Genomic DNA, 52126 nt, shown 5'->3' on the forward strand with positions numbered 1-52126 from the left:
GACGAATATGTCACCAAGGGTGGGAAAGCGCCTTGCTGAAAACCATAGAATCTCCCACAGGTACACCACAGAACTGGAACTTTGTGGTGTACCTGTGGGAGCGGGTTTACCCGCGAAAGGGCCATCAGCCCAACATCAGGGCTCAAACCCTTCGACAATGATCACCTCTGCCTTCGCCACCCCCTGGCGATGGCTGCACGCCTCCTGGTAAAGCGCGGACCGATAACACGCCACCGCCTGCTCGTAAGAATCGAACTCGATCACCACGCTACGCTGAGGGGTAGGCCGCCCTTCCATCGCCTCGCTGCGCCCGCCACGTGCCAGGAAGCGACCGCCGAATGCCTCGAAGGCTGCCGGCGCGCGTTGGGTGTACTGCTGGTACTGCTCGGGGTTGGTCACGTCCACATGGGCGATCCAGTAGGCCTTCATGCGCTGCTCTCCTGTTAAGGCGATATTTGTGTATGATGGTATACCATAAAAATCACCCCACCACAGTGAGCGTGCAACATGGCATTCAACACCATCGAGGAGCTTCTCGAGGACTACCGGCAAGGCAAGATGGTCCTGCTGGTGGATGACGAGGACCGGGAAAACGAAGGCGACCTGCTAATCGCCGCCGAGCGTTGCGACGCCCAGGCCATCAACTTCATGGCCCGCGAAGCGCGTGGCCTGATCTGCCTGACCCTGACCGACGAACACTGCCAGCGCCTGGGCCTGGAACAGATGGTACCCGCCAACGGCAGCGTGTTCAGCACGGCGTTCACCGTGTCGATCGAGGCGGCCACCGGCGTCACCACCGGCATCTCCGCCGCCGACCGGGCGCGCACCGTGGCGGCGGCCATGGCTGCCAACGCCCGCCCCGAAGACCTGGTGCAACCCGGCCACATCTTCCCCTTGCGCGCCCGCGAAGGCGGCGTGCTGACCCGCGCCGGCCACACCGAAGCAGGTTGCGACCTGGCGCGCCTGGCCGGCTTCAGCCCGGCGTCGGTAATCGTTGAGGTGCTGAATGACGACGGCACCATGGCCCGGCGCCCCGACCTGGAAGTGTTCGCCGCCCGGCATGGCATCAAGATCGGCACCATCGCCGACCTGATCCACTACCGCCTGAGCACCGAGCAGACCATCAAGCGCATCGGCGAGCGCGAGCTGCCGACCGTGCACGGCACCTTCCGTCTGGTCACCTATGAGGACCGCATTGAAGGTGGCGTGCACATGGCCATGGTCATGGGCGACATCCGCCGCGAGCAACCGACCCTGGTACGGGTGCACGTCATCGACCCATTGCGCGATCTGGTCGGTGCCGAATACGCAGGCCCCGCCAACTGGACACTGTGGGCGGCGCTACAGAAGGTGGCCGAGGAAGGCGCTGGCGTGGTGGTGATCCTGGCCAACCATGAATCCTCCCAAGCCTTGCTTGAGCGCATACCACAGCTGACACAGCCGGTAAGGCCGTACCAGCGTGGGCAGTCGAAGGTGTACTCCGAAGTAGGCACCGGGGCGCAGATCCTGCAGGACCTGGGCGTGGGCAAGCTGCGTCACCTGGGGCCACCACTGAAGTACGCCGGCCTGGCAGGGTATGAGCTGGAGGTGGTGCAGAGCATCCCGTTCGAGCCCGTAGTGCCGGGCTGACCTGCGCCCTCCCTGCGACACCGGCCGCTCCCACAAGGCCCCGGCAACCAAACCTGAGGCCGGGTGATGGCCGGTCGCCTCATACCTCTTGCCAAAAGTTTGGAATACCATAATATGATATCCCGTAGACCTTGAATCTGCAGGCCGGCACCTACAATCACAAACGGCCACCAAGACACTTTGTTTTAGCTGCTCCCCGAACACTGTTGGCGGGCGCACCACAAGCCCCGCCTCGAATAACAAAAGCAACGAGGGCGTAACCATGCTGTTGAGCAAACGTGTAACCGCAGTGCTGTCCGCCAGCCTGCTGACCCTGGCATGTCAGGCCGCCCAGGCCGCTGACAGCCTGAACTTCGTCAGCTGGGGCGGTACCACCCAGGACGCCCAGAAAGAAGCGTGGGCCGTACCCTTCACCAAATCCACCGACATCAAGGTCGTGCAGGACGGCCCCACCGACTACGGCAAGCTCAAGGCCATGGTCGAAAGCGGCAACGTGCAATGGGACGTGGTCGATGTCGAAGCCGACTTTGCCCTGCGCGCCGCCAGCGAAGGCCTGCTGGAACCCCTCGACTTCACCCAGATCAAGCGCGACAAGATCGACCCGCGCTTCGTCTCCGACCATGGCGTCGGCTCGTTCTTCTTCTCCTTCGTACTGGGCTACAACGAAGGCAAGCTCGGTGCCAACAAGCCGGTGGACTGGACTGCACTGTTCGACACCAAGACCTACCCGGGCAAACGCGCCCTGTACAAATGGCCCAGCCCGGGCGTGCTGGAACTGGCCCTGCTGGCCGACGGCGTAGCGCCGGACAAGCTGTACCCGCTGGACCTGGACCGCGCCTTCAAGAAACTCGACACCATCAAGCAAGATATCGTCTGGTGGGGCGGTGGCGCCCAGTCGCAGCAGCTGCTGGCCTCGGGTGAAGCCTCGCTTGGCCAGTTCTGGAACGGCCGTGTCTATGCCCTGCAGCAAGACGGTGCACCGGTGGGTGTGAGCTGGAAACAGAACCTGGTCATGGCCGACTTCCTGGTCATCCCCAAAGGCGCAAAGAACAAGGACGCGGCAATGAAGTTTCTGGCCAACGCCAGCAGCGCCGAAGGCCAGGCCGAGTTCGCCAACAAGACCGCCTACGCCCCGGTCAACGTCGACAGCGTGGCCAAGCTGGACAAGGACCTTGCGCCCAACCTGCCAACTGCCTACGCCCAGGACCAGGTCACCCTCGACTTCGCCTACTGGGCCAAGAACGGTCAGGCCATCGCGGCCCGCTGGAATGAGTGGTTGGTCAAATGAAAGTCGCCATCAACGCCCTGCATAACGCGCAAGGTGCCCCCACGGGCACCGGCGCCCCCGGAACGGCCCCTCGCCGCGCCAGCCTGAGCCAGCGCTGGAAGGGCAGCCGCAACCTGCTGCCGGCCCTGCTGTTCCTTGGCCTGTTCTTCTTCGCCCCACTGGTCGGCCTGTTGCTGCGCGGGGTGCTGGAGCCAACGCCGGGGCTGGGCAACTACGAGCAGCTGTTCGCCAACTCGGCCTACGCACGGGTGCTGTTCAACACCTTCTCGGTGGCCGGTGTGGTCACCCTGATCAGCGTGCTGCTGGGCTTCCCGCTGGCCTGGGCGATCACCCTGGTGCCCAAGGGCTGGGGCCGCTGGCTGCTGAACATCGTGCTGCTGTCGATGTGGACCAGCCTGCTCGCGCGCACCTACTCGTGGCTGGTGTTGCTGCAAAGCTCGGGTGTGATCAACAAGGCGTTGATGGCCATGGGTATCATCGATACCCCGCTGGAAATGGTGCACAACCTCACCGGCGTGGTAATCGGCATGAGCTACATCATGATCCCGTTCATCGTGCTGCCGCTGCAGGCCACCATGCACGCCATCGACCCGATGGTGCTGCAGGCCGGCTCCATCTGCGGCGCCAGCCCGTGGACCAACTTCTGGAAGGTGTTCCTGCCACTGTGCCGTTCGGGGCTGTTCTCCGGCGCGCTGATGGTGTTCGTGATGTCGCTCGGTTACTACGTCACCCCGGCACTGCTGGGCGGGGCACAGAACATGATGCTGCCCGAATTCATCATCCAGCAGGTGCAGTCGTTCCTCAACTGGGGCCTGGCCAGCGCCGCCGCCGCACTGCTGGTGGCGATCACCCTGGTGCTCTTCTACCTGTACCTGAAGCTGCAGCCGGAATCCCCGGTTGGCAACGCGAGGTAAACCGCCATGCTCCTGTCTCCCAATGCCATGGGCCGCCCGCTGCGTACGGGCCTGTACCTGACCACCGGGGTCATTGCGGCCTTCCTGTTGCTGCCGGTGGTGTTCATCGTGTTGCTGTCGTTCGGCTCGTCCCAGTGGCTGGTGTTTCCGCCCCCGGGCTGGACCTTCAAGTGGTACGGCCAGTTCTTCTCGAACCCGGAGTGGATGGACGCCGCACTGGCCAGCCTGAAAGTGGCCGTGCTGACTACCGTCGCCGCCGTGCTGCTGGGCCTGCCCAGCGCCTTCGCCCTGGTGCGTGGCCGCTTCCCCGGCCGCGAGCTGCTGTACGGGCTGTTCACCATGCCGATGATCGTGCCGCTGGTGATCATCGCCGTGGCGGTGTACGCACTGTTTCTCAAGCTCGGCTACACCGGCACGCTGTTCGCCTTCGTGGTCAGCCACGTGATCGTCGCCCTGCCCTTCACCATCATCTCGATCATCAACTCGCTGAAGCTGTTCGACCAGTCGATCGAGGATGCCGCAGTGATCTGCGGTGCCTCGCGCCTGCAGGCGATTTTCAAGGTCACCTTCCCGGCCATTCGCCCGGGGATGATCGCCGGCGGCCTGTTCGCCTTTCTGGTGTCGTGGGATGAGGTGGTGCTGAGCGTGATGATGGCCAGCCCCGACCTGCAGACCCTGCCGGTGAAGATGTGGACCACCCTGCGTCAGGACCTGAGCCCGGTCATCGCTGTGGCCTCGACCCTGCTGATCGGCCTGTCGCTGCTTGTCATGTTCATTGCCGCCGCCTTGCGCCGGCGCACCGAAACAAACGCCTGAGCGCGCGGAGAAAACAACAATGAGTGCAGTGATCAAAGACAACGCGCCAGGCAAGACCCTGGTCAGCCTGCGCGGCCTGAACAAGCACTACGGCGACTTCACCGCCGTGGACAACCTCGACCTGGAAATCCAGGACGGCGAGTTCCTGACGTTCCTCGGTTCCAGCGGCTCGGGCAAATCCACCACCCTGTCGATGCTGGCCGGCTTCGAAACCCCCAGCAGCGGCGAGATCCTGGTAGACGGCCAGTCGCTGGTGAATGTACCGCCGCACAAGCGTGACATCGGCATGGTGTTCCAGCGTTATTCGCTGTTCCCACACCTGAACGTGCGCGACAACATCGCCTTCCCGCTGGCCATCCGCAAGCTGAGCGCCAGCGAGACCAAAAAGCGGGTCGACGCCATGCTCAAGCTGGTACAGCTGGAGCAGTTCGCCCACCGCAAGCCGTCGCAGATGTCTGGCGGGCAACAGCAGCGCGTGGCGATTGCCCGGGCACTGGTGTACGAGCCACGCATCCTGCTGATGGACGAGCCGCTCGGCGCGCTGGACAAGAAACTGCGCGAAGACCTGCAGGACGAACTGCGCCAACTGCACCGCCGGCTGGGTATCACCATTGTCTACGTCACCCATGACCAGGAAGAAGCCATGCGCCTGTCGCAGCGCATCGCCATCTTCAGCCACGGCAAGATCGTCGGCCTGGGCACCGGTTACGACCTGTACCAGAACCCACCGAATGCCTTTGTCGCTTCGTTCCTGGGCAACTCCAACTTCCTGCGTATCAAGGCCAGCAGCAATGGCGCCGGCAGATTCGAGGGCCAGCCAGTGGCCATTCGCCTGACCCCAGGCCTGTCCGCCTCGCAGGACGCACTGATCATGGTGCGCCCGGAAAAAGCCCTGGCCCTGACCGCCGAACAGGCTGCGCGCGAGCCGCTGCCGGCGGGCTGGAACGAGGTCAGTGCCAAGGTTGGCGAAGTGCTGTTCCTGGGTGAAAGCCAGACCTGCCATGTGGTGACTGCAGGCGGTACCGAGCTGACGGTGAAGGCACTCTCGGCCGCAGGCATGCCGATGCAGCCGGGCGACACCGTGAAGGTGCGCTGGGCGGTGGCGGATGCGTGCATCTATACCGAGTGGGCCGAGAGTGACCTGAGCAAATCCGCCGGGGCGCATTGAGATAACCGGGGCCGCTTTGCGCGCCCTATCGCGACGCAAGGCCGCTCCCACAAGGAATCGCGGTCGCCTGTGGGAGCGGCCTTGTGTCGCGAATGGAGGGCAGAGCCCTCCCCTACGGTCTGTCACATTATCATCACGCCACTGTCGTAATCTGCCGGCCAACTCTATGCCACAGGGCCACCCGGCATGCCCCGCCTGCTTGTATTGCTGCTCACCCTGATCCCGTTTGCGACCTTGGCCGAGCCCATGCACATGCGTGCGCAAGGCTCCAACACCATCGGCGCGGCCTTGCTGCCAGCGCTGGTGCAGGGGCAATTGCACGCGCAGCAAGCCACCGCCATCGAGCAGCAACCCGGCAAGCGGGCCAACGAGACCGTGATCACCGCACGCGATGCGCATGGCCAACCCGTGCGCATCGACATCGCTGCCCACGGATCCAGCACCGGCTTCATCGCCCTGGGCCGGGGCGAGGCCGACCTGGCAGCCGCCTCGCGGCCGATCAACGACAGCGAAGTACGCCAACTGCGGGCCTTGGGCGACCTGCGCGCAGCCGCTGCCGAGCAAGTCATCGGCCTGGATGGCGTTGCGGTTATCGTCCACCCCGACAACCCGCTACCTCGGTTGAACACGCAGCAACTGGCGCAGATTTTTTCCGGGCAGATCCAACACTGGGAGCAATTGGGTATTGCTGGCGGCGCCATCCACCTGTACGCCCGTGACGACCGCTCCGGCACCTTCGAGACGTTCAAGGCGCTGGTGCTGGAGCCCCAGCACAACGAGCTATCGACCAAGGCCCGGCGTTTCGAGTCCAGTGACGAGCTGGCCGCGCAGGTGGCCACCGACCGCCAGGCCATCGGCTTCAGCAGCCTGGCTGCGGTGCACGGGGCCAAGGTGCTGGCGGTAGCCGAAGGCGACGCACCGGCCATGCTGCCGGAGCGCGCGCTGGTAGCCAGTGAAGATTACCCGCTGTCACGGCGCCTGTACTTCTACCTGCCGGCCAACCCCAAGCCACAGGCCAGGGCCCTGGCCGACTTTGCCCAGAGCCCGGCCGGCCAGGCGATCGTCGCCCAGCAGGGCTTTGTTTCGCAGCAGATCAAGGCCCTGGCAGTAGCGCCCCTGGCCGACATGCCGCCGCGCTACCGCACCCTGGCTCAGCGGGCGCAACGGCTGAGCGTGAACTTCCGTTTCCAGGAAGGCAGCGCCAGCCTCGACAACAAGGCCCTGCGCGACGTGCAGCGGGTGGCCGAGTACCTGCGCCAGGCTGGCAAGCTGCAGAGCAAAGCGGTGCTGGTAGGGTTTGGCGACCCCAAGGAAACGCCTGGCCGCGCCGCCCTGCTCTCGCGCCTTCGGGCCCAGGCAGTACGCCGCGAGCTGGCGCGCGATGGCGTGGAGTTGCTGGAAGTAACGGGTATGGGCGATGAACTGCCGGTGGCCGGCAATGAGCTGGAGCAAGGGCGACTGCGCAATCGGCGGGTCGAGGTGTGGGTGTATTGAATTGATGCAGGGGGCTCTGGCAAAGAAATGTAACAGCTCCCCATTCGGTATCTCCTGCAATCGGGTCTAGGCTCAAATTCATGTGATACCGGGCCCCTCTGACGGCTGCCAAGCCGCCATGTCGGATCACTGTTGCCATGCAACGTCGACATTCAAGGAGGGGCTCATGACAGCTCTGCAAGCATTCCTCACCACCCCTGTACTCGGTACCAGCGCCTGGTTGTGGCTGGTGTTCATGGCCATCGTCATCGGTTTGCTGGTGCTCGACCTGGGCGTGCTGCACCGCCACGACCGGGAAATCGAGATGCGCGAAAGCCTGCTGCTGTACTCGGGGTACTTCAGCGTTGGCGTGTTTTTCGGCGCCGGGGTCTGGTACCAGCTGGGCGCCCAGTCGGCGCTGGAGTTCTATACAGGTTTCCTGGTCGAGCAATCGCTGTCGATGGACAACGTGTTCGTCATGGCGATGATCTTCAGCTACTTTGCCATCCCCCGACGCTACCAGCATCGCGTGCTGTTCTGGGGCATTCTGGGGGTGGTGTTCCTGCGGGCGATCATGATTGGCGTGGGCGCCGCGTTGGTGCAAAACTTTGCCTGGGTGCTGTATATCTTCGGTGCCTTCCTGTTGTTTACCGGGGTGAAGATGGCGCTTTCGAAGGAAGACAGCCACCCTGACCTGGCCAACAACCCGATACTCAAGTTCGTGCGCCGGCACATGCGGGTCACCGACCAGATCCACGGCTCGCACTTCTTCGTGCGCCAGACCCCGCCCGGGCACAGCAAGGCCCTGCGTTACGCAACCCCGTTGTTCCTGGCACTGGTGCTGATCGAACTGGCCGACCTGGTGTTTGCCGTCGACAGCGTGCCGGCGATTTTCGCCATTACCCAGGACCCGTTCATTGTCTACACCTCGAACATCTTTGCCATTCTTGGGCTGCGTTCGTTGTACTTCGCGCTGTCGGCGTTGATGCACCGGTTTGTTTACCTCAAGTATGCGTTGGCGCTGGTACTTATCTTCATTGGTTGCAAGATTTTCTATCACGGCATGGTGGGCAAGGTACCGGCGCTGCTGTCGTTGGGGGTGACGTTCGGGTTGCTGCTGGGTGGGGTGGTGGTTTCGTTGGTGAAGACGCGGGGGGAGAAGGCGGAGATACAACCCAAACAGCCTGCGAATGCCGATGGTGAATTTAGCAATAAAAAGGAAGACCCGCAGATGCGGGTCTGAAGTTACGAATCTGGGCGGAGATCATTTCTTTATAATGAAATACCCCACCACCCCCCAGACTGATGAGATCAGGATCAGCCAAAGAGCTGCTACTAATTTTCGCCTCAACTTGGGCGGAAACCTTTCAAGTTCCGCCTCCTCCAACCATCCCAAGCGCAAATGAAGCCAAGGAAATGTAACCAACGCGCTGACCGTGCTCATCAGTAGACATCGAGACCTCAGATTCCCTCCGCCCCACACGGGCTTCATCTGTTCGAGGTAGGGATTGCTGGTAATCGCTGAAAGAGCAATATCAAAATCCGTTGACAGCGCGATCTGTACATTCATAGCAATACCGACAAGGCCGATAATGAAGGGCGCAACTAAGAAAGCTATGCGCAAGTATGGAGACCAGCTATCAAAGTCAATCATCCATCACCTCATAAATCATTTCACCGACCTTCTCCCCAGCTGCACCAATACCCATAGAGCCTGCCGCAGAGCCGGCGCCAATCAGGACAATCCCGCATACGGGAACACCAAGGCCGCCGGTACCCACCGCGAAAACACCGCATAGCGCGGCAGCGGCAGCACCTGCGATGTAACCTCCCACCATCCCTCCTCCTAAGCCACCAGCGAAACTACCCGTTTCAGTAAATCGGACTTTCCGGCAGTCATCAGTTTCACCTGCAACACAGACCTCTTGCACTTTCAGAGAAGATGACGTAGCCCCCAGCCCAATTGCAGCATACCCACCATATTCAAGATACTTGCTCAGCCGCGCCACCTTATCCAGATGCGTTGCATACCCCGGGATTTGCCCCGGCCCGCCCGCTTTCGACCAGTGATGGACTAGACTCTTGGTCGAAATATTCAAGCTCTTCCTCAAGCGCTCATAGCTCCCAAGGTTCAACTGCTTGTTCAAAAATGCCGTTTTCAACTGCCCATCCAGCTGCTGCAGAAGCCGCCGCCGTTCCGCGAAAAAGCCCGGGCTGTTCAGATGGCCGTGGCGCATGAACTCCCGCTGGTGCAACTGCTCGATACTGGTCAATGTATGACTGACCTGTTTCAAACCTTGATCGAGCATGTCCTTGCCGACGCCCATGGACAGGCTGGCGTTGCTGAGCAAGCCGGCGATTTCGGCCTGGTGCTGCATCATGAAATCCGCTTCGGCGTAGTCGAGCACCTCCAGAGCACGCCGCGCATGCTGCGCAGCCGCCATCAGTTCTCCCTCTTCGCGCGTACAGGCATTGGCGTTGTCAGGGTCACCGATAACGAAGATCTCCCCAGCCTTGAAGCCTTGCTCAAACGTCGGGTTGAGCCTTTGCAACCGGGAGATCGGCAAAGTGGCATCATGCTCGGCCAATTGCAGCAGCACCTGGGGGAACGACATGCGTCGAGGAACTACATAGAAGCCAGGCTCCAGCGAATCGGGCAGTGCACCTAGGACGGCTCGGGGGAGGCGCTCGGGGTAGGCGGTGGCTGACGGCGGGTTTAAGTGGGTGTTGGTAGGCCCCGCAATGGAATACATGGAAGGCGGTGCTTCATATAACGGTGCGACCACCCGGTTGCTGCCCGGCGAACAGCCACAGACAACCAGCGCACCATCCATGGCCACCCGCTGGCCATCGGAAATAAAGTGATCCACACCTTCAGCGACAGTTCCCACCTGCCCACAAAGAGGGCATGGCGTGGTGTGGTCGCCCTCACGGAGCACCATTCGGCCTTCGTCCAGGTAGCCCGCCCCGGTCGCAATACAGACAGCACCCGTTGTAGTGACATCACCATCTACCGCCTGACCCTTTCCCTCCAAATTGACGCGCATCCCTAAACTCCCTGTACCTGGTTACGGTTGAAAACCTATCACCAGCAAGGGAAATTCAGGGGGCCTCAGCCGAAATTCAGATACTTCCTACACATTGCGGGAGTTTGTGCGATCACTGTGGGAGCGGGTTGACCCGCGAAGAGGCCGGCTCAGGCTGACGACTTCATCGCCCGCTACGCAAAAGCTCCACCGGCACATACTTGCCAATTTCATATTTGCCAATCGCCGCCCGGTGCACTTCATCCGGGCCGTCGGCCAGGCGCAGGGTGCGCTGCATGGCGTACATGTAGGCCAGCGGAAAATCGCCGCTCACCCCTGCCCCGCCATGCATCTGGATCGCCCGGTCGATCACCTTCAACGCCACGTTTGGCGCCACCACCTTGATCTGCGCGATTTCGCTGCGGGCCACCTTGTTGCCGACGGTGTCCATCATGTACGCCGCCTTCAACGTCAACAGCCGCGCCATGTCGATTTCCATGCGTGAGTCGGCGATCTTGTCGACGTTGCCACCCAGCCGTGCCAGTGGCCGACCAAAAGCAGTACGCTCCACCGACCGCTTGCACATCAGCTCCAGCGCACGCTCGGCCATGCCGATCGAGCGCATGCAGTGGTGGATACGGCCCGGGCCAAGGCGCCCTTGAGCAATCTCGAAGCCGCGCCCCTCGCCGAGCAGCACACTTTCATAAGGCACCCGTACGTTCTCGAAAAGCACCTCGGCGTGGCCATGAGGGGCATCGTCATAGCCGAACACCGGCAACGGGCGGACGATCTTCACGCCCGGCGCATCGGTGGGCACCAGCACCATCGAATGCTGCTGGTGGCGTGGGCCTTCAGGGTCGGACAGGCCCATGAAGATCATGACCTTGCAACGCGGGTCGCAGGCGCCGGAGGTCCACCATTTGCGGCCATTGATGACCCATTCGTCGCCGTCACGCACGGCAGTGGCGGCCATATTGGTCGCGTCCGAGGAGGCAACGTCCGGCTCGGTCATGGCAAACGCCGAGCGGATCTCACCGCGCAACAACGGCTCCAGCCACTGGCGTTTCTGCGCTTCGCTGCCATAACGCACCAGCACTTCCATGTTGCCGGTGTCCGGCGCCGAGCAGTTGAACGGCTCTGGCCCGAGCAACGAGCGGCCCATGATTTCTGCCAGCGGGGCGTATTCCAGGTTGCTCAGGCCGGCGCCATATTCCGATTCGGGCAAGAACAGGTTCCACAGCCCATCGGCGCGGGCCTTGGCCTTGAGTTCTTCCATGATTGCCGTGGGCTGCCAGCGGTCGCCCTCGGCAACCTGGCGCTCGAACACGGCTTCGGCGGGGTACACGTAGGCGTCCATGAACGCAGTAACGCGCTCGCGCAGTGCCTGGACCTTGGGCGAATAGGCGAAATCCATCGGGGCTACCTTCACGGTTCGGAGTACATGGGCAGAGCCTAGAGCAGCGCGCCCCCATCCACCTAGTCTATTTTCCGCGTGTATAAACATTCATAACCGATATATGATCGGCCAATAATTCCAACAAAGAGCGGCGCCCATGAACCTCAGCAAGGTCGACCTCAACCTGTTCATCGTGTTCGATGCGATCTACACCGAAGCCAACCTGACCCGCGCCGGGCAGATTGTCGGCATTACCCAGCCTGCTGTGTCCAACGCCCTTTCGCGGCTGCGCGAAACCTTCAACGACCCGCTGTTCGTGCGCACCGCACAAGGCATGGTGCCCACGCCGATGGCGCAGAACATCATAGGCCCGGTGCGCAACGCCCTGGCACTGTTGCGTACGTCGGTGCAGGAAAGCCGCATCTTCAACCCGCAACAGGCCAACAAAACCTTCCGCATCAGCATGACTGACCTGACCGAGGCGGTCATCCTGCCGCCGCTGTTCCAGCGCCTGCGCCGCCTGGCGCCCGCAGTGCTGATCGAAAGCTTCCTGTGCAAGCGCCGCGAGACCACCAAGGAACTCGCCGCCGGCCGCCTGGACTTCGCCATCGACGCCCCCCTGAACACCGACCCGCAGGTGCGCCACGTCAAGCTGATGCAAGACCGCTATGTGTGCGCCCTGCGCCAGGGCCACCCACTCGCTGACAGCAAACTGACCCTCGACAGCTACCTGGGCATGACCCATATCCATATTTCCAGCCGCCGCAACGGCCTGGGTTACGTCGACCTGGCGCTGGGCAAGATGGGTGTTCAGCGCAAGGTCGCCCTGCGTTCGCAGCACTACCTGATGGCCTCGCAGGTGTTGCAGCAGACCGACATGGCGATGACCGTTCCCGAGCGTTTCGCCCGTCGCCATCAGTTGCGTTACCAGCCACTGCCAGTGGAGGTGCCCGCACTGGAAACGCACCTGTACTGGCATGAAAGCACTGATCAGGACCCGGCCAACCGCTGGATGCGCGAGCAGATCACCGAATTGTGCGAACGCGTGGTAGCAGAGGAAGAGAAAGCCCTGCAGCCCGCCTGAAGCTGCCTGCGAGGGGCGGCCCATAGCCTCGCCCTCCTGAAGAAAATATTCTACCAACGGTTAGAAAGAGAGAAAGTTTTCTCACGTCCATTGTGAAAAAAGCGGCGGGAAGCGAAAAATATCTCAGCCATGGCGGATACGCTTACCCCATCAATCGCCGATTTCACGGCGACAGACATGGACCCGCCCCAATGCCCAGCGCCCCACTCTATTTCGATTACGCCGCCACCACCCCCGTCGACGATCGGGTCATCGAAACCATGCTTGCCTGCCTTGGTAGCGAGGCCAACTTCGGCAACCCGGCGTCCAGTGGCCACGCCTACGGCCAGGCTGCCCGACAGGCCGTGGAGCAAGCCCGCCAGCAGGTGGCCGAGCGCGTCGGCGCGCAAGCCGACAACCTGGTCTGGACGTCGGGCGCTACCGAATCCAACAACCTGGCACTCAAAGGCATTGCCCAAGGCTTCGACCAGCCTGGGCACCTGATCACTAGCCAACTGGAGCACAAAGCCGTGCTCGACACAGTGGCCGAACTGGAGCGCCAAGGCTGGGCCGTGACCCGCCTGACGCCGGATGCCGCCGGCCTGATCCAGCCTGCAAGCGTGCAGGCAGCGTTGCGCGCCGATACCCGCCTGGTATCGTTGATGGCGGTCAACAACGAGCTGGGCACGGTTACCGATTTTGCCGCCATCGGCCAACAGGTGCGTGCCCACGGTGCCCTGCTGCATGTGGATGCCGCACAGGCCGTAGGCAAGCTCGCCATCGACCTGAACGCGATGGCCGTGGACCTGATGTCGCTCTCGGCGCACAAGGTTTACGGGCCAAAAGGGATCGGCGCGCTGTATGTCGGGCCACGCGCCCGTACGCTGATGCGTGCGCAGATGCACGGCGGCGGCCATGAGCAGGGCCTGCGTTCCGGCACCCTGGCAACCCATCAGATCGCCGGCATGGGCAGCGCCTTTGCCCTGGCCGGCCAACCAGGTGACAGCGAGCACCAGCGCCTTGAGCAACTGGCCACACGCTTGCGCGATGGCCTGCTGGTTTTACCCGGCGTGACCCTTAACGGCAGCGCCAGCCAACGCATCCCCCATACCCTGAACCTGTGCATCGACAGCAAGGGTTTCAACAGCGCGGCACTGGCAAGCGAGCTGGCCTTGTCGACCACCTCGGCCTGTAACTCGGCGAGCAACGCCGCCTCGCATGTACTGCTGGCACTGGGGCTGGACGAACGTCAGGCACGCAACAGTGTGCGCTTGAGCATCGGCCGATTCACCACCGAGGCGCAAGTGGACCAGGCGCTCGCCGTGTTTGACCGGGTGCTGACGACGGCGTCGGCTGCACTGTGGTGAACACGCGCTAGAACAAGCGGCTGTCCGGGGTAAAATCCTCGACCTGTATTTTCGCGCGCTGCGCCTGCGCGTGCCGTGGGTTGAACAGGTAGTTGATGGTGCTGGGCATGATCGCGCTGGGCACCGGCAGCAACAATGCCGAGCAGTCATCCAGAAAGCGATTGCCCAGCGCCCGGGTCAACTCAGGCTGAGCGGACCAGCCGGGCTGCAAGGCGGGCAGCTGCGCTTGTGAAACCGTGTCGGGCAATTCGATACGGATCAGGCGCATGGTGGTAGGAAAATCCTCGGGGTCTATCTCCAGGTGCACCAGCACCTCGAGCATGGCCCCGGAAGGGCTGGTGGCGGCATACACTACCGGCCGGCCCGCCTGGTGCCAGCGGCCGCTTACACGCAACCCCCCAGTGCCACTCAAATCTGCATAGGCGCTGATACGCCACAAAATCACAGGCCAAAGCCCTCGGCAATCTGCAGCAGCATCTCTTCCACCTGAGTGGTGCCTTGCTGGGTGGTGAGCATCTGCATGGGCGTCAGCCCCGAGAAGCGTTCCTTGGGCTTGGACAGCCAGCGCTTGGCCTTGTCCGCTTCACCGAACACGGCTTCGGCCATGGCGGTGATGTGGGCCGAGCGGAACAGCCGATCACTCTCTTCCACGGTCAGCGGCTGGTCACGCTCGATACGGGTTTTGAGGGTGCGCAGGGGAATGATCTGGTCCCGCTCCACCGGGGTGAACACACCACGCTCGGTCAACTTCACCAGCCAGGTGGCGGCAAACCCATGGGTGATGCGGGTGTGGATTTCGAAGTCACTGGCAAGTTCGGGTATCTCCAGCAGCGCCTGCAGGCGCGCCCGGTACTCGTGGTAACCGTTGTCGCGAAGCACTTCGGCAAGCATGGCATACTCCTGTTTCGGCGTTTGCCGACAATTATGCGGTATTCGCCGGATCATTGCCAGTTTGCCTGCGGCCCTTCGTTGTGGGGGCAATGCGCCCCCGCACCTTTTAGAAGGTACCCGGATACGCCCCGCCATCGATCAGCAGGTTCTGCCCGGTGATATAACCGGCATGCGCACTGCACAGGAACGCACAGTACGCACCAAACTCCCCGGCATCGCCAAAGCGCGCCGCCGGGATGGCCTTGCGCCTGGCCTGGGCGGTGGCTTGCACATCGCCACCCGCCGCCTGCAAAGTCTTTTGCAAACGCGCCGTGTCGAACGCCCCAGGCAGCAGGTTGTTCAGTGTCACATTGCTGCCCGCCAGGCGCTGCTGCCGGGCCAGGCCAGCAATGAAACCGGTCAGGCCACTGCGTGCGCCGTTGGACAAACCGAGGATGTCGATCGGCGCCTTCACCGCGCCAGAGGTGATATTCACTACCCGGCCGAAACCGCGCTCGGCCATGCCGTCGACCACCGCCTTGATCAGCTCGATGGGGGTGAGCATGTTGGCGTCCAGCGCCTTCAGCCAGTCGTCACGCCCCCAGTCGCGGAAGTCCCCCGGTGGCGGGCCACCGGCGTTGTTGACCAGGATGTCGACCTGCGGGCAGGCCGCCAACAGCGCCTGGCGCACCTGGGCATCGGCCACATCGCCGGCCACGGTAAGCACCTCGATGCCCGGGCAGGCCGCACGCAACTCGGTGGCGGTCTGCTCCAGGGTGGCTTGGGTGCGGGCATTGATGACCAGGTTCACGCCTTCTTTGCCAAGCGCCTCGGCGCAGCCTTTGCCCAGGCCTTGGCTGGCCGCGCAGACGATGGCCCAGCGGCCGGTAATGCCTAGATCCATTGGGTTGCTCCTTGATGCAATAGGGTTACAGGGGTACTGGCAGGCCGTTCCGGGGGTAATCTAGAGCACAGGCAGGGCCGCCGATAATGAAAAGAGCTGATCCACCAATAACCATCGCTTATCCCCACCAGCCCGCCAGCAATGGGCTGGAGGGCGAGCGCCGTCAAACTTCAATTGGCCGTCAATTCCTCTACCAGCAACCGCGCAGCTGGCGATAGCGGCGCCGCCACACGGTGCACGATGCCGAACGGCTCGCTCAACGCCCGTAGCTGCACCGCCAGCGACACCAGCAACCCGCGCTGCTCGGCAAAAGCCGCCACGGCACTGGGAATGACCGCCACCAGCGTCGGGTCATCCTCCAGCAGCATGAACGTCGCGAAGGTGGAGAAGGTTTCCAGCGGGTAGCGGGGCACCTCCACCCCTGCCTCGCTCAACTCGCGCTCCAGCGCCTGGCGCATGGGCATGTTCGCCGGGTAGACCACCCAGCGGTAATGGCTCAAGTCGCTGATCGCCAGTGCCGCTGCCCCGGCAAGCGGATGCTGCGGGTGCGCGACCACCACCAACGGCTCCTGGGCCAGTTCGACAAAGGTATAGTCCGCCGCGTTGCGGCCCACCCCCGGCCGGCAGATGGCCAGGTCCAGGCGCCCCTCGTCCAGCTGGGCGAGCAGGTTGGCGCTGGTATTCTCGGCAATTTCCACCGCCAGCTGCGGCTGCTTGCGGCGCAAGCGCCCCAGGGCGCTGACCAGTGTCGGCATGGCCCCCATGATGCTGCCCACCGCCAGCCGCCCACCCTGGCCCTGGACGATGCCTAGCACCTCTTCGCGCAAGTGCCCCAGGTCGCTGTGGATCAGCCGCGCATAGCGCACCACGCAACGGCCCACGTCATTGGCTACCAGGCCGCTGGGCAGGCGCTGGAACAATGGTACCCCCAGCACCTCCTCCACCTCACGCAACGCCTTGGTGGCCCCGGGCTGGGAAATGGCCATGGCTTCGGCCGCCTTGTGCAGCGAACCACAGCGATCCAGCTCGATCAGCAGGCGCAACTGACGCAGGCGCAGGCGAGAAAAAATGGAATCCAGGGAAGGGATCATCAGGCAGGCTCGAGATGGCGCTTGTAATGCCGAGCACTATAGAGGGTCGTCAACGGGGGTGTGTTGAGTTTCAAGCAAATGACCCTTGATCGCAGAACACGCATGCCACACCGTTATGCTGCGCTGTCGCCCGTGGAACAAGGCTTTGGCAAGCGCAGCTTTATCCTGTGGGAGCGGGCGGGCCCGCAAAGAGTGCGACGCGCTGCATGGCACCGGCTGCGCCGGTGTTCGCGGGCTTGCCCGCTCCCACAGGTGCCCCGCCCAATCAGATATTTATGTTCGAGTGAGGCGTTTACCGCGGTCTACGCCGTGCCAGGCAGGCATAACCCAGGCCCAGCACGCTGACCGCCAGTACGCCCAGCAACACCATCAACTCGCGGCTGTAACGGGCCACCATGGCCGGAAAACCGATGACCTCGTGGTACACCTGCACATTGGCCACTCCGTCGGCGTGGCTGATGCTGACCCCGCCCTGGCGGATCTGCAGATAGTCTGCATCGAAATAGACCCAGACCTTGCACGTGCCACCCGGCTCGATGGCCGGGATGTCCACCTGCGCGGTAGCGGCCTCCAGCAGGGTGTCGTTGCCGGCAGCATCACGCACCTGCACCAGGCCCTTGGCTGGCAGACGGATCTTTACCTCCCGTACCGGCGCGTCACCACTGTTGCGCAGTTCGATAAGCAAGCCGGTACGGTGATCGACCAGCCCGGCCTCGAAGGGCTTGGCGAACAACTGCGCATAGGGTGCCTGGGCCATTTCAATCAGGCGCTCGACCTGATCGTGGCTCAGACCGCCCTGGCCGATACTGTTGATACGCCCCTGCAACTGCTCATACTTGAGTTGCTCGCTGGCTTTGCTTATGCGCTCGCTGAACTGGGTGGGATAGGTGAGGTAGGCATAGGTGAGTGACGCCTCCAGGCGCGGGCTGCTCCTGAGCAACACGTAGGCGGTCAAAAGCACCATCAGGCCTAAAAGCACGGCTACGAGGAGTTTCCCCACCTTGTCCCAGCTCAATGCAAACTTCCTTCTGTGGTGATACAGACGATTCAAACCGCCCAAGGGTGCCAAGTTAAGGGCCCCCAGGCAAGCTTGACTAGGGTTCGCGCTCACCTTCACGCGCCTGACGCACCTGCAGCAGCTGGCCATCGATCAGTGCCTTGGCCATGCCGGCCAGATAGAACGTGGCCTGCATCATCACCTTGCGGTCGGCTGGCCTGTCGATGGCCTTGCGGGTAATTTCAGTGATGCAGCCCATGATGCCCGAGGCCTCCGTCAGTGCGGTCCTCATTGGCAGCTGCGGTTTCATCTGCACCAGTTCGGCATCGGCGTTGCCAAACCGGCTCGCCGCACGCACGACATTGAGCTTGCTGCTTTTCGGGGTGTCGTTGTCCATGTCCATTCCTCGGGGTTACGAGCATACCCAGCCTAGGACGCCACCTCCCCCATCACAATGACCAGCAGGATGGAAAGAACCACTTTCGGAAAGGGACTACACGAACCCCATGATATGGGCGCTCTGCCACCGATCAGCCCCTTGACCGGCACCTGCCAGTGTCGGACGATCAACCTCCCCCACACCAGGACGAACACCATGCTACGGATACTGGGCAGAGCTTCTTCCATCAATGTGCGAAAAGTCCTGTGGGCCTGCGCCGAGTTCGAGGTCGCATTCGAGCGCGAAGACTGGGGCTCTGGCTTCCAGGCCACTGACAGTGCGGAGTTCCTGGCATTGAACCCCAACGCCATGATCCCGGTGATCCAGGATGGCGACTTCACCTTGTGGGAGTCCAACAGCATCATCCGCTACCTGGCCAACCGCTACGGTGCCACCGCGTTCTACCCCGACGATGCCCAGGCGCGGGCCAGGATCGACCAGTGGATCGACTGGCAGGCCGCGGACCTGAACCGCTCGTGGAGCTACGCATTCATGTCACTGGTCAGGCACTCCCCCTCCCACCAGGACCCGCAAGCACTGGCCGCCGGTTGCGCCGAATGGTCGCGCTACATGCATATCCTCGACCGCCAACTGGCCAGCACCGGTGCCTACGTAGCCGGCAGCCAGTTCACCCTGGCCGATATCCCTATCGGCCTCTCGGTCAACCGCTGGTTCGAAACGCCGTTCGAGCACCCGCACCTGCCAGCGGTTCGCGATTATTACGAACGCCTGAGCGAACGCCCGGCCTATCACCTGCACGGCCGTAACGGTACGCCCTAACGTACAACCCCGGTTTTCACTGCATTTCAGCCCTATCGCGACACAAGCAAGACAGTTGCTCCCACAAAGACCGCGCAGCACCTGAGGCGTGCGCTGTACCTGTAGGAGCGGCCTTGTGCCGCGAAAAGGGCGCACAGCGCCCCCGGCGATCTCGGCTTGTTACACCACAACCTGCCCCGCCGCTGCCACCACCCGCCCACGCCAGGCAAACAGCAACACCATCACCAATCCCAGCGCCGCCATCGCCGCGCCCGCCAGGGAAATCGCCGGGTAGCCCAAACCTGCGTTGATCACTGCGCCACCCAGCGCCGCGCCAATCGCATTGCCCAGGTTGAATGCACCAATATTCACCGCCGATGCCAGGTTGGGCGCATCCTTGGCTGCCTCCATCACCCGCATCTGCAATGGCGGCACCAGTGCAAAGCTGGCCGCGCCCCACACCAGGATCGCCAAGGCCGTCGGCAGCGGCCAGTCCAGCACCAGCGGGAACACCAGCAGCACGCCAATCAACAACGCCAACGACACGATCAGCGTGCGGTCGATCGAGCGGTCTGCCGCCTTGCCGCCCCACACGTTGCCCAAGGTCAGGCCCACACCGAACAACACCAGCATGGCTGTCACGAAGGTGGTGGACGCCGCCGCCTCGCTCTGCAGGATCGGCGCAATGTAGGTGAACACCGTGAACATCGCACTGGAACCCACCACCGTCAGCAGCAACGCCGCCAGTACGGGGCCGCGGCCCAGCACCCGGATTTCGGCCATGGCCCCGTCACCTTTGGGCGACGGCACATTGGGCAGCGCGTACCAGAGCGTGGTCATCGCCACCAGGCCAAGCCCGGCAATACCCCAGAATGCCGTGCGCCAACCCAGCATTTCACCAAACCAGGTTGCCAGCGGCACGCCGCCGATGGTGGCCAGGGTCAAGCCCATGAACATTGCCGCCACCGCCCCGGCGCGCTTCTCGGGCGGTACCACGCTGGCCGCGACAATCGAGCCGATGCCAAAGAAGGCACCGTGGTTGAGCGAGGTGACCACACGGGCCACCAGCAGGCTGGTGTAATCGCTGGCCAGGGCCGACATCAGGTTACCCAGTGTGAAAATGGCCATCAGCCCGATCAGCAAATAACGCCGCGGGATCTTCACCGTGGCCAGAGTCATCAGCGGTGCGCCGATCAGCACGCCAATGGCATAGGCACTGACCAGCAGCCCGGCAGCGGGGATGGAGACGCCAAGGTCAGTGGCGATACTGGGCAACATGCCCATGGGGGCGAACTCGGTGACACCGATGCCAAAGGCACCGATGGCAAGTGCGACGAGAGGCGGATTGATACGCATGGCAAGCTCCTTATCTATGCCGCAAATGCTACGATCCATTTCAAAAGCGCACTAGACTGCTTTTTTGCCAACCACCTTTGCGCACGAGGCACAAATGGACTTCAGTGGAAGATCCGGCGAGATGGAGATATTTGCCAGGGTGGCGCAAGAAGGCAGCCTGTCGGCCGCCGCGCGGGCACTGAACCTGACGCCTTCTGCGGTCAGCCGCATCATCGCCCGCACCGAACAGCGCCTGGGCACCCGCCTGCTGCTGCGCACCACCCGCGCGATCACCCTCACCCCCGAGGGTGAGGCGTACCTGCGCGGTGCACGGCGGGTGCTGGCCGACATGCTCGAAGTGGAAGAAGCCATCACCGACCAGGGCGTGCCGCGCGGGCGCTTGCGGGTAAGCGCTGCGCTGGGCCATGCCCGGCTGACCGTGGTACCGCTGCTGGCGGCCTTCAGCGCACGTTACCCGCAAGTGCTGGTTGACCTTACCCTCAGTGACGAAGTGGCCGACATTCTCGGCGGCCAGGCCGACGTGGCATTGCGTTTCGGGCACCTGCCGGACAGTTCATTGAGCGCCCGCGCCATTGGTGAAACCGGCCAGGTGGTGGTTGCCTCGCCCGAGTACCTGCAACGCTGCGGCACCCCGCTTGAGCCTGAAGACCTGGCCCGGCATAACTGCCTGCGCTTCAACTTCCGCCGTGCCGCGCCCGACTGGCCGTTTCGCCGCGACGGGCAGGTATTCTCGTTGAAGGTGACGGGCAATATCGAATGCAGCAGCGGCGAAGCCTTGGCGCAACTGGCCAGGATCGGTGCCGGCGTGGCACGCATCGGTACCTTCACGGTGGTCGACGACCTGGCCAGCGGGCGGCTGGTGCCATTGCTGGAGGCGTACAACCCTGAGGACCGCGAGCCGATCCATGCGGTGTTCGTCGGTGGCCAGGCGATGCCGGCGCGGGTGCGGGTGTTTGTGGATTTTCTGGTAGAGCACCTGTCTGGCGGCCTGCGCAATCCCTTGTAATCGGTGGACTCGTCCCCGGCGAGGCGTCACAGTGCCACGGTGGCATTCGAGTAAGCCAACGGCAGCGCGGGCGAGAAGGGCGAAGCCCCTGCCATCCACCGCGCGGCCTGCTTCGCGGGCATGCCCGCTCCAACAATGCTCAGGCATCGCTTCATCGAACTGGCTGTGGCTGGGTACAATGCACTTTCACTCAATGCCACGCAAAGGACCGCCCATGCTTTACGTCGTCATGCTCGGAGGCCGCCACCCCGGCGCCAAGATCGAAGTCCACGACGTGGTATTCGCCCAGGCCGACACCTTCGAACAGGCTTACCCGCAGCTGCGCCAGGCCTGGTTCGGTAGCGCGAAAGGCTTGCACATCGATTCGTGGCTGGAAGTGCACGGCGTGGACGGCCAACGGATCGAACTGCGCCCGGACGCCCCCGCCCGCAGCGCACTGCACCTGTACTTCATCAACCTCGGCGGTTACGAGCGCGATGTGTTCGGCGAGGCGCACCGCTACCTGCTGGTTGCCGCCCGCAACAAGACCGAAGCCAAGGCCCTGGGCAAGCAGCGCATGCAGGCACACTGGCTGAAGCCGCACACCGACGCCTTGCTCGATGTCGACGACTGCCTGGCAATCGACCAGGTGGGCGGGCAGTTCGTGCACCTGGTCGAAGGGGCGCATGAGCCGGTGGTGATGCGCAGCGACTACATCCTGATCTGACGTTGATGCGCGCAGTTGGGTTATCTTCGACGCTTCACTGTACCGCCAGGGCCAGACCACCATGCGCATTGTCATTCCCGACGACTACCAGGATGTGATCCACACGCTCGATTGCTTCGGCAAGCTGAGCGGGCACGCTGTCAGCGTGCTTCATGAGCGCCAGCCGGCCACGCTGGAGCAACTTGCAGCACGCTTTGCCGATGCCGACGCACTGGTACTCACCCGGGAACGTACCCGCATCGACGCCGCCTTGCTCGACCGCCTGCCCAACCTCAAGCTGATCAGCCAGACCGGCAAGGTGTCCAGCCACCTGGACCTGGCTGCCTGCACCGCACGCGGCATTGCGGTGACCGAGGGGCGCGGCTCGCCGGTGGCGCCTGCGGAGCTTGCCTGGGCGCTGATCCTCAATGCCCGCCGGCAACTGGTGCCGGCCATCGATGCTTTCCGCCAAGGCCAATGGCAGGTCAATCTGGGCCAGGCGCTGGCCGGCCAGCTGCTGGGTATTTGGGGCTACGGCAAGATCGGCCAGCGTCTGGCGCGTTATGCCCAGGCGTTCGACATGCCTGTGCTGGTGTGGGGCAGCGACAGCAGCCGCGCCGCAGCCCAAGCCGATGGCCATCGCGCTGCTGCCTCGCGTGAGGCATTCTTTGCCGAAGCGGATATTGTCAGCCTGAACCTGCGCCTGTCCGACCAGACACGCCACGGGGTGACCTTCGACGACCTGTCCAAGATGAAGCCTGACGCCTTGCTGGTGAACGTCAGCCGCGCAGAACTGATTGCCCCGGGGGCATTGCTACAGGCACTGGATGCTGGGCGGCCGGGTTTCGCGGCGGTGGATGTGTACGAGGAGGAGCCGCTGCTCGACCCGGCCCATCCGCTGCTGCGCCACCCACGCGTACTCAGTACGCCGCTCCTGGGGTACGTGGAGAAGAACGGCTACGAGCTGTACTTTGGCGATGCCTTCGACAATGTGCTGGCGTTTTTCGAAGGAAAGCCAAAGAACGTTGCCAACCCTGAGGCCCTGGCAGCTCGACGCTGAGCCCTGCGGGAGCCACTGTCGTGTTAAAAATGTCAGAGTTTGCGCGATCACTGTGGGAGCGGGCGTGCCCGCGAACACCGGCGAAGCCGGTGCCATCCACTGTGCAGGATTCTGCGCGGGTGAACCCGCTTCCACAACGACCGCGCAGGCCTCAGGTTTGCCGTTAAGTTGCGTTCAACCGAACAGGTTCAGCCCCAGCGCAAACACAGCCACCGCCAACGCCACCAGCGGCACTGCATTGCGCTCCAGATACACCGCCCAGCCCGTCCCGCACACCTGCTGCAATTGCAGCTCGCATTCACGCTGGCGCTCCACCAGGCTGGCCAAATGCGTCTCGACGCTATCAACGCGCTGAGCCTGGGTGCTGGTCGCCAGCGCAAGCCTCTTCAAAGCCGTCGTCACCGTGGTAGACAGCGCTTCCCGTGCCAGGTTGCTGGCGGCCAGCTGCTCCTGGTACTGCTCAAGGCTCTTGCGGATTGCCCCTTCCTTTTGCACGCGGGCCAAGGTACTTGCCACCAGTTTGCGGTTCTGCACCTCGGCACTGGCCTGCAGCGCGGCCATTTCGATTTCATGCTGGCCTTGCACACTTGCCAGGCGCTCCACCGCTTGCCTGCACAAGGCATGACCATCGGCCAGCGCCAGCAGTTCGTCGAGCTGTTGCCTGAGTTCGCGCAACACCCTCAGTGGCCCCTGCAGGTCGCCATCCGGGGTCGCGACGCCTGCGTTAAAACGTTCTATTTCGCCCGCCAACGCATCGTTGAGGCCACGCAGTACCTTGTTATCGGAAGTAGCGTCCAGACTGCCAAGGGCGGTCTCGATCACCCTGTCCACAATCGGCTTCGCGACCGGGGTCAGAGTGCCGTGTTCGTATAGCTGGTTCATCAATTCCTATCCGGATACAGCGGTAAGGGGCGGAAAGCTATCAAATTGGCATCACTGGATCCACTGATGAACGAGAGATTTGAGTGGTTGATCTGTAACGGGGAGGTCTGCAATGCGTGGCCGCGTGCAGTACAGGCACCTGCCCTGCGGCCCCGTTACCTGCCGTTGCCCAAGCTTCAATCAAGGTTCAGCCAAGGCTTCAGTTCGGCCCGGTTCGCCAGCACCAGCTGCTGCGCTTCGGGCCTTGCATCATGCATGTTGGGGTTCACCCCGAAGCGCTTCACCACATACTTGACCAATGCCTGGGAGCTGCCCACCACCAACTGCCCGTCGGTCATGCCGTAGTCCACCTCGATGATGGCCCGCTGCGCGGGTGTCAGGCGTTCGTCCGGCTTGAAGATCACATCGACCGGTGTGTTCCATTCCACGTCCTGGTCGATACCATTCTCGGTCTGCTCCTCGTGCACATCTGGCACACCACGGAAACGGCTGAGTACAAAGTCGCGGTACATGCGGTTCTTTTCGCAATAGGCCCGCACGTGCCAGCGCATGCCGGTGTACACCAGCGTGTGCGGGGCGATGATGCGTCCCTCGAGTTCGGGGGTGTTGAACGACACGTAGTCGATGTCCAGGCGACGCTTTTCGCGGCAGGCCTTGAGCAACGGCCGCAGGACCTCGGGTTTGACCGAGCGGTCGGGCACCTTCAGCACTTCGGTGTGGGCATAGGCCAAGGCCAGCCCTTCGATATGTGGGGCGCGTTCGTTGTTCTGGTTGAGCAGGTCGAGGTAGGCGCTGGCGCTGTCGTCGATGAACAGCGGCTTGAACTGTCGGGTCGGGACATAGCCTTTGATCTGCTTGTCGTAGACCAGGTTTTTCGACGCGTAGTCATTGATGTAGGTGTTGATGTCCTTCGACGCCTGCTGGCGGCTGATGCCGAAACTCTGGATCAGGTGATTGGTGGTCAGCCGACCTTCCCACCAGACCACCGTCTCGATCAACCGGTAGCGCAAGGCCAGGTCCCAGCGGGTTTGCTCCATGCGTTGCGTGCGTTTCATGTCGGCTCCTGTAGGGTGGCAACAAGCACCTCGATAGATGACGTGTCGCCTGATCATACATATCCATCCGTTTGCACATCAAGCCTGACAGATATGTAAAGTAAACAGGCATATGCTGACAGAATCGTTCATCGCCGCTGTGATACAGCGCGATTGCAGCCAAGGGCTTGTCTAGCGCGGCGTCGCCGGCAGCCATGATGTCAAAAAGCCTTCAGTACTCATCCTAACCTGTCCGCAAGCAGCCCGCCGGATATGCACCATTGCTTTACCTGTACAAGTCTCCATTATCGACATGTAGTCTTTATGGACATATCGTTTCGCTTACCGGCAAACTGCCACTACCCAAGGAAGCGTCACATGGAAGCTATCGAAATCTCTCTGCTGGGCGTCTGCGGCATCACCCTGCTGCTGGTGTGTCTGCAGCACGCTCGCCAAGGCGAGATGTGGGACCTGCTGCAAGGCGACCGCGAGCTGGAGCGCTCCGCTCGCATCCATAAACAGGAAAACCGCGAGCTGCAGTCCGCGCTGCGTGCAGAGCGCGAGCATGTGAGCCAGTTGCAGCGCCAGGTTCAGGTGCTGCTCGGACTGGTGCCGGAGGCCTGAGGGCTTTCGTCACCGCGCAGGCGTACACTTGCCATCAGCACAGGCTCAGGAGTTGCTCAATGCCCTACCCCATCGAACAGAAACTGGTCATTGGCGTTGCCTCGAGTGCGCTGTTCGACCTTACCGTCTCGGACGACATCTACAAGACCCAGGGTGTCGAGGCGTACCGCCATCACCAGCAGCAGAACCTGGACGAGCCATTCCCCAAAGGCGTGGCGTTCCCGTTCATTCGCCGCTTCCTGAGCATCAACCAGGCCTTCCCCGAGCAACTGCCGGTAGAGGTGGTGCTGCTCTCGCGCAACTCCCCGGAAACCGGCCTGCGGGTATTTCGTTCGATCAACCATTATCAGCTGGACATCACCCGCGCGGCGTTCATGTCGGGCCGCTCGCCCTACGAGTACATCCCGGCATTCAACGCCTCGCTGTTCCTCAGTGCCAATGAGGAAGACGTGCAGAAAGCCATCGACGCCAACTACCCGGCCGGGCGGGTGCTGCCGACGCGCATCTACGATGACGAGATCGACACCGAATTGCGCGTAGCCTTCGACTTCGATGGCGTGATTGCCGACGACGAGGCGGAGAGCGTGTACAAGCGCAACGACAACCTGGATGACTTTCAGGAGCACGAGCGCGTACACAAGGGCATTCCGCATTCGCCAGGGCCGCTGGCGGACCTGTACCGCAAGCTTTCGCTGATACGCATGCTGGAGGACCGCAAGCTGGCCGAGAACCCGGACTACAAGCGGATCTTGCGGATTGCCATTGTCACGGCGCGCAATGCGCCTTCACATGAGCGGGTGGTGACGACGTTGAAGGACTGGGGCGTATCGCCGGACGAGTGCTTCTTTCTCGGCGGCATGGAGAAGCCCAGGGTGTTGTCGATCCTGAAGCCCCATGTGTTCTTCGACGACCAGCGCAGCCACTTGCAGTCGCCGGCAGGGGATTTGCCGATGGTGCATGTGCCGTTCGGGGTGGCGAACAGGGGGCGTTCAACGACGCTCTCCCCGCACGACACGCCTGTGCGGGAGCAGGACGACACCGGCGTTGCTGCAGGCTGAACTGGCGCGCTCGCTGGCGATCGAGCCACCGCAGGTGGTGCCCCTGCTGAACAAGCTGGAAGAGCGGGCCTTGGCCGTGCGCGTGCGGTGCAAGCCGGACAAGCGGTCTTACGGGATCTTCTTGAGCAAGGCGGGAGAAGCGCTGCTCAAGGAACTGAAGCAGATCGCCAAGGACAGCGACCGCGAGGCGACCTCGGCGCTGGATGATGAGGAGCGGGACCAGTTGTTGCGGTTGTTGACCAAGATTTACCTGGAGTAACGCTCAGGCGCAGTGGTGCAAACCGGAGACAGCTAGCCCCCTGCGTTGGCCAAAGACGTTTGCTTTTCATCCTTGAGGCTTACGAACCTTGGCCCGCAGCGGTTCGAAGTAACCCTCGTCGGCACGGGCGCCAGCCGCCGTTGCGCCACCCGCAAGCAACAGGTTCATGGCCACTCGGCGTCTGAAAACCACCTCTATCTCAACCATAAAATGCATTTATTGAATTTTAGGCATTTTTATTAATTCATATTAATAATATTAGCTTAGACGCAAAAAGTATTTCAAAACGTTTTTTCATAGAGATATGTTCTCACCAGACCGACCCCTGACTGGCGGAGGCAAAGGAACCTAATACCTCCTTGCGCCTCGGTCATCACACCCGGCTGCGGTATCCAGGTATCCGAAATCCCACTCGATGCTGGTTATCTGGAAGCTGCAGCATGAAGCCTTTGCCCTACCCTGTACGCCCTCACCTGTCCGCCGCCGTTGCATTTGCCCTCTTCACGCCCACGACCTTCGCCGAGCCTGCCCAAACGCCGGGCGACAAGCTGCCAACCGTCACCGTCACAGCGGAGCACCGTGAAGAGAACCTGCAGAAAACCCCGCTGGCGATCAGCGCTTTCGACGAGCGCACCCTGCAGGATGCGCAGATCAACAACATCCGCGACCTGTCCGGTCGGGTGCCCAACCTCACCCTGAACCGCCAGTCCATTTCCTACAGCGCACAAACCTACGGCATACGCGGTATTGGCGAGACCGACCCGATTCAGGAAGCGGCCGTTGCGGTATACGCCGATGACCTGTACATCCCGCGGGCGATTTCTTCGATGCTGGACTTCAACGACGTGGAGCGCGTTGAAGTGCTGCGCGGCCCACAAGGCACCCTGTACGGGCGCAACAGTGCAGCCGGCGCGATACGGGTAATCACCCGCGATCCGACCCAGCAGGCGCGCGCCTTCGTCGAGCTGGGTGCCGGCAACTTCAACGCACAGAACGGCCGCCTGCTGGTCAGCGGGCCATTGGTGGACAACACCCTGTTCGGCAGCTTTTCGGCCATACGCCTGACCCGCGACGGCACCGTGTACAACCGCACCCGTGACAAGGACGTCAACAACATCGACATCCAGTCCTACCGCGGCAAGCTGCGCCTGGCCCCGCAGGATTCGCCCTGGGATGTGCAACTGACCCTGGCCGGCACCTTCGACCGCGGCGATACCACCAGCTATACCCCCTTCAACCCGGCCAACGGCCATTTCGACAAGTTCAAGACCTACAGCAGCCTCGACCCAAAGAACAAGCTGGACCAGGGCAGTGCGGTGCTGCGCGCGATCTACAGCATCGATGACCACCTGAACTTCAAGTCGGTCACGGCCTGGTCCGAGTTCGACCAGCCGGTGGACTACGACAACTCCGGCCAGGCCAACAGCGGCACTGCATCGCCGATCCAGAACAACCTGATCACCTACAAGCAGCGCTACGCCACCCAGGAGTTCCAGCTCAACGGCGAATACGACAGGTTCAGCTACACCCTCGGTGTGTACCTGTACAAGGAGCGGTTTCGCGCCGAGCGCGACAGCCTGACCTTTTCGGTGGCGCAAAACCGGGTCAATGCCAGCGGCCAATACAGCACCACCGATACCGAAAGCTATGCGTTGTACGGCCAGAGCAATTACAAGCTCACCCCTCGCCTGTCGCTGACCACCGGCCTGCGCTTCACCCACGAGCACAAGAATTTCGATTACAGCAACTACGCCATCACCACCGACCGGGTAATCACCGGCACCAACTTCGCTGCCGAAACCAGTGATTCCTGGGCATCCCTCAGCCCCAAGATCGGCCTGGAGTACGCCTGGAGCGATAACCTGGTGCAGTACGGCTATGTGGCCCGGGGCTTCAAGGCCGGCGGCTTCGACAACCGCGCGCCAACCCGCGCCGCTGCCGAGCAGGGCTTTGATCCGGAAAACGTCACCACCTATGAGGTGGGCTTCAAGGGCGACTTTGCCGATGGCCGCCTGCGCAGCAACATCGCCTTCTTCTATAACGACTACGACGACCTGCAGACCAATGCCTGGGACCCGGCCATCAGCGCCAACCTGCGTACGAACGTCGGCAGTGCCCACACCTACGGCGTGGAGCTGGAAAACACCGTGCTACTGGCACGCGACCTGCGCCTGACTGCCAATCTGGGCTACCTGAAAAGCCAGTACGACGACTTCCAGAATGCCAGTGGCCCAGGCGTGAGTGCCGACGGCAAGGAAATGATCTTTGCACCGGAATGGAACGCCAGCCTTGGCCTGAACTGGACGGTGCCCGTCAACCTGCCGGGTGAGCTGGTGGCCAACACCGACTACCAGTACCAGACCCGCTCCTACGCCAACCCGCTGAACGCCGACATCTACGAAGTACCTGCCCAGGGCTTCTGGAATGCCAGCACCAGTTATGCCAGCGCGGACGGCCACTGGACCACCACCTTGTCGGTCAAGAACCTGCTCGACCGCGCCTACCCGCAAAGCATTGCCTACTCGGCCGCCAGCCGCACCGCCTATTACTCGGTCAACGACCCACGCACCGTGCTGCTGAGTGTGCGCTACGAGCTGTAGCGCCGCGCTGAACGGACTCACTTTCCACTTGCAAGGAGAACACACCATGGGCTTGACCCGTAGAGACCTTATTGCCCACCTGATGGCCGCTGGCAGCTACGGCGCCGCGCTTGGCAGCCTGTCCGCGCTGGGCCTGTTGCCTACTGCGGCCACGGCCAGCACCTTCCAGCCGCTGGGCCTGCCGACCACGTCCGGCAACGGCAAGCGCGTGCTGGTGGTGGGGGCTGGCATCAGCGGCCTGGTGGCAGCCTATGAACTTGGCAAAGCCGGTTTTGAGGTGCGCGTGCTGGAAGCCCGCGAGCGAATCGGCGGGCGTGCGTGGACGCTGCGCAACGGCGACGAGGTACTGCACAATGACGGCAGCCGCCAGCAGGTGCGTTTCGACAACGGCCACTATTTCAATGCAGGGCCCGCACGCCTGCCCAGCCATCACCTGACCATCCTCGGCTACTGCCGCGAGCTGGGCGTCCCGCTGGAAGTGCTGGTCAACAGCAGCCGCAACGCCCTCGCCCAACCGGACCTAGCGCAGCCGCCGTTACTGCTGCGCCAGGCGGTGAATGACACCCGTGGGCACCTCAGCGAACTGCTGTCGCGCAGCATCAGCGGCAAAGCGCTGGACAAGGAACTGGACACCGGCGACCAGAAGGCCCTGTTGGACTTTCTAAAGGTATACGGCGACCTCGACGAGCAGCGCCATTACAAGGGCTCGGTCCGCGCCGGCTATACCCGCTTCGCCGGGGCGGGCGACCAGACCCCGATCCAGCGCCAGCCCGTGGCACTCAGACAACTGTTAAACCCTAACCTGATGCTGCCGCTGGTATTCGACGAGATCCCGGAGTTTTCCGCCACCATGTTCCAGCCGGTCGGCGGCATGGACCAGATTGCCAAAGCCCTGTACGCCAAGGTGCAGGACAAGGTGCAGCTGCACGCCGAAGTGCAGGCGATCCGCACCGGCGACAAGTCCAGCCAGGTCACTTGGCGGGACCGTCGCAGCGGCAAGACCCAGGTAGAAACGGCCGACTACGCCATCGTCACCATTCCCCTGCCACTGCTGGCCCGGGTCGACCACAACTTTGGCAAGACGACCCAGGCGGCCATCGCCCAGGCCAAGCCAGACCTGGCCAACAAGGTGGCATGGCAGGCGCCTCGTTTCTGGGAAAGCGAGTTCCAGATCTACGGCGGGCTCTCCTACATCAACCACGAAGCGCGGCTGCTGTGGTACCCCAGCGACCACCTGAACAGTGCCCAGGGCATCCTGGTGGGCACCTACAACACCGGCGAAGTGGCGCGCACATTCGCCACGCGTTCGACAGAGCAGCAACTGGCGTCGTCGCGCCAGGCCGTGGAGTCGCTGCACCCGGGCCATGCCGGCAAGTTGCAGCGCGGCGTGGCGGTGAACTGGTCCAAGGTGCCGTTCAGCGAAAGCCCATGGATTGTCCACGACGTGCTGGCCGAACCCGGCTACTCGCACCTCAACCAGCCCCGGGGCCGCACCTGGCTGGCCAGCGATGCACTGGCCCATGGCGGGGTGGGCATCTGGCAGAACAGCGCTGCGGACTCGGCACGCCATGTGGTCGGGCAGATCGCCCGGCACGCCCTGCAACAGCAACGCGGCGTCGCCGCCTGAACAAGGAAGCCCTCTGATGAACACGACTGCCCTGCTGCTTGGAGCCTTCATGTCACTGTCCGCACTTACCGCCCAGGCCGACACCATCAAGCGTGTCGACCCGCCAGGCTCGAAGTTCCCCATTTCGCAACTGGTCACCGTACCCGCCGGCACCTCGCTGACCTTCGTCAGCGGCACCTTGCCCGACGTTGCCGACCCCAAGGCACCACCACAGACCATTGCCGCCTATGGCAACACCGAAACCCAGACCCGCTCAGTGCTGAAAAAGATCCAGGCTGCGCTGCAAAGCCAGGGTCTGGGCCTGGGTGACGTCGTACAGCTGAGGGTGTTTCTGGTAGGCGACCCGGCCACCGAGGGCAAGCTGGATTTTGCCGGGCTGCAAGCCGCCTACACCGAATTTTTCGCCACTGCCGAGCAGCCGAAAAAGCCAACCCGCACCGCCTTGCAGGTGGTGGCCCTGCCCCTGCCGGGCGCCCTGGTCGAGATCGAAGCGGTCGCTGCAAAAGCGCCCTGATACGCCGCTAGCCAATTTCCCCTATTGCTTGCCTGCCGGGGCCACCCGGCGGGCGGCCCCTGTGCACCCGCTGTTCGACAGCGCTCATGGAGAGCGAACATGCTTCACGCCTTGAAACTGCCCAGCCCGCGCCTGCAACCCGCACTGCTGACCATGGCCCTTGGTACCACCGGCCTGGCCGCGCCTGACGCATTTGCCGAGGGCGCTGCCCAGGCCACGGCCCCGTCACAGCTGGGCACCGTGATCGTCACCGGCAACCGCGGCTCGGAAAAACGCACCGTCACCACCAGCCCGGTGCCGATCGATGTGATCAGCGCCAAGCAACTGCAGCAAACCGGCAAGCCCGGCCTGATGGAAGCCCTCAGCGCCACCGTGCCATCCTTCACCCTGCCGGAAAAAACCGGCTGGGACGCCAGCGGCATGGCCCGTGCGCCCAGCCTGCGCGGGCTGAATGCGGCCCAGGTGCTGGTACTGGTGAACGGCAAGCGCCGCCATACCAGCGCCACCCTTAACATCAGCGGCATCCATGCGGGCGCAGCACCCACCGACCTTGACCTGATCCCCATCAGCCTTATCGACCACGTCGAGGTACTGCGCGATGGCGCAGCCGCACAGTACGGCTCCGACGCCATCGCCGGGGTGATCAACGTGATCCTCAAGGCCGACGCTTCCGGCACCTCGGTGACCAACGCAGGCCAGGGTTACGACGGCAAGAAGCAGACCGTGCAGCAAGGCTTGAACAAGGGCTTCGAGGTCGGTGACAGCGGCATCGTGCAGCTGGCCCTGGATGCGCGCAGCCAGAACGACGACAACAAGGCCAGCGCCAACGGCTACAGCTATGCCGAAGCCTTCGACAAGGCCGGCAAGTCGACCTACGGCGGCTACGGCACGCCGAAGATCAACCTGCTGACCCTGGGCTACAACGCCGAACTGCCGCTAAGCGACGACCTGACCCTGTATTCCTTCACCACCTATTCGCACCGCAAGGCCGAGCAGGGCCAGAACTTCCGCCTGCCGACCATCACCAACACCATCACCACCGGCCCCAACGGCTACCCCGGTGGCTACACGCCCACCTGGTACATCGAGGAAGATGATGTGCAGGGCGCCTTCGGCGCCAAGGGCAATGCCGGGGAATGGGCCTGGGACCTGTCCAGCACCTACGGGCGCAACGAGGCGCTGCAGGGCACCACGCACAACCAGAACGCCTCGCTGGGCGAGGCCACGCCCAACCATTTCGAATCGGGCACCTGGATTGCCACACAGCTGACCAGCAACCTGGACCTGCAACGCAGCTTCGACATCGGCCTGGACAAGCCGCTTGACCTGTCCTGGGGCCTGGAACACCGGCGTGATACCTATCAGGTGCGCGATGGCGACTGGGCCTCGTGGGCCAACGGCGGCTACTGCCGTGCGCCCGGCGACTGCGCCGCCTCCGGTGCACAGGTCACCAACGGCATCTCGCCGGACGAAGCCACCAGCACCAGCCGCAACAGCGTGGCCAGCTACATCGAGGTCGGCTTCAACCCGCTGCCGCAGTGGTACCTGGGCAGCGCGCTGCGCTATGAACACTACAACCGTGGAGTGGGTGCCACCCGCAGCGGCAAGCTGACCACCCGCTACGACTTCACCCCCGAGCTAGCCGTGCGCGCCACGGTCAGTAACGGCTTTCGTGCACCTTCGCTGGCCAACAGCCTGTTCAGCGCCCGCTCGACCACCTACGGCGTGGTCAATGGGGTATACCAGTCGATCAACTACGGCGTACTGCCGGTGGACTCGGCGGCAGCCAAGGCATTGGGCGCCACCGCACTCAAGCCCGAGCGCTCGACCAACTACAGCCTGGGCCTGACCTACCAGCCTGCCCCGCAGCTGTCGTTTACTGCGGATGCCTACGTGATCAATGTGCGCGACCGCATCACGCTCACCGGTACCCTGCTGGGCGACGAAGTGACCCAGGCGCTGCTGGACAACGGCATCGACTCCACCTCTGGCGGACGCTATTTCACCAACGGCGCCAGCACCCGCACCAAGGGCCTGGACCTGGTGGGCAATTTCGACCAGAACCTGGGCAACTGGGGGCAACTGAAATGGACAGCTGCCTTCAACTGGAACCAGACGCAGATCCTCAGCTACAAGGAGAACGTCACTATCCAGGGCACGGACTACAGCCTGATGGACCGCCAGGCGCGCAACTTTTTGACTGAGGTGCAGCCGCACACCAAGTTGATTCTGGGCGCCAACTGGCAACGCGAGCGCTGGACCAGCAACCTCACCCTGACCCGCTATGGTTCATGGCGTGAAGTGAACTCGGCGACCGACCGCAGCCTGGACCGGGAGTACAAGGCGCGCTGGATCACCGATATCGACGTGGGGTATCAGCTGACCAAAGACCTCAACCTGGCCGTGGGGGCGCAGAACCTGTTTGATGTTTACCCCGAACGGCAGAACCCCAGCAGCAAGACCATGACCAAGGGGTATGGGGCCTATTCGCCTTATGGCTTTACCGGGGGTTACTACTTCACCCGGCTGACTTACAACTTCTGATATGCACCGTTTGCAGACTGGGGCCGCAAAGCGGCCTCGAAAACCCAAGCTAGAACGCATATTTAAAACAAAAGACCATGCCGGTAGGCTAGATTCATTCGAAACACGAGGCGCCCCCAATGAGCCTGATCCCCGGGTTATCTGACAATGCCCACGTGCTGATATGTGGTGCCAGCCGAGGTATCGGCCTGGCACTGTGTGCGGCGTTGCTGGCCCGCGATGATGTAAGCCGGGTCTGGGCTGTGTCGCGACACGCCCGCACTGCTGACGGCCTGCTTGCGCTGGCCCAGGCACATGGCGAACGCGTGGTACTGCTGGATTACGATGCTCGCGACGAGCAGGCGCTGGCTGCGCTTGCAAGCGAGGTGGGCCTTGCCTGCCCGCACCTTCACCTGGTTATCAGCACACTCGGTATCCTCCACCAGGAGGGCACCAAAGCCGAGAAATCACTGGCCCAACTGGACCTCACCAGCCTGCAAGCCAGCTTCGCCACCAATGCATTCGCGCCGATCCTGTTGCTCAGGCATCTGTTGCCACTGCTGCGCACTCAGCCCGCCACCTTCGCAGCCCTGTCGGCCAGGGTTGGTTCGATCGGCGACAATCGACTGGGCGGCTGGTACAGCTATCGCGCGAGCAAGGCGGCGCTGAACCAGCTGCTGCACACCGCAAGCATCGAACTGAAACGCCTGAACCCGGCCGCCACGGTGCTGGCGCTGCATCCGGGGACTACCGATACCGAGCTGTCGCGGCCATTTCAAGGGAATGTGCCGGAGGGGAAGCTGTTTGAGCCGGCGTTTGCGGCACAGTGTGTGATTGAGCAGGTGGGGCGGCTTGGGCCGTCGGAGACTGGCAGTTTTTGGGGGTGGGATGGCGAGCGGATAGCGTGGTGAGCTATCAGGCCCCAAACCGCCCATAAAGGCATATTGACATCAGTGCGTCTCTGGGGAAAATCTAGTGTACATTTCCCTCAAGGATGGCCTCACGTGTATCGAACTATTTTCCTGCAACCCACTGAAGGCTTCGGCTCCCACCTGGTCAGCCACGACAGTGTCCCGATGCCACGCGGTACGCTGAGCAGCACATTCATCTTCTCGTCTATCGGGGATGCGTTGTCCCGGGCCTACGATTCGGTTAAGGAAACCGTAGGTGACGTTACCGATAGCGTCTCCGAAACGGTATCCAATGCCTACGATGCCACCGTTGAAACCGTCAGCAACGTGGCGGATACGGTCGCCGAGACGGCTTCAAGCGCATACAGCTCCACCGTCGAAACCCTCTCCGACGCCGCTGATACCGTTAGTGAAACGGTATCCGACGGTTACGACGCCACTCGCAATTATGTAGAGGGCGTTGCCTCGGGAGAGAAAGAAATAAACTACTGGAAAGTGCTCGGCGGCGCCGCGATCGGAGTTGGTGCTGTTGCTGCCGCGCCCTTTACCGGGGGTGGCTCACTGGCCGGGGGCGCAACATTGCTCGGTTCACTGGCTGGAGCCGGCACAGTCGCCGCCGCGGTGAGCGCCGGTGTCGCCGGCGCCGTGGTCGCAGCGAACCTCGACGGTGATGAAGAAATTCACAAGGCTGGCGTCGAGGCTGGTCGCAAACAAGCCAAGGCCGAGCACCTGGCCGAAATAACAAATCTTCATCAGCAACTGGAAAAGGCCATGCAGAGCCTCAAGCTTGCTGGCAAGCATTTCAATGCCATCATCGCGCTGAATGCGGTTGCGGTGGCGACGGCCAATTGCAAAGGCGGGATAACCGACGAGGATCGTGAAGGTATAGAGCAGTTCATTGCCGGTGTCGCTGCGGGTGCCATTCCGCAAGCCGTGCAGGGCAAGATCGAATCGCTTTATCTGCTGCCACCAAGCGTCAGGGAAGCCTTCACCATGGCAGCAGAGTCGGGCATGGACATGGCCATCTTCGACGAAATCATCAACATGGTCGTTCTTGGCAAAGCCAGCGTTCATCCGCAGGAAGCAGCCTTCATGCAAGCCTGGAACCACCTGAAAGCCGCCTAAGGAAAGCGCCGATGAGCAAGCTTGAACTGTTCCGAAAGCAACAAGCACTTCGCGCGCAACTGGCCAACCGCCCGCTGACTCATGCCGCAGCCAATCCTGAGGACGTGGCTGTCCTGCTGGCCAGCGAAGCCGACGCCACACGTCTCGCCAGCCTGGATTATCACGCCTCGCTGAGCCTTACTCTGCAAACTGCACCGCAAGATGCTCACGTATTGCTGGACGAACTTGAAAAGGAGTTCGATCAGGCGCGGGTCTCAGAGCTGCTGGCCAAGGCACAACGCGACATTGTCTCGGCCATTGCCGGCCCGTTGGGGCTGGGTAAAGTGCTTGCGGTTTACGACAAACAAGGGGGCAATGTGACGACTATTCACAATGCCCAGCAAGGCATCTATGCAAACGCCGACGAACTGTACAACCGCAACGACTACGACAGAGGCTTTAACAGCCAAGGTAAGAAGTTTGCCGGTGACAGCAAGAAGTCGGTAGGTGCCACCTTCACCAAAGGGCAGTTGGACAACAAGGATCAGCTGGTTGACGGATACACTGGCGAAACCGTCATGGGCATGCATACCAGTCCCGACCATATCGTGCCGCTGAAGTCTTATCACAAGAACGGCGGCTACATGCAGTCGAAGACCCAACGCGCCGACTTTGCGACGGATACCGAAAACCTGACCTCCACCCAGCGCGGCATCAACCACTCGATGAGTGATGAAGACAAACTGGACTGGCTGGATAAAAAGTCCAACGGTCGTTCGGTCAGCAACGAACAACACTATGGCATTGACCGTGAGCGACTTGAGGCAGCAGTCCAACGCGGCCAGGCCGCAGCTGAGCGCCACGGCCCCACCGCTGCAGAGAAAGCCGCCTTCTACTCGACCCACGCTGCCCAGACGGGTATGACCGAAGGCTTGAAGATGGGCGCCCAGCAAGCCTTCGGCCTGTTGATGGTAGAGCTGTTCAGCAACGCCTTGGACGAGATCAAAGACCTCTACCGCAATGGCCGCGAAAGCGACACCTTATTGGCCGAGCTGGGCAAGCGCTTTAAGCGTGTCGGCGATAAAGTTGCAGCCAAGTGGGAGCAGATGCTCGACAGCTTCAGTGGCGGGTTCATATCCGGGTTTATCTCCAATGCAGTAACCGTGCTGGTGAACTTGTTTGTCACCACCGGAAAACGAGCCGTGCGGATGATACGCGAAGGTATTTTCTCGCTGCTCAAGGCATTGAAAACCTTCCTTTTCCCACCTAAGGACATGACCTTCGCCCAGGCGGCGCACGAAGCGTTGAAGCTGCTGGCGGCAGGTGGCGTGGTGGTCGGCGGCGTTGCGTTGGAAGAAGCTGCCGAAAAGCTGATTCTAAGTGTGCCGCTGTTTGCTCCGATAGCCGGCATGCTGACGGCAATTCTGGTAGGCGCAGCGACGGCGCTGAGCATGACCTTTGTCTGCTATCTGCTCGATAAGCTCGACCTGTTTGGTGTTGTGCGGGCAGAGCGAGACAGGCAGGTGATTGGCGCCCTGGATACCCGCATCAGTGGGCAATTGGCATTGTCGGTGAGTATCATTGAAGAGCTGGATGGGTATTTGCTGGATCCGCCACTGCCAGCTTGATTTATAGCTACGCTGGAGCGACAGGGTTATTTCTCCGGCGTAGCCTGCTCACCGCAGGCTACGGGTTAGAGTTACTAACTGCAATCCAGTAGTACAGGAAAGTGCTGAACATATTTCAATGAACACCAGCACCTGATGCACTCATTACACACACGATAGGAAATCAAGCTTTGTTTATTATCACCGCAGTAATCCGGCTCATATGGTCACTCACAGTCGGATTATTTTTTTTCGCCCTTGGACTCATACTATTTTTGCTATTTGACATTTTCAAACCGTCGTCCGATCTGGGCTACCGAATTCTAAATTCCATGTACAAGTTCGGCAGCCTGGGCGTCTTTAAAGGCCTTAGAATGGTGCAAGACCAATTCGATATTCGCGTCGAGAAGCGTCGCGGACAAGCAGTTGATCAAGGCAAAACTGACGGTCTGAGCTAACACTGAGGTCTCAATCCCTGTCTGAGCTGGGCAGTTGAGGGAGTAGAGGCTTCTGGGGACAGGATGGCAGCGGCCAGATGGGCAGGCGGACGAGCCGCCGGCCCCGTAAATGCTGATGAATGCTCTCGCGCCGGGTGCCCAGTTGCATCCCGGCCGAGGCAGTGCGTTCCATCGCGAGGTCAGCTCAGCGAGGGCCGCCGCCCTGATGGCCGCCGAAGCCACCGCCACCGTGGCCACCACCGTGACCGCCGCCACCGCCCGGCGGCATGAACATCCAGCAACCCGACAGGCTAGATACCAGGACTGCAACCAGGGCTGCACGGAAAAGCTGTTTCGACTTCATTGGAACGCTCCACAGGGTTAGATCTGCTGCCTGCCAGTAGCCGGTTCGGCAGCGGGCGGATTCTAGAGCTGTGGGGTGATGGCACAGGGAAACTTTGCATAACTTTACAGTTGGCGCAGTCATCAGGGCGTAGTGAACAAGTCTTGCCAGCGCTTGGGCCGGCGGGTAGTCAGCATGTGCCGGTGTCGCGCTCCTGCAGCAACTTGCGGGCTTCGCGGGCCAGCTTGTCGAGACGGTCGACCAACTCGACCATCACGTCCAGCGTGTCCGCTTCTTCATCCCGCTCGTGATTCTTCCTGACCGCAGCGATGCATTCACGCATGGCCGGCGACCAGCGTTCCTCGGCTTCTTCGCCCAGGGCAATAAGGGTATTGATGCCTCGCCGCGCCCCCGAGGTAATGTCCTGCGCTTCGGCGGCGAGCTCCGTGGGTGCGGCCAGCCGCACTTCGGGATCATAGGCGCTGTCTTCCTCAACGCCCCCCACCTCTGCCTCATCAGCCGGGCAGGCAGCCTTGACCAACGCGTCGGTCAGCTCGCGAATGTCATCGCTGAGGAACTGCACGGTGGCCAAGTGCGTATTGCGGCGCGGGGCCTGCGGCAGAAAGAACTGCACCTGCTCGCCTTCGCCCAGTACCGCGTCGCTCCACTCGCGCAAGGTCTGCCCATAGCTGAAGCGCGGGTAGTTGACCCGCGGGTAGAGGCGCTCGATCACTTCATCGCTGAGTGAGCTTGGGTCCACCATGACCCCGTACTTGTGCAGGAGGTCGAAGGCGACTTTGTAACGCGGGGTCAGCAGCTTGCGGTTGATGCCCTGATGAAATGGCGCCGACAAGGTGCGCATTGCGTCGTTCAGGGTTCGGTTATCCAGCACCCCGACCAGCTCGCCCAAGGTGTCTGCGTCGCTGGCACCTTCTGGTACCACCCAGTCGGCCATCAAGACACGTGCTTCATCCAGCGCCTGGGTGATCGTTTTTACAGCGTGCGGCATGGGAAATCCCTTTTGTATAAGCGTCCATGCACAGGGCCTGGAACACTGCATGATATCTTTTTGATATTGCAGCGGAGATTGCCAATTTATGCCGGCTTCGGCAAGCCGCGCCCGAGGGCTGCGGTATGGCGCCACCACGACGTCCTTGACCCACTTCCCCCGCCGCCGCATGCTCGAACGCTTCCACCCCACGCTCAAGGAACGATTGCATGAAGCTGGAAACTCTCGCCATCCACGCGGGCTTCAGCCCCGACCCGACCACCAAGGCAGTGGCCGTACCGATCTACCAGACCACCTCCTTCGCCTTCGACGACACCCAGCACGGCGCGGACCTGTTCGACCTGAAAGTGGCCGGCAACATCTACTCGCGCATCATGAACCCGACCAACGATGTACTCGAAAAGCGCATGGCAGCCCTGGAAGGCGGGGTTGGCGCGCTGGCGGTGGCCTCGGGCATGGCGGCCATCACCTACGCCATCCAGACCGTCGCCGAGGCTGGTGACAACATCGTCTCGGTGGCCAAGCTGTACGGCGGCACCTACAACCTGCTCGCCCACACCCTGCCGCGCATGGGCATTCAAACCCGTTTCGCCGCCCATGACGACATCACTGCGCTCGAAGCCTTGATCGACGCACGCACCAAGGCGGTGTTCTGCGAATCCATCGGCAACCCCGCCGGCAATATCGTCGATATCGCCGCACTGGCCGAAGCCGCCCACCGCCACGGTGTGCCGCTGATCGTCGACAACACCGTGGCTACCCCGGTGCTGTGCCGACCGTTCGAACATGGCGCGGACATCGTCGTGCACTCGCTGACCAAGTACATCGGCGGCCACGGTACCAGCATCGGCGGCATCGTCATCGACTCCGGTACGTTCCCCTGGGCCGATAACAAGGAACGTTTCGCCCTGCTCAACACCCCCGACCCGTCCTACCACGGCGTCACCTACACCGAAGCCTTCGGACCCGCCGCCTTCATTGGCCGCTGCCGCGTGGTGCCGTTGCGCAACACTGGCGCTGCGCTGTCGCCGTTCAACGCCTTCCTGATCCTGCAAGGCCTGGAAACCCTGGCCCTGCGCATGGAGCGCCACACCGAGAACGCGCTGAAGGTCGCCCATTACCTGCAAGCGCACGAGCAGGTGGCCTGGGTGAAGTACGCCGGGCTGCCCGACCACCCCGAGCATGAACTGGCCCAGCGCTACACCGGCGGCAAGCCGGCGTCGATCCTGTCGTTCGGCATCAAGGGCGGCCAGGCAGCCGGTGCGCGTTTCATCGATGCGTTGCAACTGGTGGTGCGCCTGGTGAACATCGGCGATGCCAAGTCTCTGGCTTGCCACCCCGCCTCCACCACCCACCGCCAGCTCAACGACGAGGAGCTGGAAAAGGCCGGCGTGCCGCGGGACATGGTGCGCCTGTCGATAGGCATCGAGCACAGTGACGACATCATCGCCGACCTGGCCCAGGCCCTGGAGGCCAGCCGCGGGTGAATCATCCGCGCCCTACCCAATGCCGACGGCGGGCGCACCGTCATCTAGCCTGGATACACCCGCAATGACCTTGTTCTACCTGAAACTTATCGTCACCCCCCTGCTGATGTGGGCCATCTCCCTCGCCTCGCGCCGCTGGGGCGGTTTGCTGGGTGGGTTGCTGTCCGGCCTGCCGATCACCTCGGCACTGGTAATGACCTTCCTGTGCCTGGAACAGGGCAATGCCTTCGCCTTGGGCGCGATACCCGGCGCACTGGGCGGCCTGGCGGCGGTGCAGGCCACCTACACCTTCTACCTGTTGGCCACGCGCAGGCTGGGCACCGCCGCAGCCGTGCTGCTGGCGTTGCTGTGCTATGGCGTGGCCGCCTATGCGTTTACCCACTGGGGCAACCTGTACCTGTCGATTGCCGTGGCACTGGTGCTGATCGGCGTGCTGATACGCGCCAGCGGCCGTGAGCCCAAACCCGACACTTTGAGCCGCACCCGTCAGCGATTTTGGGAGATCCCCCTGCGCATGGTGTCTGCTACTTGCCTGCTGATGATCATCACCAGCCTGGCCAGTTGGTTGGGCCCGGCGACCAGCGGGATGCTCGCCCCGATACCGGTGATTGCCTGGCCGCTGGTGGTGTTCGCCCATGTACAAGGCGGGCGGGCCGGGATGGTAGCGATGGTGCGGGGCAATGCGATCGGTGCGGTGGGGGTGATCGCGTTTTATCTTGTGCTGGCGGCGCTGCTCGAAGTGTGGGGCGTTGGCCTGACCATCGGGCTGGCCATGCTTTGCGCCGTAGTGCTGACCGTTGGGCTGGCTACCCTATTACGAAAGCGTTGATGCGCCAGAGGGGCTGCTGCGCAGCCCATCGCAGGCAAGCCAGCTCCCACAGGGACGGTGCAACGCCTGAGCCTGGCGCCATACCTGTGGGAGCGGGCTTGCCCGCGAACACCGGCGCAGCCGGTGCCATACTCCGCGCAGGATGCTTCGCGGGTAAACCCGTTCCCACAGTGGCCGTGCCAGATCAATGAATTGAGGTAACCCCATGAAGTATCAGATTCGCAGGGCGCGACCAGAAGATGCTGCTGGCATCAGCCGAGTGATCATCGCCGCCCTGCGCCAGACAAACGCAGCGGACTACGATGCCGCGACGATTGCCAGGGTCGAGCAATCGTTGAGCGAAGCGCGCATTGCTGACCTGCTTGAGAAACGCCTGATCTTCGTTGCGGCCGATCACGATGAGGTCGTGGCTACTGCCAGCCTTGAAGATGATGTAGTCAGAAGCGTATTCGTCGCCCCCGACTATCAGCGGTCGGGTATCGGCGAGCAGTTGATGTTGACCGTCGAAAACGAGGCGCTGATGCGTGGCTCGCAGCGGTTGCGAGTGCCCTCTTCGATTACGGCGCAGGGTTTCTACAAGCGCTTGGGGTACAGCAAAGTGCGTGATGAATACCACGGGGATGAACGCACGATCATCTTGGAGAAGCGGCTGATCAAGCCATGATGGCAGGGCCTGGACGCCTTTGAGTTGTTGGCATCAGGCCCTGTAGGCAAACGCCATCAACGCGGTTGAGGATGCTCGGCGGATACCGAGTTATTGGCCTCCACGTCTTTCATTTCCTCTTCGATCGGGCCGTCATCATCTGCGGGTAATGGAACCTCTCCATCACCTGCCCCCACCTGCTCATCGTTGGTTCTTGCGGTACCGTTGTCCCGGTCGAGCTGCCCGTCCTGGTCCGAACCGGGATTGCCGGGAGGTGGGTCCCAGTCTACCGGGCGCTTTTCGGACCAGGCTTCACCGACACCTTGTTTGGGCTCGGACTCAGCCTGCTCAAGGCCCGAGCCGTGGCCCCCTGCGTCGGTGGTATTTTCCGTAGGCCCCGGGTACGGCGAGTCCGGGCCATTGTGGTCGATTGCCATGGGCGTTCTCCTGGTTGCAGCGCAGCGATGGTGCGCTTGTTGTTCAGAGAGAAATCGGCAGGCGTGAGTGCCTTGTGTTCGACCGGTGGTGCAAAAGGCCGGGCTCGCGGCTTTTGCTTGTCAGGGTGCAGGCGGCTTGAACTGGCAGCGGTCAAGCCAGCTGGATTTGCGATAAACCCAGTACCTCTGCCTGCGCGAGAATCTGCAGAGGGGTGGCGTCGGCGGGCGGCATGACCAGGCTGTTCTCGCCATCACCAAAGTGCAGCACCATCAGGTGAAGCGCCGCTTCGTGCAGGGCGAGGTTGGGCTGCTTCAGTTCGAAGGTATGACTGGTAGCCTGGCCATTGAGCAGGTAGCGAACTGTGTACGCGTGCATGAGAACCTCGAAAGCAGATAAGGGACTCACTACCTGACCGGCCGGGCAGGAATTAATTCATCCCGAACTGGACTTTGCCGCTACCAGGTCAGCGAGAGGCTTCTGGTCGATCATTTTCCTCTTTGAGGACCGTGGCTGACAGCTGTAATGCGCCTGCTCGGCGAGCGTAATCAGCAAAGGGTATGCAGTTGTCCCCTCAAGGGGACATCGCTGGCTGTAGCCTCACGTACAGTCACTTGCACACCTGAAAAGCTACAAAAATAAGGATGTGCACCGCATGCATCAGCCCCACAGCGAGCCGCTTCGCTCCCTCTATTTCAACTACCACATCTTCCCCGTCCATACGGCCAGCGTCGGGGCCGCCTGCGTGGAACGCAAACCTGTCGTGGTGGTAGGCGCCGGCCCGATCGGCCTGACCACTGCCCTGGACCTTGCCCGTCATGGCATAGCCTGCGTGGTACTGGCGGCGCAACGGCAAGTGAGCGAGGGCAGCCGGGCGATCGTGTTCACCCGCCGCTCGCTGGAAATCCTGCAGCAGGTAGGCGTCGCCGAGCGGGTCTGCGAGCTTGGCTTGCCGTGGAGCTGTGGCAATTCGTTCTACCGCAACCAGCTGGTGTTTCGTATGGAAAACCCACACGACCCTGACGACCGCTACGCGCCCATGACCAACCTGCAACAACCCCGCCTGGAGCAGTTGCTGGTCGAGGCCGTCGAGGCCAACCCGTTGGTGGAACTGCGCTGGGGCAACCGCGTAACGGGCCTGGCACAGCATGACGACTTCGCCCGGCTGAGCATCGATACCCCAGCCGGTAGCTATGAACTGGACGCTGACTGGGTAGTAGCGGCGGACGGTGCCCGCTCGACACTGCGCACCCTGCTGACGCTGAAACTGGAGGGTACCGCCTACGAAGGGCGCTTCGTGATTGCTGATATCAAGATCGACCTGGGCCTGCCCACCGAGCGCCTGGCCTATTTCGACCCGGACTGGAACCCGGGCAACACCGTATTGATGCACCGCGAACCGGGTGATATCTGGCGCATTGACTACCAACTGCCCGAAAACGAAACCCCGGAACAGGCGTTGCAACCGGAATCACTGCGCACACGCATCAATGCCCAGCTGCGCATGCTTGGCGTTGAAGACCCACAGTGGGAAATGGACTGGAGCTCGGTTTATTCCACCCGGGCGCTGACCCTGCCGAATTACATCCACAAGCGCGTGATATTTGCCGGGGACGCGGCACACCTGTTGCCGATTTTCGGCGTGCGTGGCGCCAATACCGGGTTCCAGGACTGCCATGGCCTGGTGTGGAAACTGGCCCTCACCCACAAGGGTTTGGCAGGCCCCAAGCTGCTGCCGTCCTATTCCACCGAACGCGTCAGTGCGGCGCGGGAAATCATCGGCGAGGCCGGCAAGAGCACCCGGTTCATGGCGCCACCCACTGCGGGTTACCGCCTGGTACGCGATGCGGTGTTGTCGCTGTCGCTGACCCAGGCATTCGTCCGCCCGTTGTACCACTGGCGCACCTCGCGGCCACACGACTACGCGGACTCGGTGCTCAACTGTGCAACTGACGACAATGAGCATTTCACTGCCGGCCCGCGCAACGGCGCCCCGCTACTGAACATCAGGCTGGCCGAAGACGACTACCTGTTCGACCACTTGGGTGTCTGCTTCTACCTGCTCTATTTCACCGACAGTGACTGCATCCCAGGTGACGTGATCGAGCAGGCAACTGCCATTCGCAGCAGCGGCGTGCCCTTGCAGATAATCGCGATTGCGCAAAACGCCCAGGCCATCATCACCGGGGCAGACCAACTGATCGACGACACCACCGGCCGCATCGCCGCCAAGTATGGCATCCCCCGCAATGGCGCTTACTTGGTGCGCCCAGACCAGCACATCTGCGCCCGCTGGCTGCAGGTATCGGCCGCACAACTGCAATCCGCCATCGACACTGCCTTGGGCAAGCACTGAGAGGAAGCGCCATGAACACCCTGACCGCAACAGACCTGGAAGTGGTTTACGACGTACTGGCAGACGCTTTGGACCAGGCCACACCGGCCAAGGCCGGGCTGTTCCTGACCAAGCTGGCGCTGCTCTGCGCCCATGCGCTTGGCGACGCCCAGGCCTTCACTGAACTTGCCCAGTGCGCGCTTAAAGACCTGTAGTACCTGCACTGGCCAATGCACCGAAGCCGGTGCCGCTGAAACCAATAATAACCAGGCGCCCACATGCATCAGAACACTGCCCCCATTACAACGATAAAAACCGCCAGCAGTCCCCAGCAAACCGTGATGCGCAAAGTGTCCAGGCGCCTGCTCGGCTTTCTGTTCCTGTGCTTTGTGCTGTCGTTTCTCGACCGGATCAACATCGGCTTTGCCGGCCTGACCATGATGGGTGACCTGGGCCTGAGCAGTATCCAGTTCGGCATGGCCACCACGCTGTTCTACATCGCCTATATCGCCTGTGGTATCCCCAGCAACATGGCTTTGGCCAAGGTTGGTGCACGCAAATGGATCGGCAGCCTGATGATCGCCTGGGGGCTGGCCTCGACCGCGACGCTGTTCGCGACTGATGCCAGCAGCCTGTACCTGCTGAGGATTCTGGTGGGTATCACGGAGGCAGGCTTTCTGCCAGGTGTGCTGCTGTACCTGACGTTCTGGTTTCCGGCGGCTTACCGGGCACGGGCCAACGCCCTGTTCATGATCGCGATGCCGTTTACCGCAGGCTTCGGGTCGGCGCTCTCTGGGCTGATACTTGGCCTGGATGGTGTGTGGGGTTTGCACGGCTGGCAGTGGCTGTTCCTGCTCGAAGGCATGCCTTCGGTGATCATGGGCTTCGTGGTGTTCGGCTACCTGAACGACACGCCGCAGCAGGCCCGCTGGCTGAGCCGCGAAGACAAGCAACATCTGCAGCATGCCCTGGCCGCAGACAACCCAGCTTCCAACCGCACAACAGGGGACGGCCCCGCTAGCCTGTTGCATGAAATGCTCTCACCCACGGTGCTGATGTTCAGCCTGGTGTATTTCTGCCTGGTCAACACGCTGGCGATGATCGCCATGTGGACGCCGCTGATCATCAAGAGCGTCAGTGCCGCCGACAGCAGCAACAGCACCATTGGCTTTCTGGCGATGATCCCGCAGGTGTGCACCATCATCGGCATGGTGGTATGGGGGCTGCATTCCGACCGCAGCCAGGAACGCAAATGGCACCTGGTGCTGCCCAGGCTGATGGCCGCTGCCGGCTGGATGTTTGCCGCTTATGCCAGTAACCCGATGGTGCAACTGTGCGGCATCTGCATGGCGGCCACCGGGTCGTACACCGCCATGTCGATATTCTGGACTACCCCGGACCAGGCGCTTACGTTCAAGGCGCGCGCCATTGGCATTGCGGTGATCAACGCCTTCGGCAACACAGGTTGGGCGCTGAACCCGCTGGTGGTTGGCTGGTTGAAAGACCTGACCCAAAGTTTCACGGCCGGGATTGTCTATGCCGCAGTGCTGTTGGTGATAGGCGCTTTGCTGACCTTCATGCTGCCCCTGGCCTCGCCCGCATCGGTCCCAAAGCATGCACAAAAGCTGTAGCCGGCGGTTGGCCGCCTCGATAAACCCGAGCCTTATGCAAAACCTGTGGGAGCGGGCATGCCCGCGAGGAATTCGACTCGATGGATGGCACCGGCGTTGCCGGTGTTCGCGGCTAAAGCCGCTCCCACTTGTATTACGCAAGCCTGAAGCCTGCGCACCACCTGTGGGAGCGGGTTCACCCGCGAAGAATCCAACACGGTAGACGGCACCGGCTTTGCCGGTGTTCGCGGCTAAAGCCGCTCCCACTGGTCTTACGCAAACCTGAAGCCTGCACAGTACCTGTGGGAGCGGGTTCACCCGCGAAGAATCCAACACGGTAGATGGCACCGGCTTTGCCGGTGTTCGCGGCTAAAGCCGCTCCCACGGGTATTACGCAAGCCTGAAGCCTGCACAGTACCTGTGGGAGCGGGCACGCCCGCGAAGAATCCGACGCGGTGGATGGCACCGGCGCTGCCGGTGTTCGCGGGCGCGCCCGCTCCCACAAGCCTCGGCATGGCTCCCGAGCCTATGAATGGACAGCTTTATGACTGTCCAATGGCTCATTTAGAGACGTTTCCTACAAGGTTTTAGGACGCCCCAGGAACCTCCGGCAAGCGATTCCTCGTTAGTGTTCAGGGACCATCACGGTCCCTTTCAATGCGAGGTCGTTTTTGACAATCAGCCAACGTATCGCCATTGCGGCAGCCGAAGCCGGGCTGCCTTCTGACCAGTGCATGGCCTGCGAGCGGCAAGGTTTGCCGATCCTGCCGCTGCGCCGCGCCCTGGTGCCGGATACCCGACCGGAGTGCATCACGACCGTGGCGGGTAGCCTGCATATCTCGGCGAAGATGGGCCTGCGCACTTTGCGCATGGGTTACCTGTATGTGCTGCTCGATCAGCAGGTCTGGCATGCCTACGAAGTCAGCGAACAGGGCCACCTGCGGCGCTTCAACCCCTACGAACCGTCAGACGGCCTACCCGCATCGCTGCCCGAAAAGTGTGTGAATGAGAACCACGATATCCCTTCGGCCTTCCTGAACATCGATACCGACCGGTATGGCACAGCCTGGCTGGCCTTCTCCAGCGATGCCTGGCCGGTCAGCGTGCTGAATGCCTACAAGAAGGGCCAGGCACCTGCCCATCGCTTCGAGGGGGTTGACCTGACCCAGGCGCGCAACAACCCAGAATTACTGGGCATTGCCATGACGCCGGATAACCTGCAGGTCGACAAGGATGTGTTCGAGTACGCCCAGCATGGGTGCTCGCCGTTTGACAGTGCGCATGGGTTTCACACTCGCAAGCTGCGTAGGTTTGCCTTGAAGGGGTACCTGGTCAACGCGATGAACCGGCACAAGCTGGAGAACGGCGTGCTGGCGGTGGTGCTCGACGATACCGTTGGCCTGGTTCAGGAATTCAACCACCAGCGCCTGAGCTGGGTGGTGAAGCGCCAGGTCTGGCGTGAAGACCCCATGCGTGCCTACCAGTTGCAGACCTCGCAGATCCTCCAGGTCATTCGCGCCACGCACCGGGAGTGGGCGGCGCAGAAGGTGCCGTCGCTGGAACCGATGACCGGCGATGGGCCACCGGTGTTCGTCGACCCGGCAGTGGAACGTCAACGGTTGGTAGAACGAGCCCAGCTGGAAAGTGACGAGCGTCTTGAAGAGCGCTACCACGAACCGAAGCGAGCGGCGTTCCAGGCCGGGTATGACCAGCAGGAAGCCGAGTTCCAGCGCTACATCGACAAGGACGCCCATGCTTATACCGCGCTGTTCGACACGCCCATGTTCAAGGTGGCCGAGCAATACGACTACGACGGCGATCATCGTGAGTCTGGCGTGGCGTATGCCAAGACCATGGCCTTATGCCTAGGTGGCGGTATTACCGAGGCGGCGGCGTCCGATGTGAGTCCCGCTTCCGGCACCACCGAAACGCTCTGGCAGAAATGGCTACAGTATCCTGATAGCCCTCCCTATCGCGCGTTGTTGATGCGTGACCGTGCGTTGTTGGCCGGGCTGCTTCCCAGCTTTTCCGACGTCACCAACTGGAATGACAGCGACAAGCTCTACGGCATGCTGAGCAAGATCATTGCGAGCGACGACGCCGGCTTGCGCATGCGCAATACCCTCAAGCAAGCGATTGCGGAAACCCAGGGCGCGCTCAACGCGGCGAGCCAGCGCCTTGCGCCCAATTTGCCACCTGGTATTCAGACCGCCGTGCGGCACCTGAACAGTGCAACCCAGTTCCTTTACAACGGCGTGCACCTGATCGAGCTGGAAGTGAAGATGAAGCTGGGCGAGTACCACGCCTTGCAGAGTGCTCATCTACGCGAATTGCAGCACAAGGCCAATGCCTCGATTGCCGAGGCACGGGACCGGATGCATCGCAGCATCGATGACATCGACATCCATTCGACCAAGGCCTGGAACAAGGTGCGGCCGATCATTCAGCACGGGCTGATGAGCCTGGCAGTGCTCGACCCGCGGTTTACCCACACCATGATCAGCGTAACGGTGTGGGTCGAGGGCACCGCTGAAGACGTGCGAGGCCGGTTGATTGAGGAAGCCAGCAAGAGGGTGACCCAGGCGAGCAGCGCGACGCAGATTGCCTTAATGGATATCTCGGTCGCGGCGGGAACCTTGGAGGCGAATGCACGAAAGGTGTTGCAGGACATGCGCATCACTTCGCAGCAGGCGGCACAGCTTGTGCGGACCGGCTTTAGCGGATTGCGCGGAGTGGCAGGTAGTTGGGAGTTGCTGCTGGCTATAGGTGGGTTGTATTTACAGCATGACAGCCTGAGCAGAAATCAGGCAAAAGCGGAAGTGGAGATTGGGCCAAAGGCTCATGAAGCCAAGCTGGCGTTACATGGGTCCCAATTAGGAATATTGGGCGGGCAAATTGAGGTAATTGGACTCGTAATGCGCTCCAGTGTCAGCGCCATACGTAGACCATGGGCTGAGGGAACTGCTATCACTGGAGAGGCCATAATAAAAATCGGTGCGGTACTGAGTGCAGTTGCAGGGGTTTTCGACACGGCACAAGCCAATTTGGCAAGAAAGCGCAGTTTAGCCATTGGGGACACTAAAGCTGCTCTGCAATATAAATATGCCGCGTTAGCATCTGGGGCGGGTACAGTAGCATTTGCGCTTGCAGTTTTCAGACCTTTCGTATTTGGCCCTTTAGGTTTAGCAATTTCATTGTCTCTAGTCGCCTATGAGTTGAGTAAGCGAGCAGAAAACAACGAATCAACTGCTCTCGAACGCTGGGCGCGTCGGTGCTATTTCGGGCTTGCTAATGAAACACCTTCCATACACTGGAATGCTCCGGAATTTTCAGACATAGCATTCGCTGAGCTCAATGCTGCGACGTTGGGTGTGCAGGCAAAGCTAAATTTTGAGTCAAGTATGGCTACGGATCCTACACTCCCAAGAATAGGAGGTTTGGTCAGCTTGAGCACGGTGCAACAGCTCAAGTTTCTCGTCGTATTACCCAAGTTCAATAAAGCGAAATCCGCATATCGCTGGAAATTAATAGCACATCGTGTCGGCGATGGAGCGTTTCCAGATTACGTTGGCGGAGAAAGTATTGCATCGAGTGATTACTTTTCGCATCCAATAAGCCCACTTTCTCCGTCCTCCTCTTTTCCTAAGTTTACACCCCCGCGACATCCAGACTATGGGAGTGATTTTTCCACTGATGAATATCAAAGACCTTACTCCACTGAAGATGGCAGTGTTTTTCAGCTTGAAATATCAGGAGTTGTGCCGCTAGCACCTACGATTGGGAGCCATAGCTTAAGCGCCGCCACCCTACTGGTTATGTATTGGCCTGACCGCGATTTGCCGGATGCCTATATTGAAGTTTGTTCTCGAGGAATGAATGAATGACATTTAAGCCCAAGGTGTTATGGGAGCGCGCGATAGGTTGGAGCTATGACCTGCCTCCGACGGGAGAGGAGCCAGATGACCGCTGCTGGGTAGAGACTGTAAATCCCTCGCCTAATTATTTTGACGACATATACCTTGAACTACCGAGAAAAACAATAAGCCTTCGCGGGTTTTCAGCATTAATCGGTATTCCCGGTTTATGTTTTTGCGTCGGATTAACACTTTCTTTGTACTGGGATTTATTCGTATACGGCTGGCAGCGGGACTGGTTGATGAGCGTATTTATAGTGCTCGGTCCACCAGCAGCTATCTGGGCCCTCATCCCTTACATAAAGGAGGATCTTGTCTTGCCCAGAGACGAACCCATTCGCTTCAATCGCCTGCGTCGGAAAGTCTATTTTTACCAGTACCGCTTCGACCGCATCTTCATCTTCAGCCGTAAACGCTGGGGTGTCCAACCCGTCGCCTACAACTGGGACGACGTCACCGCCGAGGTCTACCGAATCTACGCCCCTGGCCATGGTGGCCTGATCGAAAACGTCATGCTGTCAGTCCGTAATCCTGAGACTGACGAAGTCATTGATCGTGTCTTCTTCACTCATACCCTGCATGAGGGCGAGGCTTACTGGGCCATCGCCCGGCTCTTCATGCAGCAAGGCCCTGAAGCCCTGCCCAAGTTCGTGCACCCACCCCGCGACTGGAACGATGACGATGGCCTGAGCCACATGCATTGCTTGGCGCCGAAAGTACAGTGGCCAACGGAAATCGACCTTGAGTCACGCACTGCGCCAGCAACGGATGAGGTCTGCTGAAAACTACCGCACCTGTTGCTGGCGATTCGGCCAAGATCAGGCCTGCAGGACGAGACAGCGCGCTGGATGGCACCGGCTTTGCCGGTGTTCGCGGGTGAACCCGCTCCCACAGGTAATGCACATGACTTGGAGATTTTGACGCCCCTGCAAGAGCAGCAGCCTGAGCAAAATGCAAAAGTCAGCGCGGTCCCTGTGGGAGATTCTATGGTTTTCAGCAAGGCGCTTTCCCACCCTTGGTGACATATTCGTCCT

At 61.7% G+C, this 52126-nt stretch carries 47 protein-coding genes and 1 pseudogene; 31 read left to right on the top strand and 17 right to left on the bottom strand.

What is annotated here, in order from left to right:
* Positions 1 to 135 precede the first annotated feature (135 nt).
* Complete coding sequence (locus WF331_RS26060) at positions 136 to 429, bottom strand: DUF1330 domain-containing protein (protein WP_016499078.1); 294 nt, start codon at positions 427 to 429, stop codon at positions 136 to 138.
* Between the two features lie 78 nt (positions 430 to 507).
* Between WF331_RS26060 and ribBA the strand changes: the two genes are divergently transcribed.
* The 7 genes from ribBA (at position 508) to WF331_RS26095 (ending at position 8531) form a co-directional block, all read left to right on the top strand.
* Positions 508 to 1629 (top strand): bifunctional 3,4-dihydroxy-2-butanone-4-phosphate synthase/GTP cyclohydrolase II, encoded by a 1122-nt coding sequence (gene ribBA / locus WF331_RS26065; RefSeq protein WP_284362787.1) that lies wholly within the window; start codon positions 508 to 510, stop codon positions 1627 to 1629.
* A 262-nt stretch (positions 1630 to 1891) separates the two neighbouring features.
* The gene (locus tag WF331_RS26070; RefSeq protein WP_016499076.1) at positions 1892 to 2917 is read left to right on the top strand and encodes an ABC transporter substrate-binding protein; all 1026 of its coding nucleotides are present in this window, start codon (positions 1892 to 1894) and stop codon (positions 2915 to 2917) included.
* Positions 2914 to 3831, top strand: coding sequence for an ABC transporter permease (locus tag WF331_RS26075; RefSeq protein ID WP_016499075.1), 918 nt, complete (start codon positions 2914 to 2916; stop codon positions 3829 to 3831). Before WF331_RS26070 ends, WF331_RS26075 begins: the two co-directional genes overlap by 4 nt.
* 6 nt (positions 3832 to 3837) lie before the next feature.
* The gene (locus WF331_RS26080; RefSeq protein WP_016499074.1) at positions 3838 to 4647 is read left to right on the top strand and encodes an ABC transporter permease; all 810 of its coding nucleotides are present in this window, start codon (positions 3838 to 3840) and stop codon (positions 4645 to 4647) included.
* 19 nt (positions 4648 to 4666) lie between these two features.
* Positions 4667 to 5815, top strand: a complete 1149-nt coding sequence (locus WF331_RS26085; protein WP_284398953.1) for an ABC transporter ATP-binding protein — start codon at positions 4667 to 4669, stop codon at positions 5813 to 5815.
* Between the two features lie 186 nt (positions 5816 to 6001).
* Positions 6002 to 7309, top strand: a complete 1308-nt coding sequence (locus WF331_RS26090) for a phosphate ABC transporter substrate-binding/OmpA family protein (RefSeq protein ID WP_284362781.1) — start codon at positions 6002 to 6004, stop codon at positions 7307 to 7309.
* Positions 7310 to 7475: 166 nt separating this feature from the next.
* On the top strand, positions 7476 to 8531 hold the full coding sequence (locus WF331_RS26095) for a TerC family protein (protein ID WP_284362780.1): 1056 nt from the start codon (positions 7476 to 7478) through the stop codon (positions 8529 to 8531).
* A gap of 21 nt (positions 8532 to 8552) precedes the next feature.
* Here WF331_RS26095 and WF331_RS26100 read toward each other — a convergent pair whose 3' ends face one another.
* The 3 genes from WF331_RS26100 to WF331_RS26110 all read right to left on the bottom strand — a co-directional run bounded on the left by WF331_RS26100 (position 8553) and on the right by WF331_RS26110 (position 11728).
* A complete protein-coding gene (locus WF331_RS26100; protein WP_284398963.1) occupies positions 8553 to 8942 on the bottom strand; it encodes a hypothetical protein in 390 nt (129 codons plus the stop codon).
* A complete protein-coding gene (locus tag WF331_RS26105) occupies positions 8935 to 10335 on the bottom strand; it encodes a PAAR domain-containing protein (RefSeq protein ID WP_229608753.1) in 1401 nt (466 codons plus the stop codon). Before WF331_RS26105 ends, WF331_RS26100 begins: the two co-directional genes overlap by 8 nt.
* 163 nt (positions 10336 to 10498) lie before the next feature.
* A complete protein-coding gene (locus WF331_RS26110) occupies positions 10499 to 11728 on the bottom strand; it encodes an acyl-CoA dehydrogenase (protein WP_340623448.1) in 1230 nt (409 codons plus the stop codon).
* A 139-nt stretch (positions 11729 to 11867) separates the two neighbouring features.
* Between WF331_RS26110 and WF331_RS26115 the strand changes: the two genes are divergently transcribed.
* Positions 11868 to 12794: a LysR family transcriptional regulator gene (locus tag WF331_RS26115; protein ID WP_049274693.1), complete on the top strand. Its 927-nt coding sequence runs from the start codon at positions 11868 to 11870 to the stop codon at positions 12792 to 12794.
* A 191-nt stretch (positions 12795 to 12985) separates the two neighbouring features.
* Entirely contained in the window at positions 12986 to 14140 is a 1155-nt protein-coding gene (locus WF331_RS26120; protein WP_284362772.1) for a cysteine desulfurase family protein, read from the top strand.
* Positions 14141 to 14147: 7 nt separating this feature from the next.
* Here WF331_RS26120 and WF331_RS26125 read toward each other — a convergent pair whose 3' ends face one another.
* The 6 genes from WF331_RS26125 to WF331_RS26150 all read right to left on the bottom strand — a co-directional run bounded on the left by WF331_RS26125 (position 14148) and on the right by WF331_RS26150 (position 18399).
* A complete protein-coding gene (locus WF331_RS26125; protein WP_016487683.1) occupies positions 14148 to 14585 on the bottom strand; it encodes an RES family NAD+ phosphorylase in 438 nt (145 codons plus the stop codon).
* A complete protein-coding gene (locus tag WF331_RS26130) occupies positions 14582 to 15031 on the bottom strand; it encodes an antitoxin Xre/MbcA/ParS toxin-binding domain-containing protein (RefSeq protein ID WP_016487684.1) in 450 nt (149 codons plus the stop codon). Before WF331_RS26130 ends, WF331_RS26125 begins: the two co-directional genes overlap by 4 nt.
* 106 nt (positions 15032 to 15137) lie before the next feature.
* Positions 15138 to 15914 carry an SDR family oxidoreductase gene (locus tag WF331_RS26135; protein ID WP_016499066.1) on the bottom strand — a complete coding sequence of 259 codons (777 nt, stop codon included), beginning with the start codon at positions 15912 to 15914 and terminating at the stop codon, positions 15138 to 15140.
* 170 nt (positions 15915 to 16084) lie between these two features.
* Positions 16085 to 17005, bottom strand: coding sequence for a LysR family transcriptional regulator (locus WF331_RS26140; RefSeq protein ID WP_340623449.1), 921 nt, complete (start codon positions 17003 to 17005; stop codon positions 16085 to 16087).
* Positions 17006 to 17297: 292 nt separating this feature from the next.
* Positions 17298 to 18020, bottom strand: a complete 723-nt coding sequence (locus WF331_RS26145) for a hypothetical protein (protein WP_174370200.1) — start codon at positions 18018 to 18020, stop codon at positions 17298 to 17300.
* A gap of 79 nt (positions 18021 to 18099) precedes the next feature.
* Complete coding sequence (locus tag WF331_RS26150) at positions 18100 to 18399, bottom strand: DUF3077 domain-containing protein (RefSeq protein ID WP_049274699.1); 300 nt, start codon at positions 18397 to 18399, stop codon at positions 18100 to 18102.
* Between the two features lie 198 nt (positions 18400 to 18597).
* Here WF331_RS26150 and WF331_RS26155 point away from each other — a divergent pair, with 198 nt between their 5' ends.
* The gene (locus tag WF331_RS26155; protein WP_284362764.1) at positions 18598 to 19221 is read left to right on the top strand and encodes a glutathione S-transferase family protein; all 624 of its coding nucleotides are present in this window, start codon (positions 18598 to 18600) and stop codon (positions 19219 to 19221) included.
* Between the two features lie 159 nt (positions 19222 to 19380).
* On the opposite strand, the gene WF331_RS26160 is transcribed toward WF331_RS26155, so the two are convergent.
* Positions 19381 to 20556, bottom strand: a complete 1176-nt coding sequence (locus WF331_RS26160) for an MFS transporter (RefSeq protein WP_016499061.1) — start codon at positions 20554 to 20556, stop codon at positions 19381 to 19383.
* Positions 20557 to 20650: 94 nt separating this feature from the next.
* On the opposite strand from WF331_RS26160, the gene WF331_RS26165 reads away from it, so the two are divergent.
* The 3 genes from WF331_RS26165 to WF331_RS26175 all read left to right on the top strand — a co-directional run bounded on the left by WF331_RS26165 (position 20651) and on the right by WF331_RS26175 (position 23307).
* Positions 20651 to 21562, top strand: coding sequence for a LysR family transcriptional regulator (locus WF331_RS26165; RefSeq protein ID WP_016499060.1), 912 nt, complete (start codon positions 20651 to 20653; stop codon positions 21560 to 21562).
* Between the two features lie 214 nt (positions 21563 to 21776).
* Positions 21777 to 22268, top strand: coding sequence for a DUF1543 domain-containing protein (locus tag WF331_RS26170; RefSeq protein ID WP_340623450.1), 492 nt, complete (start codon positions 21777 to 21779; stop codon positions 22266 to 22268).
* Positions 22269 to 22329: 61 nt separating this feature from the next.
* Positions 22330 to 23307 carry a D-2-hydroxyacid dehydrogenase family protein gene (locus WF331_RS26175; RefSeq protein ID WP_340623451.1) on the top strand — a complete coding sequence of 326 codons (978 nt, stop codon included), beginning with the start codon at positions 22330 to 22332 and terminating at the stop codon, positions 23305 to 23307.
* A gap of 174 nt (positions 23308 to 23481) precedes the next feature.
* Here WF331_RS26175 and WF331_RS26180 read toward each other — a convergent pair whose 3' ends face one another.
* Complete coding sequence (locus WF331_RS26180; protein WP_115283627.1) at positions 23482 to 23868, bottom strand: hypothetical protein; 387 nt, start codon at positions 23866 to 23868, stop codon at positions 23482 to 23484.
* A 497-nt stretch (positions 23869 to 24365) separates the two neighbouring features.
* Complete coding sequence (locus WF331_RS26185; RefSeq protein WP_151326443.1) at positions 24366 to 25244, bottom strand: helix-turn-helix transcriptional regulator; 879 nt, start codon at positions 25242 to 25244, stop codon at positions 24366 to 24368.
* 357 nt (positions 25245 to 25601) lie between these two features.
* Here WF331_RS26185 and WF331_RS26190 point away from each other — a divergent pair, with 357 nt between their 5' ends.
* The 10 genes and pseudogenes from WF331_RS26190 (at position 25602) to WF331_RS26235 (ending at position 38071) form a co-directional block, all read left to right on the top strand.
* Complete coding sequence (locus WF331_RS26190; RefSeq protein ID WP_016499054.1) at positions 25602 to 25847, top strand: hypothetical protein; 246 nt, start codon at positions 25602 to 25604, stop codon at positions 25845 to 25847.
* Positions 25848 to 25906: 59 nt separating this feature from the next.
* On the top strand, positions 25907 to 26905 hold the full coding sequence (locus WF331_RS26195) for a 5'-nucleotidase (RefSeq protein WP_049274550.1): 999 nt from the start codon (positions 25907 to 25909) through the stop codon (positions 26903 to 26905).
* A pseudogene (locus WF331_RS26200) lies at positions 26886 to 27164 on the top strand (MarR family winged helix-turn-helix transcriptional regulator); the annotation flags it as partial. The gene WF331_RS26195 and the pseudogene WF331_RS26200, both read left to right, overlap by 20 nt.
* 440 nt (positions 27165 to 27604) lie before the next feature.
* Positions 27605 to 29764 (top strand): TonB-dependent receptor, encoded by a 2160-nt coding sequence (locus WF331_RS26205; protein WP_016499051.1) that lies wholly within the window; start codon positions 27605 to 27607, stop codon positions 29762 to 29764.
* A 46-nt stretch (positions 29765 to 29810) separates the two neighbouring features.
* Positions 29811 to 31391, top strand: coding sequence for a flavin monoamine oxidase family protein (locus tag WF331_RS26210; RefSeq protein WP_340623452.1), 1581 nt, complete (start codon positions 29811 to 29813; stop codon positions 31389 to 31391).
* Positions 31392 to 31407: 16 nt separating this feature from the next.
* Positions 31408 to 31905, top strand: coding sequence for a RidA family protein (locus WF331_RS26215; protein WP_241800311.1), 498 nt, complete (start codon positions 31408 to 31410; stop codon positions 31903 to 31905).
* Between the two features lie 153 nt (positions 31906 to 32058).
* Positions 32059 to 34449 (top strand): TonB-dependent receptor plug domain-containing protein, encoded by a 2391-nt coding sequence (locus WF331_RS26220; protein ID WP_413692605.1) that lies wholly within the window; start codon positions 32059 to 32061, stop codon positions 34447 to 34449.
* 119 nt (positions 34450 to 34568) lie between these two features.
* On the top strand, positions 34569 to 35339 hold the full coding sequence (locus WF331_RS26225; RefSeq protein WP_284398995.1) for an SDR family NAD(P)-dependent oxidoreductase: 771 nt from the start codon (positions 34569 to 34571) through the stop codon (positions 35337 to 35339).
* A gap of 93 nt (positions 35340 to 35432) precedes the next feature.
* The gene (locus WF331_RS26230) at positions 35433 to 36464 is read left to right on the top strand and encodes a hypothetical protein (RefSeq protein WP_156859864.1); all 1032 of its coding nucleotides are present in this window, start codon (positions 35433 to 35435) and stop codon (positions 36462 to 36464) included.
* Between the two features lie 11 nt (positions 36465 to 36475).
* Positions 36476 to 38071 carry a hypothetical protein gene (locus WF331_RS26235; protein WP_340623453.1) on the top strand — a complete coding sequence of 532 codons (1596 nt, stop codon included), beginning with the start codon at positions 36476 to 36478 and terminating at the stop codon, positions 38069 to 38071.
* Positions 38072 to 38692: 621 nt separating this feature from the next.
* Here WF331_RS26235 and WF331_RS26240 read toward each other — a convergent pair.
* Both WF331_RS26240 and WF331_RS26245 read right to left on the bottom strand, forming a co-directional pair.
* Positions 38693 to 38851: a hypothetical protein gene (locus WF331_RS26240; RefSeq protein WP_167332718.1), complete on the bottom strand. Its 159-nt coding sequence runs from the start codon at positions 38849 to 38851 to the stop codon at positions 38693 to 38695.
* 169 nt (positions 38852 to 39020) lie between these two features.
* Complete coding sequence (locus WF331_RS26245) at positions 39021 to 39839, bottom strand: hypothetical protein (protein WP_340623454.1); 819 nt, start codon at positions 39837 to 39839, stop codon at positions 39021 to 39023.
* Between the two features lie 209 nt (positions 39840 to 40048).
* Between WF331_RS26245 and WF331_RS26250 the strand changes: the two genes are divergently transcribed.
* From WF331_RS26250 to WF331_RS26260, 3 genes are all read left to right on the top strand, one after another.
* On the top strand, positions 40049 to 41326 hold the full coding sequence (locus WF331_RS26250; protein WP_016499044.1) for a bifunctional O-acetylhomoserine aminocarboxypropyltransferase/cysteine synthase: 1278 nt from the start codon (positions 40049 to 40051) through the stop codon (positions 41324 to 41326).
* A 64-nt stretch (positions 41327 to 41390) separates the two neighbouring features.
* Positions 41391 to 42155 carry a hypothetical protein gene (locus WF331_RS26255; protein ID WP_236198226.1) on the top strand — a complete coding sequence of 255 codons (765 nt, stop codon included), beginning with the start codon at positions 41391 to 41393 and terminating at the stop codon, positions 42153 to 42155.
* A 205-nt stretch (positions 42156 to 42360) separates the two neighbouring features.
* Complete coding sequence (locus WF331_RS26260) at positions 42361 to 42819, top strand: GNAT family N-acetyltransferase (protein WP_284399004.1); 459 nt, start codon at positions 42361 to 42363, stop codon at positions 42817 to 42819.
* Between the two features lie 56 nt (positions 42820 to 42875).
* Here the strand turns inward: WF331_RS26260 and WF331_RS26265 are convergent, their stop codons facing one another.
* Together WF331_RS26265 and WF331_RS26270 are read right to left on the bottom strand one after the other, a co-directional pair.
* Positions 42876 to 43235 carry a hypothetical protein gene (locus WF331_RS26265; protein WP_284362736.1) on the bottom strand — a complete coding sequence of 120 codons (360 nt, stop codon included), beginning with the start codon at positions 43233 to 43235 and terminating at the stop codon, positions 42876 to 42878.
* 151 nt (positions 43236 to 43386) lie between these two features.
* The gene (locus WF331_RS26270) at positions 43387 to 43611 is read right to left on the bottom strand and encodes a hypothetical protein (protein ID WP_284362734.1); all 225 of its coding nucleotides are present in this window, start codon (positions 43609 to 43611) and stop codon (positions 43387 to 43389) included.
* Between the two features lie 277 nt (positions 43612 to 43888).
* Here WF331_RS26270 and WF331_RS26275 point away from each other — a divergent pair, with 277 nt between their 5' ends.
* The 5 genes from WF331_RS26275 (at position 43889) to WF331_RS26295 (ending at position 51874) form a co-directional block, all read left to right on the top strand.
* The gene (locus tag WF331_RS26275; RefSeq protein WP_340623455.1) at positions 43889 to 45589 is read left to right on the top strand and encodes an FAD-dependent monooxygenase; all 1701 of its coding nucleotides are present in this window, start codon (positions 43889 to 43891) and stop codon (positions 45587 to 45589) included.
* 11 nt (positions 45590 to 45600) lie between these two features.
* A complete protein-coding gene (locus tag WF331_RS26280) occupies positions 45601 to 45783 on the top strand; it encodes a DUF2783 domain-containing protein (protein WP_284362730.1) in 183 nt (60 codons plus the stop codon).
* A gap of 126 nt (positions 45784 to 45909) precedes the next feature.
* Positions 45910 to 47199 carry an MFS transporter gene (locus WF331_RS26285; RefSeq protein ID WP_340623456.1) on the top strand — a complete coding sequence of 430 codons (1290 nt, stop codon included), beginning with the start codon at positions 45910 to 45912 and terminating at the stop codon, positions 47197 to 47199.
* A gap of 650 nt (positions 47200 to 47849) precedes the next feature.
* A complete protein-coding gene (locus WF331_RS26290) occupies positions 47850 to 51062 on the top strand; it encodes a T6SS effector BTH_I2691 family protein (RefSeq protein WP_340623457.1) in 3213 nt (1070 codons plus the stop codon).
* A 272-nt stretch (positions 51063 to 51334) separates the two neighbouring features.
* Positions 51335 to 51874, top strand: a complete 540-nt coding sequence (locus WF331_RS26295; protein WP_229608836.1) for a DUF6708 domain-containing protein — start codon at positions 51335 to 51337, stop codon at positions 51872 to 51874.
* The last annotated feature ends 252 nt before the right edge of the window (positions 51875 to 52126 follow it).

The organism is Pseudomonas sp. YNh, assembly GCF_037993085.1.
Taxonomy (GTDB): domain Bacteria; phylum Pseudomonadota; class Gammaproteobacteria; order Pseudomonadales; family Pseudomonadaceae; genus Aquipseudomonas; species Aquipseudomonas putida.

What these genes read in the sequence shown, in the direction of transcription:
- WF331_RS26275 (WP_340623455.1), top strand. Translation starts at nt 43,889, where the DNA reads ATGCATCAGCCCCACAGCGAGCCGCTTCGCTCCCTCTATTTCAACTAC.
- WF331_RS26265 (WP_284362736.1), bottom strand. Translation starts at nt 43,235, where the DNA reads ATGGCAATCGACCACAATGGCCCGGACTCGCCGTACCCGGGGCCTACG.
- WF331_RS26260 (WP_284399004.1), top strand. Translation starts at nt 42,361, where the DNA reads ATGAAGTATCAGATTCGCAGGGCGCGACCAGAAGATGCTGCTGGCATC.
- WF331_RS26270 (WP_284362734.1), bottom strand. Translation starts at nt 43,611, where the DNA reads ATGCACGCGTACACAGTTCGCTACCTGCTCAATGGCCAGGCTACCAGT.
- WF331_RS26130 (WP_016487684.1), bottom strand. Translation starts at nt 15,031, where the DNA reads ATGCTTGCCGAAGTGCTTCGCGACAACGGTTACCACGAGTACCGGGCG.
- WF331_RS26195 (WP_049274550.1), top strand. Translation starts at nt 25,907, where the DNA reads ATGCCCTACCCCATCGAACAGAAACTGGTCATTGGCGTTGCCTCGAGT.
- WF331_RS26075 (WP_016499075.1), top strand. Translation starts at nt 2,914, where the DNA reads ATGAAAGTCGCCATCAACGCCCTGCATAACGCGCAAGGTGCCCCCACG.
- ribBA (WP_284362787.1), top strand. Translation starts at nt 508, where the DNA reads ATGGCATTCAACACCATCGAGGAGCTTCTCGAGGACTACCGGCAAGGC.
- WF331_RS26150 (WP_049274699.1), bottom strand. Translation starts at nt 18,399, where the DNA reads ATGGACAACGACACCCCGAAAAGCAGCAAGCTCAATGTCGTGCGTGCG.
- WF331_RS26190 (WP_016499054.1), top strand. Translation starts at nt 25,602, where the DNA reads ATGGAAGCTATCGAAATCTCTCTGCTGGGCGTCTGCGGCATCACCCTG.
- WF331_RS26215 (WP_241800311.1), top strand. Translation starts at nt 31,408, where the DNA reads ATGAACACGACTGCCCTGCTGCTTGGAGCCTTCATGTCACTGTCCGCA.
- WF331_RS26140 (WP_340623449.1), bottom strand. Translation starts at nt 17,005, where the DNA reads ATGATCCCTTCCCTGGATTCCATTTTTTCTCGCCTGCGCCTGCGTCAG.
- WF331_RS26110 (WP_340623448.1), bottom strand. Translation starts at nt 11,728, where the DNA reads ATGGATTTCGCCTATTCGCCCAAGGTCCAGGCACTGCGCGAGCGCGTT.
- WF331_RS26135 (WP_016499066.1), bottom strand. Translation starts at nt 15,914, where the DNA reads ATGGATCTAGGCATTACCGGCCGCTGGGCCATCGTCTGCGCGGCCAGC.
- WF331_RS26090 (WP_284362781.1), top strand. Translation starts at nt 6,002, where the DNA reads ATGCCCCGCCTGCTTGTATTGCTGCTCACCCTGATCCCGTTTGCGACC.
- WF331_RS26250 (WP_016499044.1), top strand. Translation starts at nt 40,049, where the DNA reads ATGAAGCTGGAAACTCTCGCCATCCACGCGGGCTTCAGCCCCGACCCG.
- WF331_RS26105 (WP_229608753.1), bottom strand. Translation starts at nt 10,335, where the DNA reads ATGCGCGTCAATTTGGAGGGAAAGGGTCAGGCGGTAGATGGTGATGTC.
- WF331_RS26165 (WP_016499060.1), top strand. Translation starts at nt 20,651, where the DNA reads ATGGACTTCAGTGGAAGATCCGGCGAGATGGAGATATTTGCCAGGGTG.
- WF331_RS26170 (WP_340623450.1), top strand. Translation starts at nt 21,777, where the DNA reads ATGCTTTACGTCGTCATGCTCGGAGGCCGCCACCCCGGCGCCAAGATC.
- WF331_RS26185 (WP_151326443.1), bottom strand. Translation starts at nt 25,244, where the DNA reads ATGAAACGCACGCAACGCATGGAGCAAACCCGCTGGGACCTGGCCTTG.
- WF331_RS26160 (WP_016499061.1), bottom strand. Translation starts at nt 20,556, where the DNA reads ATGCGTATCAATCCGCCTCTCGTCGCACTTGCCATCGGTGCCTTTGGC.
- WF331_RS26285 (WP_340623456.1), top strand. Translation starts at nt 45,910, where the DNA reads ATGCGCAAAGTGTCCAGGCGCCTGCTCGGCTTTCTGTTCCTGTGCTTT.
- WF331_RS26205 (WP_016499051.1), top strand. Translation starts at nt 27,605, where the DNA reads ATGAAGCCTTTGCCCTACCCTGTACGCCCTCACCTGTCCGCCGCCGTT.
- WF331_RS26115 (WP_049274693.1), top strand. Translation starts at nt 11,868, where the DNA reads ATGAACCTCAGCAAGGTCGACCTCAACCTGTTCATCGTGTTCGATGCG.
- WF331_RS26180 (WP_115283627.1), bottom strand. Translation starts at nt 23,868, where the DNA reads ATGGCCGCGCTGCAGGCCAGTGCCGAGGTGCAGAACCGCAAACTGGTG.
- WF331_RS26155 (WP_284362764.1), top strand. Translation starts at nt 18,598, where the DNA reads ATGCTACGGATACTGGGCAGAGCTTCTTCCATCAATGTGCGAAAAGTC.
- WF331_RS26280 (WP_284362730.1), top strand. Translation starts at nt 45,601, where the DNA reads ATGAACACCCTGACCGCAACAGACCTGGAAGTGGTTTACGACGTACTG.
- WF331_RS26295 (WP_229608836.1), top strand. Translation starts at nt 51,335, where the DNA reads ATGAGCGTATTTATAGTGCTCGGTCCACCAGCAGCTATCTGGGCCCTC.
- WF331_RS26085 (WP_284398953.1), top strand. Translation starts at nt 4,667, where the DNA reads ATGAGTGCAGTGATCAAAGACAACGCGCCAGGCAAGACCCTGGTCAGC.
- WF331_RS26245 (WP_340623454.1), bottom strand. Translation starts at nt 39,839, where the DNA reads ATGCCGCACGCTGTAAAAACGATCACCCAGGCGCTGGATGAAGCACGT.
- WF331_RS26080 (WP_016499074.1), top strand. Translation starts at nt 3,838, where the DNA reads ATGCTCCTGTCTCCCAATGCCATGGGCCGCCCGCTGCGTACGGGCCTG.
- WF331_RS26210 (WP_340623452.1), top strand. Translation starts at nt 29,811, where the DNA reads ATGGGCTTGACCCGTAGAGACCTTATTGCCCACCTGATGGCCGCTGGC.
- WF331_RS26100 (WP_284398963.1), bottom strand. Translation starts at nt 8,942, where the DNA reads ATGATTGACTTTGATAGCTGGTCTCCATACTTGCGCATAGCTTTCTTA.
- WF331_RS26070 (WP_016499076.1), top strand. Translation starts at nt 1,892, where the DNA reads ATGCTGTTGAGCAAACGTGTAACCGCAGTGCTGTCCGCCAGCCTGCTG.
- WF331_RS26060 (WP_016499078.1), bottom strand. Translation starts at nt 429, where the DNA reads ATGAAGGCCTACTGGATCGCCCATGTGGACGTGACCAACCCCGAGCAG.
- WF331_RS26220 (WP_413692605.1), top strand. Translation starts at nt 32,059, where the DNA reads ATGGCCCTTGGTACCACCGGCCTGGCCGCGCCTGACGCATTTGCCGAG.
- WF331_RS26175 (WP_340623451.1), top strand. Translation starts at nt 22,330, where the DNA reads ATGCGCATTGTCATTCCCGACGACTACCAGGATGTGATCCACACGCTC.
- WF331_RS26235 (WP_340623453.1), top strand. Translation starts at nt 36,476, where the DNA reads ATGAGCAAGCTTGAACTGTTCCGAAAGCAACAAGCACTTCGCGCGCAA.
- WF331_RS26225 (WP_284398995.1), top strand. Translation starts at nt 34,569, where the DNA reads ATGAGCCTGATCCCCGGGTTATCTGACAATGCCCACGTGCTGATATGT.
- WF331_RS26120 (WP_284362772.1), top strand. Translation starts at nt 12,986, where the DNA reads ATGCCCAGCGCCCCACTCTATTTCGATTACGCCGCCACCACCCCCGTC.
- WF331_RS26095 (WP_284362780.1), top strand. Translation starts at nt 7,476, where the DNA reads ATGACAGCTCTGCAAGCATTCCTCACCACCCCTGTACTCGGTACCAGC.
- WF331_RS26255 (WP_236198226.1), top strand. Translation starts at nt 41,391, where the DNA reads ATGACCTTGTTCTACCTGAAACTTATCGTCACCCCCCTGCTGATGTGG.
- WF331_RS26240 (WP_167332718.1), bottom strand. Translation starts at nt 38,851, where the DNA reads ATGAAGTCGAAACAGCTTTTCCGTGCAGCCCTGGTTGCAGTCCTGGTA.